General features: G+C 51.0%; 61 protein-coding genes and 3 pseudogenes (2 of these 64 running past the window's edge). 61 read left to right on the forward strand and 3 right to left on the reverse strand.

What is annotated here, in order from left to right; genetic code table 11:
- From BN6539_RS04160 to BN6539_RS04275, 25 genes and pseudogenes are all read left to right on the forward strand, one after another.
- On the forward strand, positions 1-480 hold the 3' portion of the coding sequence (locus BN6539_RS04160) for a ParB/RepB/Spo0J family partition protein (protein ID WP_002569248.1). 450 nt of this gene lie to the left of the window's left edge; only the last 480 of its 930 coding nucleotides appear in the window; its start codon lies beyond the left edge, outside the window; its stop codon occupies positions 478-480.
- Between the two features lie 11 nt (positions 481-491).
- Entirely contained in the window at positions 492-764 is a 273-nt protein-coding gene (locus BN6539_RS04165) for a DUF5720 family protein (RefSeq protein WP_002569247.1), read from the forward strand.
- Positions 765-786: 22 nt separating this feature from the next.
- Positions 787-981, forward strand: a complete 195-nt coding sequence (locus BN6539_RS21760; RefSeq protein WP_008818008.1) for a hypothetical protein — start codon at positions 787-789, stop codon at positions 979-981.
- A gap of 67 nt (positions 982-1048) precedes the next feature.
- Positions 1049-1927 carry a DUF6017 domain-containing protein gene (locus BN6539_RS04170; protein WP_002569246.1) on the forward strand — a complete coding sequence of 293 codons (879 nt, stop codon included), beginning with the start codon at positions 1049-1051 and terminating at the stop codon, positions 1925-1927.
- 36 nt (positions 1928-1963) lie between these two features.
- Entirely contained in the window at positions 1964-2710 is a 747-nt protein-coding gene (locus BN6539_RS04175) for a BRO family protein (protein ID WP_067534325.1), read from the forward strand.
- Positions 2711-2799: 89 nt separating this feature from the next.
- A complete protein-coding gene (locus tag BN6539_RS04180; protein ID WP_002569244.1) occupies positions 2800-3300 on the forward strand; it encodes a PcfB family protein in 501 nt (166 codons plus the stop codon).
- A pseudogene (locus BN6539_RS04185) lies at positions 3297-3782 on the forward strand (VirD4-like conjugal transfer protein, CD1115 family); the annotation flags it as partial. The gene BN6539_RS04180 and the pseudogene BN6539_RS04185, both read left to right, overlap by 4 nt.
- A gap of 580 nt (positions 3783-4362) precedes the next feature.
- Positions 4363-6180 carry a reverse transcriptase domain-containing protein gene (locus tag BN6539_RS04190; protein WP_025491731.1) on the forward strand — a complete coding sequence of 606 codons (1818 nt, stop codon included), beginning with the start codon at positions 4363-4365 and terminating at the stop codon, positions 6178-6180.
- 105 nt (positions 6181-6285) lie between these two features.
- Positions 6286-7629: pseudogene (locus BN6539_RS04195) on the forward strand (VirD4-like conjugal transfer protein, CD1115 family); the annotation flags it as partial.
- A gap of 218 nt (positions 7630-7847) precedes the next feature.
- Positions 7848-8066, forward strand: coding sequence for a Maff2 family mobile element protein (locus BN6539_RS04200; protein WP_003525154.1), 219 nt, complete (start codon positions 7848-7850; stop codon positions 8064-8066).
- A gap of 69 nt (positions 8067-8135) precedes the next feature.
- Entirely contained in the window at positions 8136-9005 is an 870-nt protein-coding gene (locus tag BN6539_RS04205) for a VirB6/TrbL-like conjugal transfer protein, CD1112 family (RefSeq protein ID WP_002592890.1), read from the forward strand.
- 14 nt (positions 9006-9019) lie between these two features.
- Entirely contained in the window at positions 9020-9565 is a 546-nt protein-coding gene (locus BN6539_RS04210) for an MT-A70 family methyltransferase (RefSeq protein WP_002569216.1), read from the forward strand.
- 14 nt (positions 9566-9579) lie between these two features.
- Positions 9580-10035 carry a PrgI family protein gene (locus BN6539_RS04215; protein ID WP_002569215.1) on the forward strand — a complete coding sequence of 152 codons (456 nt, stop codon included), beginning with the start codon at positions 9580-9582 and terminating at the stop codon, positions 10033-10035.
- Complete coding sequence (locus BN6539_RS04220; RefSeq protein ID WP_456318611.1) at positions 9932-10966, forward strand: VirB4-like conjugal transfer ATPase, CD1110 family; 1035 nt, start codon at positions 9932-9934, stop codon at positions 10964-10966. The genes BN6539_RS04215 and BN6539_RS04220 overlap by 104 nt, the downstream gene beginning before the upstream one ends.
- A gap of 722 nt (positions 10967-11688) precedes the next feature.
- Entirely contained in the window at positions 11689-13662 is a 1974-nt protein-coding gene (gene ltrA / locus BN6539_RS04225; protein ID WP_002569213.1) for a group II intron reverse transcriptase/maturase, read from the forward strand.
- Between the two features lie 54 nt (positions 13663-13716).
- A pseudogene (locus BN6539_RS04230) lies at positions 13717-15195 on the forward strand (VirB4-like conjugal transfer ATPase, CD1110 family); the annotation flags it as partial.
- A gap of 2 nt (positions 15196-15197) precedes the next feature.
- Entirely contained in the window at positions 15198-15572 is a 375-nt protein-coding gene (locus BN6539_RS04235; RefSeq protein WP_002569211.1) for a DUF3851 family protein, read from the forward strand.
- On the forward strand, positions 15565-17274 hold the full coding sequence (locus tag BN6539_RS04240) for a C40 family peptidase (protein WP_029466988.1): 1710 nt from the start codon (positions 15565-15567) through the stop codon (positions 17272-17274). The genes BN6539_RS04235 and BN6539_RS04240 overlap by 8 nt, the downstream gene beginning before the upstream one ends.
- 29 nt (positions 17275-17303) lie before the next feature.
- Entirely contained in the window at positions 17304-17555 is a 252-nt protein-coding gene (locus BN6539_RS04245; protein ID WP_002569209.1) for a DUF4315 family protein, read from the forward strand.
- Complete coding sequence (locus tag BN6539_RS04250; RefSeq protein WP_002569208.1) at positions 17545-18297, forward strand: DUF4366 domain-containing protein; 753 nt, start codon at positions 17545-17547, stop codon at positions 18295-18297. The genes BN6539_RS04245 and BN6539_RS04250 overlap by 11 nt, the downstream gene beginning before the upstream one ends.
- A gap of 147 nt (positions 18298-18444) precedes the next feature.
- Positions 18445-19152, forward strand: coding sequence for a hypothetical protein (locus BN6539_RS04255; RefSeq protein WP_002569207.1), 708 nt, complete (start codon positions 18445-18447; stop codon positions 19150-19152).
- Positions 19133-21232 (forward strand): type IA DNA topoisomerase, encoded by a 2100-nt coding sequence (locus BN6539_RS04260; protein WP_002569206.1) that lies wholly within the window; start codon positions 19133-19135, stop codon positions 21230-21232. Before BN6539_RS04255 ends, BN6539_RS04260 begins: the two co-directional genes overlap by 20 nt.
- Positions 21229-21507, forward strand: a complete 279-nt coding sequence (locus BN6539_RS04265) for a hypothetical protein (RefSeq protein ID WP_002569205.1) — start codon at positions 21229-21231, stop codon at positions 21505-21507. The genes BN6539_RS04260 and BN6539_RS04265 overlap by 4 nt, the downstream gene beginning before the upstream one ends.
- A 6-nt stretch (positions 21508-21513) precedes the next feature.
- Positions 21514-24915: an LPD28 domain-containing protein gene (locus BN6539_RS04270; protein ID WP_002569204.1), complete on the forward strand. Its 3402-nt coding sequence runs from the start codon at positions 21514-21516 to the stop codon at positions 24913-24915.
- Between the two features lies 1 nt (position 24916).
- On the forward strand, positions 24917-25132 hold the full coding sequence (locus tag BN6539_RS04275) for a transposon-transfer assisting family protein (RefSeq protein ID WP_002569203.1): 216 nt from the start codon (positions 24917-24919) through the stop codon (positions 25130-25132).
- A 96-nt stretch (positions 25133-25228) separates the two neighbouring features.
- Here BN6539_RS04275 and BN6539_RS22875 read toward each other — a convergent pair whose 3' ends face one another.
- A complete protein-coding gene (locus BN6539_RS22875; protein ID WP_242869372.1) occupies positions 25229-25828 on the reverse strand; it encodes a hypothetical protein in 600 nt (199 codons plus the stop codon).
- A gap of 166 nt (positions 25829-25994) precedes the next feature.
- On the opposite strand from BN6539_RS22875, the gene BN6539_RS22880 reads away from it, so the two are divergent.
- From BN6539_RS22880 to BN6539_RS04315, 9 genes are all read left to right on the forward strand, one after another.
- Complete coding sequence (locus BN6539_RS22880) at positions 25995-26339, forward strand: TnpV protein (protein ID WP_425609799.1); 345 nt, start codon at positions 25995-25997, stop codon at positions 26337-26339.
- A 4517-nt stretch (positions 26340-30856) separates the two neighbouring features.
- Positions 30857-33481, forward strand: a complete 2625-nt coding sequence (locus tag BN6539_RS23410; RefSeq protein ID WP_330385075.1) for an SNF2-related protein — start codon at positions 30857-30859, stop codon at positions 33479-33481.
- A 1-nt stretch (position 33482) separates the two neighbouring features.
- Positions 33483-34289, forward strand: coding sequence for a DUF3848 domain-containing protein (locus tag BN6539_RS04285; protein WP_002569160.1), 807 nt, complete (start codon positions 33483-33485; stop codon positions 34287-34289).
- A gap of 2 nt (positions 34290-34291) precedes the next feature.
- Positions 34292-34630 carry a plasmid mobilization protein gene (locus BN6539_RS04290; RefSeq protein WP_034533326.1) on the forward strand — a complete coding sequence of 113 codons (339 nt, stop codon included), beginning with the start codon at positions 34292-34294 and terminating at the stop codon, positions 34628-34630.
- Positions 34631-34782: 152 nt separating this feature from the next.
- Positions 34783-35082, forward strand: a complete 300-nt coding sequence (locus tag BN6539_RS04295) for a CD1845 family protein (RefSeq protein WP_002569158.1) — start codon at positions 34783-34785, stop codon at positions 35080-35082.
- A 122-nt stretch (positions 35083-35204) separates the two neighbouring features.
- On the forward strand, positions 35205-35801 hold the full coding sequence (locus BN6539_RS04300) for a type IV toxin-antitoxin system AbiEi family antitoxin domain-containing protein (protein ID WP_002569157.1): 597 nt from the start codon (positions 35205-35207) through the stop codon (positions 35799-35801).
- On the forward strand, positions 35798-36652 hold the full coding sequence (locus tag BN6539_RS04305) for a nucleotidyl transferase AbiEii/AbiGii toxin family protein (RefSeq protein WP_002569156.1): 855 nt from the start codon (positions 35798-35800) through the stop codon (positions 36650-36652). The genes BN6539_RS04300 and BN6539_RS04305 overlap by 4 nt, the downstream gene beginning before the upstream one ends.
- On the forward strand, positions 36649-36975 hold the full coding sequence (locus tag BN6539_RS04310) for a hypothetical protein (protein ID WP_007037459.1): 327 nt from the start codon (positions 36649-36651) through the stop codon (positions 36973-36975). Before BN6539_RS04305 ends, BN6539_RS04310 begins: the two co-directional genes overlap by 4 nt.
- A gap of 54 nt (positions 36976-37029) precedes the next feature.
- On the forward strand, positions 37030-38442 hold the full coding sequence (locus BN6539_RS04315; RefSeq protein WP_002569155.1) for a relaxase/mobilization nuclease domain-containing protein: 1413 nt from the start codon (positions 37030-37032) through the stop codon (positions 38440-38442).
- Positions 38443-38631: 189 nt separating this feature from the next.
- Here BN6539_RS04315 and BN6539_RS04320 read toward each other — a convergent pair whose 3' ends face one another.
- Entirely contained in the window at positions 38632-38946 is a 315-nt protein-coding gene (locus BN6539_RS04320) for a helix-turn-helix domain-containing protein (RefSeq protein ID WP_002569154.1), read from the reverse strand.
- Between the two features lie 157 nt (positions 38947-39103).
- Between BN6539_RS04320 and BN6539_RS04325 the strand changes: the two genes are divergently transcribed.
- The 14 genes from BN6539_RS04325 to BN6539_RS04390 all read left to right on the forward strand — a co-directional run bounded on the left by BN6539_RS04325 (position 39104) and on the right by BN6539_RS04390 (position 47812).
- Positions 39104-39646, forward strand: coding sequence for a DUF1273 domain-containing protein (locus tag BN6539_RS04325; RefSeq protein WP_002569153.1), 543 nt, complete (start codon positions 39104-39106; stop codon positions 39644-39646).
- Between the two features lie 107 nt (positions 39647-39753).
- Complete coding sequence (locus BN6539_RS22555) at positions 39754-39924, forward strand: hypothetical protein (RefSeq protein ID WP_007037462.1); 171 nt, start codon at positions 39754-39756, stop codon at positions 39922-39924.
- Between the two features lie 276 nt (positions 39925-40200).
- On the forward strand, positions 40201-41055 hold the full coding sequence (locus BN6539_RS04335) for a hypothetical protein (RefSeq protein WP_456318612.1): 855 nt from the start codon (positions 40201-40203) through the stop codon (positions 41053-41055).
- 60 nt (positions 41056-41115) lie between these two features.
- Complete coding sequence (locus BN6539_RS04340) at positions 41116-41349, forward strand: immunity 17 family protein (protein ID WP_002569151.1); 234 nt, start codon at positions 41116-41118, stop codon at positions 41347-41349.
- A gap of 13 nt (positions 41350-41362) precedes the next feature.
- Entirely contained in the window at positions 41363-41905 is a 543-nt protein-coding gene (locus BN6539_RS04345; protein ID WP_002569150.1) for a hypothetical protein, read from the forward strand.
- 31 nt (positions 41906-41936) lie between these two features.
- Positions 41937-42524: a hypothetical protein gene (locus BN6539_RS04350; RefSeq protein WP_002569149.1), complete on the forward strand. Its 588-nt coding sequence runs from the start codon at positions 41937-41939 to the stop codon at positions 42522-42524.
- A 14-nt stretch (positions 42525-42538) separates the two neighbouring features.
- Complete coding sequence (locus tag BN6539_RS04355; RefSeq protein ID WP_002569148.1) at positions 42539-42880, forward strand: hypothetical protein; 342 nt, start codon at positions 42539-42541, stop codon at positions 42878-42880.
- A gap of 7 nt (positions 42881-42887) precedes the next feature.
- A complete protein-coding gene (locus BN6539_RS04360) occupies positions 42888-43967 on the forward strand; it encodes an ankyrin repeat domain-containing protein (RefSeq protein ID WP_002569147.1) in 1080 nt (359 codons plus the stop codon).
- Positions 43968-43971: 4 nt separating this feature from the next.
- On the forward strand, positions 43972-44592 hold the full coding sequence (locus tag BN6539_RS04365; protein WP_002569146.1) for a hypothetical protein: 621 nt from the start codon (positions 43972-43974) through the stop codon (positions 44590-44592).
- A gap of 12 nt (positions 44593-44604) precedes the next feature.
- Positions 44605-45195 carry a hypothetical protein gene (locus tag BN6539_RS04370; RefSeq protein ID WP_002569145.1) on the forward strand — a complete coding sequence of 197 codons (591 nt, stop codon included), beginning with the start codon at positions 44605-44607 and terminating at the stop codon, positions 45193-45195.
- A 13-nt stretch (positions 45196-45208) separates the two neighbouring features.
- On the forward strand, positions 45209-46048 hold the full coding sequence (locus BN6539_RS04375) for a DUF2262 domain-containing protein (RefSeq protein WP_002569144.1): 840 nt from the start codon (positions 45209-45211) through the stop codon (positions 46046-46048).
- 13 nt (positions 46049-46061) lie between these two features.
- A complete protein-coding gene (locus BN6539_RS04380) occupies positions 46062-46565 on the forward strand; it encodes a DUF2004 domain-containing protein (protein WP_002569143.1) in 504 nt (167 codons plus the stop codon).
- The gene (locus BN6539_RS04385) at positions 46555-47154 is read left to right on the forward strand and encodes a hypothetical protein (RefSeq protein WP_002569142.1); all 600 of its coding nucleotides are present in this window, start codon (positions 46555-46557) and stop codon (positions 47152-47154) included. Before BN6539_RS04380 ends, BN6539_RS04385 begins: the two co-directional genes overlap by 11 nt.
- Positions 47155-47176: 22 nt before the next feature.
- Positions 47177-47812, forward strand: a complete 636-nt coding sequence (locus BN6539_RS04390) for a hypothetical protein (protein WP_002592902.1) — start codon at positions 47177-47179, stop codon at positions 47810-47812.
- Here the strand turns inward: BN6539_RS04390 and BN6539_RS22885 are convergent.
- Complete coding sequence (locus tag BN6539_RS22885) at positions 47809-47967, reverse strand: hypothetical protein (protein WP_207742681.1); 159 nt, start codon at positions 47965-47967, stop codon at positions 47809-47811. The two genes, BN6539_RS04390 and BN6539_RS22885, sit on opposite strands and share 4 nt — an antisense overlap.
- Between BN6539_RS22885 and BN6539_RS21775 the strand changes: the two genes are divergently transcribed.
- From BN6539_RS21775 to BN6539_RS23545, 13 genes are all read left to right on the forward strand, one after another.
- A complete protein-coding gene (locus tag BN6539_RS21775) occupies positions 47896-48315 on the forward strand; it encodes an SUKH-3 domain-containing protein (RefSeq protein ID WP_242869401.1) in 420 nt (139 codons plus the stop codon). The genes BN6539_RS22885 and BN6539_RS21775 overlap by 72 nt on opposite strands.
- Before the next feature lie 73 nt (positions 48316-48388).
- On the forward strand, positions 48389-49393 hold the full coding sequence (locus BN6539_RS04405; protein WP_002569139.1) for a DKNYY domain-containing protein: 1005 nt from the start codon (positions 48389-48391) through the stop codon (positions 49391-49393).
- A gap of 16 nt (positions 49394-49409) precedes the next feature.
- Positions 49410-49955 (forward strand): hypothetical protein, encoded by a 546-nt coding sequence (locus tag BN6539_RS04410; RefSeq protein WP_002569138.1) that lies wholly within the window; start codon positions 49410-49412, stop codon positions 49953-49955.
- 16 nt (positions 49956-49971) lie between these two features.
- Positions 49972-50298 (forward strand): DUF5713 family protein, encoded by a 327-nt coding sequence (locus BN6539_RS04415; RefSeq protein WP_002569137.1) that lies wholly within the window; start codon positions 49972-49974, stop codon positions 50296-50298.
- Positions 50299-50303: 5 nt separating this feature from the next.
- Positions 50304-51251, forward strand: a complete 948-nt coding sequence (locus BN6539_RS04420; protein ID WP_002569136.1) for a DUF4241 domain-containing protein — start codon at positions 50304-50306, stop codon at positions 51249-51251.
- A 27-nt stretch (positions 51252-51278) separates the two neighbouring features.
- The gene (locus tag BN6539_RS04425; RefSeq protein WP_002569135.1) at positions 51279-52760 is read left to right on the forward strand and encodes a hypothetical protein; all 1482 of its coding nucleotides are present in this window, start codon (positions 51279-51281) and stop codon (positions 52758-52760) included.
- A gap of 13 nt (positions 52761-52773) precedes the next feature.
- Positions 52774-53373 carry a hypothetical protein gene (locus BN6539_RS04430; RefSeq protein WP_002569134.1) on the forward strand — a complete coding sequence of 200 codons (600 nt, stop codon included), beginning with the start codon at positions 52774-52776 and terminating at the stop codon, positions 53371-53373.
- 31 nt (positions 53374-53404) lie between these two features.
- Positions 53405-54004, forward strand: a complete 600-nt coding sequence (locus tag BN6539_RS04435) for a hypothetical protein (protein WP_002569133.1) — start codon at positions 53405-53407, stop codon at positions 54002-54004.
- A gap of 2 nt (positions 54005-54006) precedes the next feature.
- Positions 54007-54252, forward strand: coding sequence for a hypothetical protein (locus tag BN6539_RS04440; protein ID WP_002569132.1), 246 nt, complete (start codon positions 54007-54009; stop codon positions 54250-54252).
- Positions 54253-54262: 10 nt separating this feature from the next.
- A complete protein-coding gene (locus BN6539_RS23540) occupies positions 54263-54997 on the forward strand; it encodes an Imm51 family immunity protein (RefSeq protein ID WP_002569131.1) in 735 nt (244 codons plus the stop codon).
- Positions 54994-55404 (forward strand): DUF6966 domain-containing protein, encoded by a 411-nt coding sequence (locus BN6539_RS04450; protein WP_002569130.1) that lies wholly within the window; start codon positions 54994-54996, stop codon positions 55402-55404. Before BN6539_RS23540 ends, BN6539_RS04450 begins: the two co-directional genes overlap by 4 nt.
- Before the next feature lie 11 nt (positions 55405-55415).
- Positions 55416-56171, forward strand: a complete 756-nt coding sequence (locus BN6539_RS23205) for an SMI1/KNR4 family protein (RefSeq protein WP_002569129.1) — start codon at positions 55416-55418, stop codon at positions 56169-56171.
- Between the two features lie 9 nt (positions 56172-56180).
- Positions 56181-57468: the 5' portion of a hypothetical protein gene (locus BN6539_RS23545; protein ID WP_002569128.1), read on the forward strand. Its footprint extends 350 nt past the window's final position; 1288 of the gene's 1638 nt are visible here — the first part of the coding sequence; the start codon lies at positions 56181-56183; its stop codon lies off the right edge, out of view.

The raw sequence follows: 57468 nt of genomic DNA on the forward strand, positions 1-57468 counted from the left end.
GACCTGACTTCTGTTCAAGTTGAACAGAAGTTGAGCGCCAGAGACCAGGTGGCAAAAGAAGCCGGTGAACGAAGCGGTATCCAGGTAATGCGATATGTTCGTTTGACTGAGCTGATTCCAGAGCTTTTGGATATGGTGGATGAAAAGAAAATCGCATTTAATCCAGCCTACGAACTCTCTTTTTTGAAACCGGACGAACAGCAAATGCTGGTGGAAACAATGGACTATGAGCAGGCTACCCCTTCTCTCTCTCAGGCTCAGCGAATGAAAAAGTTCAGCCAGGATGGGAAATTGTCAGAAGATGTGATGCTTGCCATCATGTCAGAGGAAAAAAAGAGTGATCTGGATAAAGTGACCTTGAGCAGCGATACCTTGCGAAAGTATTTCCCCAAAAGCTATACACCGGCCAAAATGCAGGAAACCATTATTAAACTGCTGGAACAATGGCAGAAAAAACGCCAACGAGATCAGGAACGATGAAGGGAGAGCCTATGAAAGATATTGCAGCAAGGGAGCTGAAAGGCCACAACATTCTTGCAGTGGAGCGATTTTGGGACAGCACTTGCTGGATGATTGAGTTTACTGTCTTGCGCCCTACTGCTTATGGAGAACCCGGTGACGAAATGAGGCTTTTTCTCACAGAGGACGGGTATCAGTCAGCTCTGCAAAGCCAGCAGCGTCGAGAAATCAAAATTAAGAGATATGCTCATGTTATTGAGGGGCATATCATCGACTTCAAGCCTAAAAAACACCGTCGTTCATAACCGATACAACGAAAGGAAAGGAATGAATATGTGTACTGTAAGAGAAATCCGAGAAGCTATTCAAGAAGATTGCCGCTCACAGCGTGATATGGAATCCACCGAGATTGACCGTGTTTTTCAAACCTTACCATTTTCTCAGGAAAGGGATCTGTTTGATAAACCACCAATGCCAAAACGCCCCTACCGACGCAAGAAAAAAGATACAGACAGACCCTAACCGCTGCCACAATTCTCTTATGAATTGCGGCTTTTTTCATACCTGAGAAATGAAAGGAGTGAAGTAAATGGCTGTTTTTCGTGTAGAACGCACTGGCGATTACACGGTTATGAGCAATTTCCATCTAAAGGATAAACGGCTTTCTTTGAAGGCAAAGGGTCTCTTGTCGCAGATGTTATCTCTGCCAGATGACTGGGATTATACGCTGTCAGGACTCAGCTATATCAATCGAGAAAGCAAAGATGCAATCCGCTCTGCTGTCAATGAGCTTGAAACAGCCGGATACATTCGGCGCAGACAGACAACTGATGCTTCTGGTAAATTCGCAGCCAATGAGTATACCATTTTTGAGCGTCCCATCGAGGGAGAACCGATGTTGGATAAGCCGTCGTCGGAAAACCCGATAACGGTAAACCCGTCAGCGGTAAATCCGTTACCGGAAAATCCAACACAATTAAATACTAAGAAATCAAATACCCAAAAACAAAATACTCATGGATCAAATACCGATTCCATTCCCTTCCGGGAAACAGCGGCGGCAATACCGCCGGAACGGAAAGGAAGGGATGCGATGTCTGTCACAGAGATAGAAAATTATCGGGAATTGATTTTGGAGAATATCGAGTATGACTGTCTGAAGCAGCGTTATCCTCTCTACCTGGATGACCTGAATGAGATTGTAGAGCTGTTGGTAGAAACGGTCTGTGCCAAACGAAAGACCACCCGGATCTCTGGCGCGGACTTTCCTCACGAGATTGTACGCTCCCGCTTTTTGAAGCTGGACAGCTCTCACATCGAGTTTGTCATGGACTGTCTGCAAAAGAACACCACCCAGGTACGCAACATCAAGCAGTACCTGCTTGCAGTGCTGTTCAACGCTCCTACCACCATGAATAACCACTACACTTCACTGGTAAATCACGATATGCACGCAGGCGGCTGGTAATCAGCCGCTTTTGTATTACACCAAAGGAGGCACAGCATGAATCAGATTGAAATTTTCAATAGTCCAGAGTTTGGAAGCATTCGAATAGTCGAGGAAAATGGGAAATACCTGTTCTGCGGCGCTGATGTTGCAAAATCGCTGGGATACAAAGATACAGTAAACGCCCTAAAGACACATTGCAGAGAAGATGGGGTGGCGTTTTACCACCTCACCGATAATTTGGGGCGTGAACAGAAAGCTAAATTCATCAGTGAAGGAAATCTGTATCGTTTGATTGTCCACAGTAAATTGCCATCAGCAGAACGATTTGAGCAATGGGTCTTTGACGAGGTTCTTCCTACCATTCGCAAGCATGGGGCCTATCTCACAAAAGAAAAGCTATGGGAAGTAGCTACTTCACCGGAGGCGCTGCTCAAGCTCTGCTCGGATCTTCTGGCTGAGCGAGAGGAGAATGTATCTCTGCGCATAGCAAACGCACAGCTGGAGGGTAAAGCCGCTTTCTATGACCTGTTCATTGATTTGGAGCATAGCACCAATCTCAGAACTACTGCCAAAGAGCTTGATGTACCGGAACGCCGCTTTGTCCGATTTCTTCTGGAAAAGCGTTTTGTGTACCGCACTGCGTCCGGCAATGTACTGCCCTATGTAAAGCCAGCCAATGAAGGGCTGTTTTGTGTAAAGGACTACTGCAATCACGGACATACCGGTTCTTATACGCTGATAACACCGCAAGGCAAGCTGTATTTTGCCGAACTGCGAGACAGTATCCTGATGGTGATATGATAAATCACTATTTTCTCCGGCGGCTGGTGGTCCCGCCTTAGAAAGAAGTGCACCACCCCTGCACATTTTGTGGAAAGGAGGCGATGAAAATGCAGGAAGAAGTGGAAAACAGGACTTTAACGCTGGTTGTCAGCGGAACAAAGTTCACCGGTCGGCTGCTCAAAGCCGCCATCAGCAAGTACATGGCCCACTGCAAGGAAAAGAAGCTGCAAAAGAAAAGAAGCCGTGATGCTCCTGTGACACCCCACGGAAAACAGACCGTCAAGCAGCTCATTGGTCAGAATCAGGGGATCTCCAATATCGAGATCACAGACCCTTCCATCAAGGAATTTGAGAAGATCGCCCGGAAATATGGTGTGGATTATGCGGTGAAGAAAGACCGCAGCAGCTCCCCACCCAAGTACCTGATCTTTTTCAAAGGCCGTGACGCCGATGCGCTGACCGCTGCATTTACCGAGTACACCAGCAAAAAGGTCAAGAAGGCCGAGAAAACGGAACGCCCGTCTGTGCTGGCAAAACTCAGTCAGTTCAAAGAGATGGTCAAAAATGCCGTGGTGGACCGCACCAAGCGAAAGGAGCTGGAACGATGAAAAAGCAGTTTGACACCAAAAAGCTCGTTTTGCTGAACCTGCCCTATCTCCTGATGGGGCTGTTTGCTACCAACTTCGGGGAGGCATGGCGATTGGCTCAGGGGGCAAATGCTTCAGAGAAATTCCTTTCTCTGTTTGCTGTCCTGCCTGGGGCGCTGCAAAGCTTCTGGCCCAGCCTGCACCCGTTGGATCTGCTGGTGGGGCTGTGCTGCGGTGCTGGCCTGCGTCTGGCGGTGTACCTCAAAAGTAAAAACGCCAAGAAGTACCGTCACGGTATGGAGTATGGCTCTGCCCGTTGGGGGACCCGTGAGGATATTGCTCCCTACATCGACCCGGTGTTCCAGAACAATGTCATTCTCACAAAAACCGAAAGCCTGACCATGAACAGCCGACCCAAGGACCCAAAGACCGCCAGAAACAAAAATGTGCTGGTGATCGGCGGCTCCGGTTCCGGTAAGACCCGCTTCTGGCTCAAACCGAGTGCGCCCGTAAGGGCGGTATAAATCCTACCTTGAGCAAGTAGTAGGTAAAAGTATCAAGCGGCATTGTGCCGCAACCTATCATTCCCCGTCTTACCCCAAAAGGGAAACCGGAGGGCGACCATAGCATGACGGAGGACACGGGGCGCTGAAGCCTCAGAAGCGCCGGCGTGACGGAATGAAAATCCACGTATGAGGATGGAAGCTAGACTGCTTGAATGACAGCCTGAAATCGGGACCAAGAGCGTACCCCTGACGTAGAGAGGTTGTACTCGTCAGTGTTCCTGACAGTCGCATTGTTTGGCTATGCGGCTGCTGATACTCGGAGCAGGTTCAGCCACGGGAAAGTGGAAAAAGGCGAACGTCACATACCGACAACGTGGAACGCTTGTTTATACCGTACTAAACGGGGATTGCCTAAAGTGAAATGCCGAAAGGCTATGAAAACGCTGAAATGCGGGGTTCTGAATATTCACCATGGCAACAGAGTTCCCATAGTAGTCTGCGGACGGGAAAGCCGTCTACATGGCAAAGGGGAACAGTGAATCATTTTCAAAACAGAAAGGATGGTGTGTGAGACACTATGAGAAATCCGATTCATGTCTTGAAAAGCCTTGAAGAAAAGGCAAGTGTAAGTAACAACAAATATGAAAGATTATATCGCAACCTATACAATCCAGAGTTCTATCTCCTTGCATATGCGAACATTGCGAAATCGCAGGGGAGCATGACGCAGGGGGTAGACGGGCAGACGCTGGACAACATGAGCCTGCCGAGAATTAACCGGATTATTGAATCCATACGCAACAGGACATATCAGCCAAAGCCTGCAAAAAGAAAGTACATTCCTAAAAAGAACGGGAAACTTCGCCCGTTGGGAATCACTTCTACTGATGATAAGTTAGTGCAGGAAGTGGTCAGAATGATTCTTGAAGCAATCTATGAGCCGACATTCAGCAACAATTCACACGGTTTCAGACCAAAAAGAAGCTGTCACACGGCACTTACGCAAGTGAAGAAAAACTTCACAGGTGTTACATGGATTGTCGAGGGAGACATTAAGGCGTGCTTTGATAACTTCGACCATCATGTGTTGGTTGAATTACTGCGGAAAAGGATTTCAGACGAGGCTTTTATCGGTCTAATCTGGAAGTTCCTGAAAGCCGGATATATGGAACAATGGCAGTACAACTGCACCTACTCCGGTGTTCCGCAGGGCAGCGGTATCAGTCCGATATGTGCAAACATCTACCTCAGCGAACTGGACAACTATATGCAGGAATACAAAGAAAAGTATGATTGCGAGCCAGAACGCAGAAGGACGACCAGAGAATACGAGCGGGCGTCCCGGAGATACAGAAAGGCACGTAAAGCGTTAATGGGCGCAGAAAAATCAACTCCTGAACTGGTAAAAGAATTTAAGGATTCCAGAAGGAAGAAGATGGATCAGCACTATTACAATCCGTTTGAGGAGGGCTTCAAGAAAATCCAGTACAACCGTTACGCCGATGATTTTGTAATTGGCGTTATCGGCTCCAAAAAGGACGCAGAAAAAATCAAGGAAGATGTAAAAATCTTTCTCCAAGAAAAACTGCATTTGGAAATGTCCGAGGAAAAGACGAAAGTCACCCATTCCAGTAAGCCGGTACGCTATCTGGGGTACGATTTCAAAGTAATCCATTCCAAGAACATGAAGCGTTGTAAAAACGGCGACATGAAACGGGTGTGGTATGGAAAAGTATTCCTGTATATGCCGAAAGAAAAATGGATTAAAAAAGCGATGGAACGGGGAGCGATACAGGTGAAACGCAACAATGACACAGGCAAAGAAATGTGGCGGCCTATGCCAAGGAAAGACCTGATGAACCGCAGCGATGCAGAGATTGTGTCTACTTTCAATTCCGAAATTCGAGGGTTATATAACTTCTATCGGATAGCAGAAAACGTAGGCGCATTGCACAAGTATTACTACATGGTGCGGTACAGCATGTTAAAAACTCTGGCAGGAAAGCACAGAACGAATGTCAGTGTTATTAAGAAGCGGCACATGGTAAACGGAGTACTGAGAATCCCATACGATACAACTAAGGGACGTAAATACTGCGAATTTTACCATGATGGATTCAGAAAGCACAGCGACGGCTATGACAATGTGGCAGACGTTATGCCGAGTTATAGGAAATATGACAGCAGGCACACGATAGTAAACCGCATAAAGGCCGGAGTATGCGAGATTTGCGGGGAACATGCAGACTATTTATGTATGCACCACGTAAGAACGCTGAAATCGCTGAAAGGCAGGGATATATTTGAGCAGAAAATGCTGAAAATGAGAAGAAAATCTCTGGCTCTCTGCCCTGACTGCTTTGAACTCTTACACGAAACCAAAGAATCAAGGTGATTCATGGAAAGCCGGATACGCTGAGAGGTGTACGTCCGGTTTGGGAGGCGGCTCCCTGAAACCTACTGATGAAAGTCAGCAAGGCGCAGGGTGCCTACCTCATATTTGATGCAGATGCACAGTTCTTATGTGGTCACAGACCCGAAGGGAACCATTTTGGTGGAGTGCGGGAAAATGCTCCAAAGGGGCGCACCCAAACTGGGAAAGGACGGAAAGCCCATGAAGGATAAGCACGGCAAGGTCATTTATGAGCCATACCGCATCAAGGTCCTAAATACCATCAACTTCCGAAAATCAATGCACTATAACCCTTTCGCCTATATCCATAGCGAAAAGGACATCTTGAAGCTGGTCACAACGCTGATCGCCAATACCAAAGGCGAAGGCAAGGCCGGAGACGATTTTTGGGTAAAAGCAGAAACGCTGTTGTACTGCGCGCTTATTGGCTATATCCACTATGAGGCTCCGGTGGAGGAGCAGAACTTCTCCACCCTCATTGAGTTCATCAACGCCATGGAAGTCCGGGAGGATGACGAGGAGTTCAAAAACCCCGTAGACCTGATGTTTGACGCATTGGAAGCCGAGAAGCCAAACCACTTTGCGGTGCGCCAGTATAAGAAATATAAGCTGGCCGCTGGAAAAACAGCCAAGTCGATCCTGATTTCCTGTGGTGCGCGCCTTGCGGTATTCGACATTGCAGAGCTGCGTGAGGTCACGGCCTATGATGAGCTGGAGCTGGACACTCTGGGAGACCGGAAAACTGCCCTGTTCCTCATCATGAGTGATACTGACGATAGCTTCAACTTCCTTATTTCCATGTGCTATACCCAACTTTTCAACCTGCTCTGCGAAAAAGCCGACGATGTGTATGGCGGCAGGCTCCCAGTCCATGTGCGCTGTCTCATTGATGAAGCCGCCAATATCGGGCAGATTCCTCGTCTGGAAAAACTGGTGGCCACTATCCGAAGCCGTGAGATCTCCGCCTGTCTGGTGTTGCAGGCGCAGAGTCAGCTCAAGGCGCTCTATAAGGATAATGCGGATACCATCATCGGCAACATGGATACTTCCATCTTCCTGGGCGGTAAGGAGCCAACCACCCTCAAGGAGCTGGCTGCCGTGCTGGGCAAGGAAACCATCGACACCTACAACACCGGAGAGAGCCGTGGCCGGGAAACCTCCCACTCTCTCAACTATCAAAAATTGGGGAAAGAGCTGATGAGCCAGGATGAGCTTGCGACGATGGACGGAAACAAGTGCATCCTCCAGCTGCGTGGCGTGCGTCCTTTCCTTTCGGATAAGTACGACATTACCAAGCACCCCAATTTCAAGTACACTGCCGACGCCGATGACAAGAACGCTTTTGACATTGAAGCATTCCTGTCCGCAAGGCTGAAACTCAAGCCCAATGAGGTCTGCGATGTATATGAAGTAGACACAAAGGGCGCTTAACTTCGTTCCGCTTTTGAAAGGAGTGATCTTATCTATTCGCCGCACCTGCCCTCTACGGGCCATTGGCGTACAAAGCGGACAATCGCAAGAAAAATAATGAAAAAGGAGGACAGCCGGAATCATGCCCCCAGAAACCGGGCGGCAGATTGTTCCGGCTTTTGTATGCCTATGAAACATGACAAACCTATTTTTTAATCAGATTCCGGCTAACAAACTATATGGCATTTTTTGAACAGGCAATCACCGTTCTTCAGACCCTCGTTATCGCGCTCGGTGCCGGTCTCGGTATCTGGGGCGTTATCAACCTGCTGGAAGGTTACGGCAACGACAACCCTGGTGCAAAATCACAGGGCATGAAGCAGCTCATGGCCGGCGCTGGTGTAGCCGTAGTCGGCATGGTCCTTGTACCTCTGCTCTCAGGGCTTTTCTCTGTCTAAGCGTCCCCGCATGAAATCCTTGCCGCTCCCGCAGTTTTGCGGGGGCGGCGGAAAGGAGGTTGACACCGTATGGATTTCTTACTTGAAGCCCTGACAAATTGGCTGAAAGAAATGCTGGTGGGCGGTATTATGAGCAACCTTTCGGGGATGTTTGACAGCGTAAACCAACAGGTCGCGGATATATCCGTACAGGTAGGCCAGACCCCACAGGGATGGAATGGCAGTATTTTCAGTATGATTGAGAATCTGTCCAACTCCATCATGGTGCCGATTGCAGGCGTGATCCTGGCTATCGTGATGACCGTAGACCTGATCCAGATGATCGCAGACAAGAACAACCTGCATGATGTGGACACCTGGATGATTTTCAAGTGGGTGTTCAAATCAGCCGCTGCCATCCTCATTGTCACAAACACATGGAATATCGTGATGGGCGTCTTTGATATGGCGCAGAGCGTGGTGGCACAGGCGGCAGGGATCATCGGTTCGGATGCGTCCATTGACATTTCCTCAGTTATGACCGATTTGGAACCGAGGCTGATGGAAATGGATCTGGGGCCGCTGTTCGGGCTGTGGTTCCAATCCCTCTTTATCGGCATTACCATGTGGGCGCTGTATATCTGTATCTTTATCGTCATTTATGGCCGTATGATCGAGATTTACCTTGTGACTTCGGTGGCTCCCGTTCCAATGGCTGCCATGATGGGCAAGGAATGGGGCGGTATGGGACAGAACTACCTCCGCTCCCTGCTGGCGCTGGGCTTTCAGGCGTTTCTCATCATCGTCTGCGTGGCAATTTATGCTGTGCTGGTGCAGAACATCGCTTTGGAAGATGACATCATCATGGCGATCTGGAGCTGCGTGGGCTACACCGTACTGCTGTGCTTTACGCTGTTCAAAACCGGCAGCCTCGCAAAATCAGTCTTTCAGGCGCATTAAAAGGAGGGTTCTGTATGAAAAAATATCAAATCATTTATGCAGATCCGCCATGGAGCTACAAAGTATATTCCAAGAAAGGATTGGGACGCAGTGCAGAAAGTCACTATCCGACTATGCGTATTGAGGATATTTGTGCGCTGCCGGTAGGTGACCTGGCAGATAAAGATTGTGCTTTGTTCTTATGGGTCACGATTCCATGTTTACTGGAAGGACTTTCTGTTCTGAGAGCATGGGGATTTACCTATAAGACAATCGGATTTGTCTGGGTAAAGCAGAATAAAAAGTCTGATAGTCTATTTTGGGGTATGGGATATTGGACGCGCTCCAATGTGGAGCTTTGTATCCTCGCAACGAAAGGGCATCCCAAGCGAGTGAACGCAGCTGTTCATCAGGTTATTGTCTCTCACATTGAAGAACATTCAAAAAAACCGCAGGAAGCCAGAGAACGCATTGTCTCATTGATGGGTGATCTCCCGCGCATAGAACTGTTTGCTCGTCAATCCACACCCGGTTGGGATGTGTGGGGAAATGAAGTGGACAGCTCTATTTCATTCCCATAAAGGAGGTGGATAATATGGCTTATGTACCCGTACCCAAAGATTTAACCAAAGTCAAAACCAAGGTCATGTTCAATCTGACCCGAAGGCAGCTGGTCTGCTTTACCGCCGGGGCGCTTGTAGGCGTACCGCTGTTCTTTTTGCTCCGTGAGCCTGCGGGAAACAGCATGGCCGCCATGTGTATGATGCTGGTCATGATGCCCTTCTTCCTGCTGGCAATGTATGAAAAGCATGGGCAGGGCCTGGAAAAGATCGTCGGCAACATTCTCAAAGTAGCTGTGATCCGTCCCAAGCAGCGTCCCTACCAGACCAATAACTTTTATGCCGTATTAAAGCGGCAGGAAATGCTCGATAAGGAGGTGTATGACATTGTTCACCGCAATGAAAAGCTGGCTGCGCCGTCTGCTGGGAAAACCGGAAGAAAAGACCGTGCAGCCGGTAAAGACAAAGAAAAAGCTGTCCCGCGCCGATAAGAAGCAGATCGAAGCGGCCATTGCCCGCGCCAACCGCACGGACAAAAAAGGAAAATCGGCACAGGACAGTATCCCCTATGAACGGATGTGGCCGGACGGGATCTGCCGCGTATCAGACAGCCACTACACAAAGACCATTCAGTTTCAGGACATCAACTATCAGCTCTCCCAAAATGAAGATAAGACTGCGATCTTTGAGGGCTGGTGTGATTTCCTCAATTATTTCGACAGCTCGATTCACTTCCAGCTGTCTTTTTTGAACCTTGCGGCATCGGAGGAGACCTTTGCCAACTCCATTTCCATCCCGCCCCAGAGGGATGCCTTTGACAGTATCCGCGAGGAATACACCACGATGCTGCAAAATCAGCTGGCCAGAGGCAACAACGGTCTCATCAAAACCAAATACCTGACCTTTGGTATCGACGCTGACAGCATCAAAGCCGCCAAGCCCCGTCTGGAGCGTATTGAGACCGATATACTCAACAACTTCAAGCGTCTTGGTGTAGCTGCCAGAACACTGGACGGTAAGGAAAGGCTTTCCCAGCTTCATGCGGTATTCCACATGGACGAACAGCTCCCATTTCAGTTTGAATGGGACTGGCTGGCTCCTTCCGGTCTGTCCACGAAAGATTTTATTGCACCAAGCTCCTTTGAGTTCCGCACCGGCAAGCAGTTCCGTATGGGCAAGAAATACGGGGCTGTTTCTTTTTTGCAGATTCTCGCACCGGAGCTGAATGACCGTCTGCTGGCTGATTTTCTGGATATGGAAAGCTCGCTCATTGTGAGTATGCACATTCAGTCGGTGGATCAGGTGAAAGCCATCAAAACGGTAAAGCGCAAGATTACCGACCTGGACCGCAGTAAGATCGAGGAACAGAAAAAAGCAGTCCGCGCAGGATACGACATGGACATCAGTGCGACTCGTTCCTGAACAAAGCCTTCGTGGTTGAAGGACAAAATCAGGCATTAACAAAAGAACGAAAATTTCAAATGTTAGGAGAACTAACAATCCGAGAGGTGGAATGATGGGGTAACGCCCTGAAACGCCCCCTTAATACTCCGACTGGCATTTCAACAGAAATGTGACTTGTCAGAAGCTCGGTGAAGTCGGCTGAGAGTAGCCGTATGGATTGCTGGATAAATACCAGCCTCACGAAAGCTGTCCAGAGGTGGACGGTGCTACCTATAGGCCGGAGGTCTACAAAATACCCAAGGTCAGAATGTTTGAAATATGACTGACGAAAACCGCGAATGTAAGGGTCTATACCATGACGGCATAGAAATGTGCCGGTAGCGTTAATCGCTAATCAGTGTGGTGGAGTAAAAATTGATGTTATGAAACACCATAGCACGTTACAGGCGTGTTCAAGCTGACAGGCTTAAAGCGGAGACCTAAAGGTATATGTAAAGATAGGATTGTTGGAACGAGGAAAGGCAGTAGGCTTCCACCATTAGGAAGTAAGCAGACGAATCATATAAGCTGCTGTACTACTGCTGAAAAGCAGAGGTCGAACCGATGATGTTTTCTGCGAAAAAGAGGAAAACGGAGGAATGGCCTCAAGTCAGTCAAACAGACAACTTAGCACTTAGTCGCAATTAGGATTGCGAGTATGACAAAAAGAAGTCACTCGCCGTAAAGGAGAGTGATGCCTGATGCCAAATGAGAAGAAACCAAAAACAAAATACGTGGAGTATCTCCGCCATGCTGAATACTACGATATGCAGAGTACCTTTGATGAGCTGTATGCCAGAAGTCAAGCCGGAGAAATCTTTGACGGCCTGATGGATGTGATACTTTCGAGAGAAAATATCCTATTGGCCTATCGGAACATCAAATCCAATACCGGGAGTTTTACACCGGGGACGGATAAGCTGAAAATTTCTGATATTGGTAAACTTACCGCTGACGAAGTAACAGCGAGGGTACGTAGAATCGTAAAGGGAGGTAAAAACGGCTACACCCCAAGAAGCGTGAGACGCAAAGAAATCCCTAAGCCAAACGGGAGTACCAGACCTCTGGGAATCCCTTGTATATGGGATAGATTGGTACAGCAATGTATCAAGCAAGTCATGGAGCCTATCTGCGAAGCCAGATTTAGCAATAACAGCTATGGATTCCGTCCGAATCGGTCGGTTGAAAATGCGATAGCGGCAATCTACAGGCTTATGCAGAGGTCAGGACTTTACTATGTTGTGGAGTTTGATATTAAGGGCTTCTTTGACAATGTAGACCATTCAAAGCTGATAAAACAGTTATGGTCACTTAATATTCGGGATAAAGAATTGCTCTATGTAATCCGCAGGATTCTCAAAGCACCAATCCTCATGCCGGATGGCCATATAGAACACCCAGCAAAGGGAACGCCGCAGGGCGGCATTATTTCACCACTGCTGGCAAATGTGGTTCTGAATGAACTTGACCATTGGATAGAAAGCCAGTGGCAGTGCAACCCGGTAACGGAAAACTACTCCTACAGGGAAAATGCGACGGGCTGTCCGATACAAAGCCATGCGTATCGGGCAATGCGGAATACAAGGTTGAAAGAAATGTATATCGTCAGATATGCGGATGATTTTCGGATTCTTTGCAGGACGAAAGAACAGGCAGACCGGACGCTGATTGCGGTAACGCATTGGCTGAAAGAACGCTTACGTCTTGATGTTTCGCCAGAGAAAACGAGAGTTGTTGACACCAGACGGAGCTATTCTGAATTTCTCGGATTCAAAATCAGACTGCACAAAAAGGGGAAAAAGTATGTCGTTCAATCGCACATGTGCGATAAAGCCTATAGAAAGGTCAAGGCCAACCTGACAAAGCAGGTCGGGAACATCAAATTTCCAAGAAAAGACCGTGGAGAGGCCGGAGAAGTACGGCTGTTTAACTCAATGGTTATGGGAATCCAGAATTATTATCAGTTAGCCACAGACATCAGCATTGATTGCGGTGATATTGGCAGAACTGTTAATATAGTCCTTAAAAACAGGCTGAAATCAGGAAAAACGCACCGACTAAAAGAAGAAGGTCGAGACCTTACAAAAATGGAGCTCCAAAGATATGGGAAATCGGAACAGCTAAGATATATAGCACAATCCAAAGAACCGATTTATCCGATAAGCTATGTTCAATGCACAAATCCAATGAATTTGCGGCGAAAAGTATGCGCCTACACAGCGACAGGCAGAAGTGCAATCCATGACGATTTACGGATAAACACTTCCTTACTGTTACAGCTTATGAGAGCGCCTACATACCGCCGTAGTGCAGAATATGCGGACAACCGTATTTCACTATTCTCCGCTCAATGGGGGAAATGTGCAATAACGGGAAAGGAATTTCAGTGTGTTTCAGAAATCCACTGTCACCATAAAACACCAAAGGGTAATGGTGGCAGTGACAAGTATGAAAATCTGGTATTGGTGCTTGCACCAGTACACGAACTGATACACGCAGTCAATGAGGATACTATTTGTTCTTATCTCTCCGCTCTTAAATTGGACGCTTCACAACTTATGAAGCTAAACAGACTGCGAATTCTGGCAAATCGGAAACCTATTGATTTGGAGAACCTAAATCTTACGAATAATTCTCATAATGGTATGACTAAGGAGACTAAGAAAACTGTTTGATTGATGGAACGCCGGATGCGGTGAAAGTCGCATGTCCGGTGTGAAGCGGGGGAAAAGCTGGAGATAACTTCAAAGGCTTACCTATCGCTATTTCCCTCTGACCTTGCCACCTACGGCAGTGAAGCGAAAAAGCTGTTGCAGGATTTGCAGAGCCGAAACGAGAGAATGTTCCTTGTCTCCTTTTTGGTGCTAAACACAGCGGACAATCCCCGTCAGCTTGGCAACAACATCTTTCAGGCAGGCTCTATTGCCCAGAAGTATAACTGTCAGCTGACCAGAATGGACTTTCAGCAGGAAGAAGGGCTGATGAGCTGTCTGCCCCTGGGACTCAATCAGATTGAGATCCAGCGAGGGTTGACCACCAGTTCTACGGCTATCTTTGTACCGTTCACCACACAGGAATTATTCCAGAACGGCAAAGAAGCCCTGTACTACGGCATCAACGCCCTGTCCAACAACCTCATCATGGTGGACAGAAAGCTGCTGAAAAACCCCAACGGCTTGATACTTGGGACACCTGGAAGTGGCAAGTCCTTTAGCGCAAAACGAGAAATCGCCAACTGCTTTTTGCTTACCAGTGATGATGTTATCATCTGTGACCCGGAAGCGGAGTACGCACCTCTTGTTGAGCGTCTGCATGGGCAGGTCATCAAGATCTCGCCTACCTCAACAAACTACATCAATCCGATGGACCTGAACCTGGACTACTCGGATGATGAAAGCCCGCTGTCCCTCAAGTCTGACTTTATTCTCAGCTTGTGTGAGCTGATCGTGGGCGGTAAGGACGGATTGCAGCCGGTGCAGAAAACCATCATCGACCGCTGTGTGCGTCTGGTCTATCAGACCTATCTCAACGACCCGCGCCCGGAGAATATGCCGATTCTGGAGGACCTATATAACCTGCTCCGCTCACAGGAGGAAAAGGAAGCCCAGTATATCGCCACGGCCCTTGAAATCTATGTAACCGGCTCCCTCAATGTGTTCAACCACCAGAGCAATGTGGACATCAATAACCGCATTGTCTGCTATGACATCAAGGAACTGGGTAAGCAGCTCAAGAAAATCGGTATGTTGGTGGTCCAGGATCAGGTGTGGAACCGCGTTACCATCAACCGTGCCGCTCACAAGTCCACCCGTTACTACATCGACGAGATGCACCTACTTTTGAAGGAGGAGCAGACCGCCGCTTATACGGTGGAAATCTGGAAGCGATTCAGAAAATGGGGCGGTATTCCGACAGGTATCACCCAGAATGTCAAAGACCTGCTTTCCAGCCGTGAGGTGGAGAACATCTTTGAAAACTCCGACTTCGTGTATATGCTCAACCAGGCAGGCGGAGACCGACAGATCCTTGCCAAGCAGCTGGGCATTTCCACGCACCAGCTTAGCTATGTGACCCACTCCGGTGAGGGCGAGGGCCTGCTGTTCTATGGCTCCACGATCCTGCCCTTCGTTGACCACTTCCCGAAAAACACCGAGCTTTACCGCATTATGACCACCAAACCCCAGGAACTGAAAAAGGAGGATGAATAACTATGAAACAGAATATTTGCGAACTTGATACCATGATTTTTTTCCGCGAGGCATTGGAGGCTCACGAATTCATGTTGCTTCCGGTAATGGCCTCCGCTGTTGTTGAGTGTCGTACCGCTGACAAAGAACTCAAAACCTTGAATGAGGATGGCGAAATTGGTCTTGCCCGTCTCTTTTCGATCTGGGCAAATATGATGTGTGCCCCTGGTGCAGCAACCATTGTAGGGTGCAGACCTATCACAATGCTCTCTGAGATTCTGGCGCAAGTCCATGCGTATCTCACCGTGCATCCGCTATATGATCCGGAAGGTTTGGCCCTCTATGTGGAGCTGCACCACATGATGGATGCTATCCTAATGGGTGATTGGTTTGAATAAGGAGCCGCGCCTGCGCTTTACCGATGAGGAACGGTCTGACCCAGCGATGGAAAAGCCGATCCGTAAAGCGGAGAAAGCTGCGGCCAGAGCAGATAAGGCGCAGGCCAATATTCCAAAGAAAAAGGTCAGGCAGACGGTCATTGACCCGGATACCGGAAAAAAGACCTCGAAGCTGACCTTTGAGGACAAGAAAAAGCCACCCTCCAAAGTTTCTCAGGGAGTGAAGGAAGCACCCGTCCAGCTGATCGCGGGCAAGCTCCACAAAGAGATCCGGGAAACAGAGCAGGACAATGTGGGCGTGGAAAGCGCCCACAAGTCCGAGGAGGCGGTGGAGACCGGCGCTTATCTGGTGCGGGAGGGCTATCGCAGCCACAAGTTGAAGCCCTGCCGCAAGGCAGCCCAGGCCGAGCAGAAGCTGGAGAAGGCCAATGTGAATGCCCTGTATCAAAAGTCCCTACGGGAAAATCCTCAGTTTACCAGCAACCCTCTCTCCCGCTGGCAGCAAAAACAGAGTATCAAAAAGCAGTATGCCGCCGCCAAGCGCGCCGGTCAGACTGCCGGAAATACCGCCCAGGCTGCGTCCAAAACAGGAAAGGCCGCAAGGACGGTAAAAGAAAAGGCACAACAGGCAGGGTCATTCGTCATGCGCCACAAGAAAGGTTTTCTGGTTGCCGGTGTGCTGTTCCTCCTCATCTGTATGCTGATGAATACCATGTCCTCCTGCTCTATGATGGCACAGAGTATTGGTTCTGTAATTTCCGGCACCACCTATCCATCGGATGACCCGGAAATGCTGGCGGTGGAGGCAGATTATGCAGACAGAGAAGCCCAGTTGCAGGAGAAAATCGACAACATCGAAAGCAGCCACTCAGGATATGACGAGTATCGGTATAACCTGGATATGATTGGTCATGACCCCCATGAGCTTGCGGCCTTTCTCTCTGCTGTCTTGCAGGGCTATACACGCCACAGCGCACAGGCAGAGCTGGATCGTGTGTTTGATGCACAGTATCAGCTTACGCTGAGAGAAGAAATTCAGATTCGCACTTACACTGACGAAGATGGGGATGAGCATGAATATGAATATCGTATTCTCCATGTAACTTTAACAAGCCGTTCCATTGCCTCTCTTGCGCCAGAACTACTGACTCCGGAGCAGATGGAGATGTACCAGGTCTACCGACAGACTATGGGCAATAAGCCGCTGTTGTTTGGTGGCGGTTCTCCCGATACAGGTGTTTCTGAAGATTTGACTGGTGTTGAATTTATCAACGGCACCCGCCCCGGCAATCCGCAGTTGGTGGAACTGGCGAAAAGTCAGGTGGGTAATGTGGGAGGACAACCTTATTGGAGCTGGTACGGCTTCAACTCCCGCGTGGAATGGTGTGCCTGCTTTGTATCATGGTGCTATGGTCAATCCGGTCGAACGGAACCACGCTTTGCTGGTTGCCAGTCTCAGGGTGTTCCGTGGTTCCAGTCTCATGGACAGTGGGGCGCACGAGGATATGAAAACATCGCTCCCGGTGATGCCATTTTCTTCGATTGGGATCTGGATGGTTCCGCAGACCATGTGGGAATTGTTGTCGGCACCGATGGCAGCCGTGTTTATACCGTGGAGGGAAATTCCGGCGATGCCTGCAAGATCAAAAGTTATGACCTGAATTATCAGAGTATCAAGGGCTACGGCCTGATGAACTGGTAACAGAGATTTTTTAGAAGGAGTGATAGACGATGGCAAAGAATAAAATTGAACGCATTGACCAGGAGATTACTCAGGTCCGCGAGAAGATCGCAGAGTATCAGGAAAAGCTCAAGGCGCTGGAGGTACAGAAAACCGAGGCAGAAAATCTGGAGATCGTCCAGATGGTGCGCGCCCTGCGTATGACCCCGGCTCAGCTGAGCGCCATGCTGTCCGGAGGCACAGTTCCCGGCAGTTTGGCTGATGACAACAACGAACAGGAGGAAAACAGCTATGAGGAATAAACGATTGCTCCGAACACTTTCCGCCCTTTGCCTGACGCTGGTTCTGGCATCGGGCTTTACCGTTCCCGCTTTTGCCCAGGGCGCAGCGCCGCCCCCGTCAGAGGATACCACCAATGACAGCAATGTGGTGGTGGAAGAACCCGAAAAAGCACCTCCGCTGACCCCGGATGGCAACGCCGCTCTGGTGGATGATTTTGGTGGCAACAAGCAGCTCATTACCGTTACCACCAAGGCGGGCAACTATTTTTATATCCTGATTGACAGGGCCAACGAGGATAAAAAGACCGCTGTTCACTTTCTGAACCAGGTGGATGAAGCAGACCTGATGGCGCTGATGGAAGATGGAAATGCCAAAGAGGAGCCGCCTGCTGTGTGCAGCTGCACGAAGAAATGTGAAGCAGGGGCAGTCAATACGGCCTGTCCGGTCTGCGTAACTGATAAGAGTAAATGTACGGGAAAAGCACCGGAACCTCCGGCAGAAACACCGGAGCCGGAAAAAGAAAAGCCTGCTGGACTGAACCCGGCTGCTCTGATCCTTCTGCTGGCTCTGCTTGGTGGCGGTGGCGTATTTGCCTACTTGAAGCTCGTTAAGAATAAGCCTAAGACCAAGGGCAATGACAGTCTGGACGATTATGATTATGGCGAGGAAGATTCTGAGGAATGGGAAACCGAGGATGAGGAAGTCCTTGAGGATGGTTTTGAGGGTTCTGACCCTATTGAGGAAAGCGATAGAGCAGATTGAACCATTTGAGCGTAGTGTATTTCAAATCATTGCTGTATAAGGGACAGAGGACAGGGAGAAATTCCTGTCCTCTGCTGCTCTACGCACTCTCTTACTGCAAATCCACACCCAAAATCAGCACATGGTCAAAGAAAGGAGGACCTCACAATGAACACCTGGAACTGGTTGTTACACTTTCTGATTATTTTTGATCTGGTCGCCTTCGGAATTTACTTTGGAGGAGACATTCTTTTCACTGCTATAAGCAAAGTTCAAAAAAAGTCAAAGAAGGACGATGACTTGGACCTTTATGATTTTGAAATTGAGACCGCACCCCCAAAACGCTCTTTATGTGTGGACTCAATCCGAATGCTTTATTCTGGTGAGATAGATGAATTTGTGGAAAAGGAACTGTTGCCTGATGCAGCGGAGACCATGAAAGCTTTATCTGAAGCTGAAAAAACAGCAGTTAGCCTGTTACTAAAAGCTTATATCGGTTTTTTGAGCGAAGAAGCAACGGTAGATGAACAAAGTTTTCCCATGGTTAAGGAACTGTTGTCTTATACACAGGGCAGCAAAGAAGATGGTGAAAAAGACGCCATAGATTGTCTGATGGAAGATATGGTCAGCAGAACCCACAGACATCGAGAATATTACAACAATTATCAACGCTATCAGCTGATACAGGTGGATAAAGAGCGTGTGATTATGGCCTGCAATATCATAATCAATGATTTGATTGGCAGGTTATACCGATATGATTATCGCTTTGGCTATGACATTACTCTTGCCTCTGAACACAGCATTGCAAAAAAACTGTCTGATGATTGGCAGGATGAATGGGAGGTTGAAGAATATGAAGCTGGTGATTGCTGAAAAACCATCGGTTGCACAAAGTTTGGCGGCGGTGATCGGTGCAACTGTCCGTAAGGACGGGTATCTGGAGGGCAACGGCTGGCGTGTCAGTTGGTGTGTGGGCCATCTGGCCGGACTTGCAGATGCAGACAGCTATGACCCCAAGTACGCCAAGTGGCGATATGATGACCTGCCTATCCTGCCGGAACATTGGCAGATGGTAGTGGGAAAGGATAAGAAAAAGCAATTTGATATTCTCAAAAAGCTGATGAACGCCCCGGATGTGACGGAAGTGGTAAATGCCTGTGATGCCGGACGCGAGGGAGAGCTTATCTTCCGCAGCGTCTATGAGCTGGCAGGCTGCAAGAAGCCGATGAAAAGGCTCTGGATTTCTTCGATGGAGGACTCCGCCATAAGGGAGGGTTTTGCAAACCTACGCCTCGGTGCAGATTATGACGGACTTCGTGATGCTGCCCTCTGCCGTGCCAAGGCAGACTGGCTGGTGGGGATCAATGCCACAAGGCTTTTTTCCGTGCTGTATCACCGTACCCTCAACATCGGGCGCGTGATGTCTCCGACGCTGGCGCTTATTGTCCAGCGGGAAGCTGAGATCGACACTTTTAAGCCGGTTCCCTTTTATACCGTGGCGCTGGAGCTGCCCGGTCTTACTGTATCCGGGGAGCGCATGGCGGATAAGGCCGCTGCCGAGCAGCTGAAAGAAGCCTGCCAGGGTGCAGCTGTCACGATCAAAAAGGTGGAGTGCAAGGAAAAGTCCGAAAAGCCGCCTGCCCTCTATGACCTGACTACTCTGCAAAGAGATGCCAACCGCCTGCTTGGATTTACAGCCCAGCAGACCCTGGACTATCTGCAAAGCCTGTATGAAAAGAAGCTCTGCACCTATCCCCGTACTGACAGCCGCTATCTGACCGGTGATATGGCAGACAGCCTGCCGGTGCTGGTGAATCTGGTTGCCAATGCTATGCCGTTTCGCAAAGGTATCGCCATTACCTGTGATCCGCAGACGGTCATCAACGATAAGAAAGTAACCGACCACCACGCAGTAATTCCCACCCGAAATCTCAAGGATGCAGACCTTTCTGCCCTTCCTGCGGGAGAAAAAGCAGTGCTGGAGCTGGTGGCCCTGCGTCTGCTGTGCGCCGTAGCCCAGCCCCATATCTATTCGGAAACCGTTGTGATTGCAGCGTGTGCCGGTGGGGAGTTTATCGCCAAAGGAAAAACGGTGAAGCACCCCGGATGGAAGGCACTGGAGGACGCTTACCGTGCCAAAATGAAGGATACAGAGTCAGAAAAAGAGGGCGCAGAGAAAGCCCTGCCGGAGCTGACCGAAGGACAGACCCTTTCGGTTGCTGCTGCAATCGTCAAAGAAGGCAAAAGCAGTCCGCCTCAGCACTTTACGGAGGACACCCTATTGTCCGCGATGGAGACTGCCGGAAAAGAGGATATGCCGGAGGACGCCGAGAGAAAAGGTCTGGGGACACCGGCCACCCGTGCCGGTATTTTGGAAAAGCTGGTATCTGCCGGTTTTCTGGAACGAAAAAAGAGCAGGAAAACGGTGCAGCTTCTCCCTTCCCACGATGCAGTTTCCCTTATCACCGTCCTGCCGGAACAGCTGCAATCGCCGCTTCTGACTGCCGAGTGGGAGTACCGCCTGGGCGAGATCGAGCGTGGGCAGCTGGCCCCGGAGGAGTTTCTGGATGGAATCAGCACTATGCTGAAAGACCTGGTGGGAACTTATCAGGTCATCAAGGGAACCGAGTATCTGTTCGCTCCGCCCCGCGAGGTGGTAGGCAAATGCCCTCGCTGCGGCGGTGAAGTTGCAGAACTGCAAAAAGGCTTCTTCTGTCAGAATGATTCTTGCAAATTTGCAATCTGGAAAAACAACAAATGGTGGACTGCCAAGAAAAAACAGCCGACCAAGGCTGTGGTGTCTGCGCTGCTGAACGATGGCCGTGTCCGTGTGACGGGGCTATATTCGGAGAAAACTGGCAAGACCTACGATGCCACTGTGATTTTGGAGGATAATGGACAGTACGCCAACTTCAAGCTGGAATTTGACCAGCGGAAAGGAGGCAGCCGATGAAGCTCTCTTTAGTGGAACGGGAAACCATTCTCCTCTATAACCAGGCAGAACCAATGGCTGAGATCTACACCCACGATCCCCGTCTGATGGAGAAGCTGGAACTGCTGGCAAAAAAGCACTCCGACCAGATCACCCGAAAGGACGCCCATAACTTTACCGTTCCCAAGCGGTGTGTATCAGTCAGGGAGCCATACAGCGCCGAACGCCGCAAAGCTGCCAGTGAACGGGCCAAAGCTGCCGGATACCAGCCCCCTGTGAGAAAGTCCGGCAGTTAAAGGCACATGGCAGAGAATGTATTTGAAGCGGTCAAGCAGTCGGTCAGCACCAGAGAAGCGGCAGCGTTTTATGGGATCGAGGTCAAACGAAATGGTATGGCCTGCTGTCCCTTTCACGATGATAAGAACCCCAGCATGAAGGTAGACCAGCGGTTCCACTGCTTTGGCTGCGGTGCAGATGGGGATGTGATCGACTTTACCGCAAGGCTCTTTGACCTCTCCCCAAAAGAAGCGGCGGAGAAACTGGCACAGGACTTTGGCCTGATCTATGACAGTCAGGCCCCTCCCCGCAGGAGGTATGTCCGGCAGAAAACCGAGGCACAAAAGTTTCGGGAGGACCGGCGGCGGTGTTATCGCGTACTGTCCGATTACTACTATTTGCTGAAAAAATGGGAGATCGACAATTCTCCCCGGACACCGGAGGAAGAACCGCACCCCCGTTTTGTGGAAGCAATCCAGAAGAAAACCTATGTAGAGTACCTGCTGGACCTTTTTCTTTATGAAAGTGAAGAAGAACAAAAGGCATGGATTGCAGAACACACAGCAGAAATCACACACTTGGAAAGGAGATTGAAAATCATGGCTGAGAACAAACCCACCAACCGAGAGCGGCTAAGGGAAATCACAGATGGCATCGAGCAGGGCATCAAAGAACTGTTTGAGAGTGAAAAGTATATGCGTTATCTGTCCGTTATGTCCCGCTTCCACCGCTATTCGGTAAACAACACCATGCTCATCTATATGCAGAAGCCGGACGCCACTTTGGTAGCCGGATATAATAAGTGGAAAGACCAGTTTGAGCGTCATGTTAAAAAGGGCGAGCATGGTATTACCATCATCGCCCCCACACCGTATAAGAAGAAAATCGAGGAGCAGAAACTGGACCCGGATACCAAGGCTCCGATTTTGGATAAAGACGGAAAGATCGTTACAGAAGAAAAAGAAATCGAGATCCCTATGTTCCGTCCGGTCAAGGTCTTTGATGTGAGCCAGACCGATGGGAAACCTTTGCCGGAGCTTGCTTCCTCCCTTTCCGGCAATGTGCCAAATTATGAGGCATTCATGGAGGCCCTGCGCCGCAGCGCGCCGGTGCCGATCACTTTTGAAGCAATGGCCGCCGATACGGACGGCTATTTTTCTGCCGATCATCAGAAAATCGCCATTCGTCAGGGCATGAGTGAGGTGCAGACGGTTTCAGCCACAGTACACGAAATTGCCCACAGCAAGCTCCACAATCAGAAAAAGATTCAGATTGCCAATGACGAGCAATATCAGGAGATCGAGCTGTTTGATAAACCCGGTTTGTTCTCCAATGGGCGGATTGTCCGTGATAATCTGCCGGAGGGCGTTTATTGCTATGACCTGCGCGGTTCTGACTACGACCCCGGAGAGCCGATTTATGTGGAGAACCGAGTTGGTGTAAACCATGCGGGTGCTGTGATTCTGGCGGAACCATTAGAACTTCCCAAAGAAGGTTATCTTCGATTGACCGAAGAAGAAGGTTTGAATTTTGTTGGCGGCTTTTCTACCCTCGCCCAGTTTTTGCAAGAACAGAGGAAAGACCGCCACACGGAGGAAGTGGAGGCTGAAAGCATCTCCTATGCGGTCTGCAAGTATTTTGGTATTGAGACCGGAGAAAACAGCTTCGGCTATATTGCAAGCTGGAGTCAGGGCAAGGAACTGAAAGAGCTGAGAGCCAGTTTGGAGACCATCAACAAAACCTCCGGCACTTTGATCTCCGACATTGAGCGCCACTATAAGGAAATCTGCAAAGAGCGTGGAATTGACCCCCATGCAAAGGCAGAGCCGGAAACCGCCCCGATAGAGCAGCCGGCAGATGCCGCTCAGGTATCTGACACCGAGCCAACCGGCAATCTGACCTACTATGTAGCAGAGTGCATGGAGTTTCCAAACCTCGGAGAATACCACGATAACCTGTCTTTGGAGGAAGCTGTCCGCATTTATCAGGAAATTCCGGCAGAGCGAATGAACGGGATCAAAGGAATTGGTTTTGAGCTGAAAGACGGAAGCGACTATGAAGGACCATTTCCGATTTTGACCGGGCAGACCATTGACCTGGACACCATTCAGGCAATCGACTATTACCGCGATAATCCGTTGGTACAGAAAGCGGCAAAGGAACTGGCTGCGGCAATGCCGGAAATGGAAGTGCTGGGGGCGGACGCCAACCAGCAGGAGGCGTTGTTTCTGATCGACGATGCCACCTATCTTCATATCCAGCCCTGTGACAGCGGCTGGGACTATACCCTTTACGATGCCGCATCCATGAAAGAGCTGGATGGAGGACAGCTGGATGCACCGGAGCTTTCCCGCATGAAAGCAGTTCTCCAGATTTGTAATGATAACGATCTGGACAGCACTTCGCTTAGACACGCCCCCCTGTCCATAGTTGAGACCTTGCAGGAAGCTGCCTATCAGCAGATGCAGGCAGAGGCCAGTCAGATGACTGCTTCTTCCCAGCTACCGGAGGCACAGGAGCAGGCGCTGGATGAATACCCCATGCCCGATGAGCAGGTATCCACACCGGATATGCTGAAATACGGCTACTCCTATGATGGGATGCTCCCTGTTACCAGAGAACGGGCGCTGGAACTGGATGCCGCCGGTTTGACTGTCTATGTGCTGCATGAGGACAATACGGAGAGCATGGTGTTTGACCCGCAGGAGATCATGGAGCATGGCGGTCTTTGCGGTGTGGACCGTGAGGAATGGGAGAAAAGCCCTCAGTTCCATGAAAAGGTCATGGAGCGTCAGGAACATCAGCAGGAACGAGAACAGGCATTTCTCTCCCAGAATAGAAATTGCTTTGCCATCTATCAAGTGAGCTGTGACGATCCCCAGAATATGCGCTTTATGAATCTGGACTGGTTAAAGTCCCATGATATTTCCATAGACCGCAGTAATTATGACCTCATCTACACCGCTCCGCTGAGTGAGTCTGGTACTGTGCCGGAGCAGCTGGAAAAACTTTATCAGCAATTCAATCTGGAAAAACCTGTGGACTATCACAGCCCCTCCATGAGCGTCAGCGACATCGTTGCGATCAAGCAGGACGGTAAGGTATCCTGTCATTACTGTGACAGCGTTGGTTTTACCCAGATACCCGGATTCTTGCCGCAAAATCCGCTGAAAAATGCGGAGATGGCCGTGGAGGACGATTACGGCATGATTGACGGCATCATCAACAATGGCACAAAAGAGCCTACGGTGGCAGAGCTGGAACAGCAGGCCCGAAGCGGTCAGCCCATTTCCCTGATGGACTTGGCTGACGCCGTTCATCGGGAGGAACGGGAAAAGAAAAAATCCGTTGTGGATCAGCTGAAAAGCCAGCCCAAAGCAGAACACAAAAAGACAGCACCCAAAAAGAGTGCGGAAAGAGAGATTTGATATGGGAAACTTTACTTTTGAGGAAATGAACCTGATGTGCATTTACAATACCGGCAGCCGCACCGGATTGATCAACAGCCTGCGTGAGATGCGCGGCGAGCTATCACCGGAGGAAACGGAACTGAGGGAGCTGACCGACAGCGCCCTTACGAAGCTCTGTGCGATGACCGATGAGGACTTTGCCCAGTTGGAGCTGTATCCGGATTTTGACCAGTAAACACCATAACCGCAGGGATGGGGTGGCAATCTGCCACCCCACCTCTTTACCCCAAAACCGAAAGGAGGACAGAACACCATGCCAACCAAAGCTGAACTATATGCACAGATGGCGGACAAGGTGGCAACACAGCTCACGGGGAGCTGGCAGGAATGGGCAGGGTTTCTCACCACTGCTTCCCGCCTTTACAAATACCCGTTCCATGAGCAGCTGATGATCTACGCCCAGCGACCGGACGCCACCGCCTGTGCGGAGTACGATTTGTGGAATGAAAAGATGGGCCGGTATGTAAGGCGCGGTTCCAAGGGAATCGCTCTGGTGGACGATTCCGGGGACAGGCCCCGCCTGCGTTATGTCTTTGATATTTCCGACACCGGAACCCGTGAACATTCCCGCACTCCCTGGCTGTGGCAGCTGGAGGAGCGCCATCTGGATTCCGTGCAGGCCATGCTGGAGCGCACCTATGATGTTTCCGGTGATGACCTTGCCGGACAGCTCACCGAGGCAGCCGGAAAACTGGCTGAGGAATACTGGACGGAGCATCAGCAGGACTTCTTCTATATCGTTGACGGTTCCTTTTTGGAGGAATATGATGAGTATAACATCGGAGTGCAGTTCAAGGCAGCCGCCACCGTCAGCATCACTTACGCTTTGATGTCCCGCTGTGGACTGGAGCCGGAACGCTACTTCGACCACGAAGATTTCATGGCGATCTTTGATTTCAACACCCCGTCCACCATCGGGGCGCTGGGAACAGCGGTCAGTCAGATCAACCAGCAGGTGCTGCGGCAGATCGGCGTTACCGTCCGAAATGCAGAGCGCGAAGCCAACCAAGAAAGGAGCAAGCAAGATGAACAATCCCATGACCTATATCCAGAACGGAGACTATCTGATTCCCGACCTGAAGCTGAGCCAGCAGCCGGAGAAACCCCTGGGCAAGTACGGAAGGATGAGGAAAACCTACCTGAAGGAACACCGTCCCATCCTCTACAACCAGATGCTACTGAGCGAGAAGCTGTACCCGCACCTTCTGGAGATCGACGAGACCGCCCAGAGCAGACTGGAGCAGATGATACCCCAACTGGCGAAGGAAGCGGGAGCCACCGAGGAACTGAAAGCCAGCGATCCCATGAAGTGGGTGGGGCTGATGAACACCTGCAAAGCCCAGGCCGAGGAAATCCTGATGGCGGAGCTTATCAACAGCTGACCCTAAACCTGTTCCTCTCCGAAGCGGAACAGATCCAATCCATAGATGAAGCAGAGAATGTAGCGCATACATCCTCTGCTTTTTCTTTTGCCCAAAATGATATTGACCATGTGCTGCGTTTGGGCGGCAATACAGACCGCCAGAGAGAGCGTGTGGTTGCAGCCTTTGAAAAGCAGAAAACCACCGCTGAGATTGCCGAGATACTGAAAAAGCTGTACCACGGCGGCAACGGCCTTGGCAGTGTGAGCGCATGGTATGCCGAGGATGGTATCCATCTTTCCCACGGGAAGTCTGTCCGTTATGACAGGTCTGCCCAGGTCATTTCCTGGGAGAGCGCCGCAGAGCGTATCGGGGAGCTTTTGGAGAGTGGCCAGTTTGCCTCCAATGTGGAGCTTGCAGAAGCGGCAGGCTATGAACGATCCCTCCTTTCAGAAAAGCTCTGGCATCTGTACCACGATTTCAGCGAGGAAGCCAGAGAAGCCGGATATTTGTCCTGCCTGTCAGAGATCAAAGGAAATGGGTTCCCGGAGGAGACCCGCCGCCTGACGGAGCAGCTGAGTGCCCCGGCTTTCCGCCAGACACTCAAGGAAGAATACGCTGCCTTCTGGACTGCCTATCAGCAGGACCGTGACCTGTTGCGTTTTCATTACCATAGACCAAGGGAGATCTGGGAGAACCTGAAGGACCTTGACCTGCCACGCAGGACCTTTTCTTCAGACCTTTCCCAAGTGCCAACCGTTCAGCGCTTCATTACCGAGGATGAGATTGACGCCGCCATAACCGGCGGCAGCAGTTTTGCCGGAGGAAAAGGCCGTATCTATGCCTTCTTCATGGAAAACCACACGGACAAGGAAAAAGTGAGATTCCTCAAAGACGAGTATGGCATTGGCGGACGCTCTCATGCACTGTCCGGCGCAACACACAGCGGTGAAGATCATGACGGGAAAGGGCTGCATTATAAAAAGCAGGGCTGCCCGGATGTTCACTTGAACTGGGAAAAGGTTGCCAAGCGCATTACCTCTCTTGTTCAGAAAGGCCGCTATCTTACCGAACAGGAACAGGCGCAGTATGACAAAATCCAGGCTGAAAAGGAACTGGCAGAAGAAGATGCTATCCAAGCCCAGCAGCCGGAGGTGGAGGAAGAAACTCCAAAGCCTACCCTTCGGGAGCAGTTTGAGCAGTATAAGCCTGTGGTAACTGCTTCCATTTCCGAGGATGCCGCATACCGTAATGCCTGCGGTCATTCTGACCGTGAAAATGCTGTCATCGAGGGCAATGCTGCTGTGCGCCGTGCGGTCCTTGGTTCTAAGGATATGGAGCTGATCCGCCTTTATTCTGATATACCGGAGTTCCGCCAGCGACTGCACCGGGAAGTGATCGACGAAACCTATCCAAAGCTCCATGAACTTCTGCGCCCTCTTTCTCAGGAAGATATTGATACTGCCCTTTGTGCATGGAACGGCAATATTGAGAGTAAACACGCTGTCGTCCGCTATATGAAAGACCATGCAAGAGAGAAAGATACCGCTGCATGGCTGGCTCAGGAATACGGTGGCAACAACAGCCTGTTCGTTGTCCGTGCCGGAAGCCCGGAGGAAACGCAGCTGCCCTGGCCGAAGGTACAACGCCGGATTGCCCAGCTTATTCAGGAGGACCGGTTCTATACCGAAGAAGAACAGGATCGTTTTGACAACATCGACCCTATCGCCATCCGGGAAGCTCTGGAGGAAAGAGGGAGCGTCAATGGACAGGTGGCAGACCCGGAAAAACAGGAAAACGATCAAAAGGTAATGTCAGAGGTGGAGCAGGAAGCTAATGAGGAAACAGAACACAAGCCAGAATATACGGCCTCTGACAGAGAATATGCTCGTGAGCATCTAATCCCAGGTGAGACTATTTTTGAAATGGATGGCCATTCTTTTCTGGTGGATTGGATCAATTATGATGCTGGTACAGTTAGTTTTCAAGATATTACTTTTACGTTAGCACCGGGGTTCCCCCTTTTCCAAATGGAGCCAATTTCTGTTGTTCGTCAGTGGTTAGAACAGGAGCCGGAGCCGCCAGTCCCTGTGACTGAGCCGGAGAAAATCTTTGAGGAAGTGCTGGACGAACACCCGGTTTCCATTCAGGTCAATGGCCAGTGGCAGACCTTCCCCAATGCCAAAGCTGCCGAGGAAGCCTCCTATGAGGAATACAAGGCAAACCTGCGCCGCAATGCACAAAACTTCCGTATTACCGATGAGCATTTGGGTGAAGGCGGTCCGAAAGCCAAGTTCCAGGCCAATATCAATGCCATTCGTTTGCTGAAAGAGCTGGAAGTTGCCGGACAGCAGGCAAGCCCCGAACAGCAGGAAGTCCTATCCCGCTATGTGGGCTGGGGCGGTCTTGCCGACGCCTTTGACCCGGAAAAACCGGCATGGGCTTCAGAGTATGCCCAGCTGAAAGAGCTGCTGACCCCGGAGGAATATGTCGCCGCCAGAAGCTCCACCCTCAACGCCCACTACACCAGCCCTACGGTCATTCAGGCCATCTATGAAGCGGTGGGCCGTATGGGATTTGAGACCGGAAATATTCTGGAGCCATCTATGGGTGTGGGCAATTTCTTCGGTATGCTGCCGGAGGAAATGAGAAACAGCCGTCTGTACGGCGTGGAGCTGGACCCGGTTTCCGGGCGCATCGCAAAGCAGCTCTATCCCAAGGCGGACATCACAGTAGGCGGCTTTGAGACCACCGACAGGCGAGACTTCTTTGACCTTGCCATCGGCAATGTGCCTTTCGGTCAGTATCAGGTCAACGACAAAGCCTACAACAAGCTGAATTTCAGTATTCACAACTACTTTTTCGCCAAAGCACTCGACCAGGTGCGTCCTGGTGGTGTGGTAGCTTTTGTAACCTCCCGCTATACCATGGACGCCAAGGATTCCACCGTGCGCCGCTATCTTGCCCAGCGTGCCGAGCTGCTGGGAGCTATCCGTCTGCCTAATGACGCGTTCAAAAAGAATGCCGGTGCCGAGGTGGTATCGGACATCATCTTCCTCCAAAAGCGGGATCGCCCGCTGGACATCGTGCCGGAATGGACCCAGACCGGACAGACGGAGGACGGGTTTGCCATCAACCGGTATTTTATCGACCACCCGGAAATGGTGCTGGGCAGACAGGAGCCGGTAAGCACCGCTCATGGTATGGACTACACCGTGAACCCTATCGAGGGACTGGAGCTTTCCGACCAGCTGCATGATGCGGTGAAGTATATTCATGGAACTTATCAGGAGGCAGAGCTGCCGGAGCTGGGCGAAGGCGAAGCTATTGACACCTCCATTCCTGCCGACCCTAATGTGAAGAACTATTCCTATGCCATTGTAGACGGGCAGGTGTACTACCGGGAAAACAGCCGCATGGTGCGCCCTGACCTCAACGCTACCGCCGAAGCCCGTGTGAAAGGTCTTGTGGGACTGCGTGATTGTGTGCAGGAACTGATCGACCTTCAGATGGATGCAGCGGTTCCGGACAGCGCTATTCAGGAGAAACAGGCAGAGCTGAACCGGCTCTATGACAGCTTTTCTGCCAAATACGGTCTCATCAATGACCGTGCAAACCGTCTGGCCTATGCAGACGATTCTTCCTATTACCTGCTCTGTGCGCTGGAAGTCATTGATGAGGACGGAAAGCTGGAGCGCAAGGCGGATATGTTCACCAAACGGACCATCAAGCCCCATCAGGCAGTGGCTGTGGTGGATACGGCAAGTGAAGCGCTGGCGGTGTCCATCTCGGAAAAAGCCTGCGTGGATATGGGCTATATGAGCCAGCTTACCGGAAAAACAAAAGAAGAACTGGCCGGAGAACTGCAAGGTGTGATCTTCCGTGTACCGGGACAGCTGGAGCAGGACGGATCGCCCCATTATGTGACCGCCGATGAATACCTTTCCGGCAATGTACGCCGCAAACTGCGTCAGGCACAGCGGGCGGCACAGCAGGACCCGGTTTATGCAGTCAATGTGGAAGCTCTTACCGCCGCCCAGCCCAAGGACCTGGATGCGTCGGAGATCGAGGTGCGTCTGGGCGCTACTTGGATCGACAAGGAGTACATCCAGCAGTTTATGTACGAAACCTTTCGTACACCGTATTATCTCCAGAGAAATATCGAGGTCAAGTACTCGTCTTTTACCGCTGAATGGCAGATCACAGGAAAAACTTCTGTTCCTTATAGTGATGTAGCTGCCAACACCACCTACGGAACCAGCCGTGCCAATGCCTACAAGATTTTGGAGGACAGCTTAAACCTGCGGGATGTCCGTATCTATGACACCATAGAGGACGCAGATGGAAAAGAGCGCCGCGTGCTGAACGCCAAGGAGACCACCCTGGCTGCCCAAAAGCAGCAGGCTATCCGGGAAGCCTTCAAGGACTGGATCTGGAGAGACCCGGAGCGCCGACAGACTCTGGTGCGCCAGTACAACGAGGAAATGAACTCCACCCGTCCCCGCGAGTATGATGGCAGCCACATCACTTTTGGCGGCATGAACCCGGAAATTACCCTGCGGGAACATCAGCTGAATGCCATTGCCCATGTGCTGTATGGCGGTAATACTCTGCTGGCACACGAAGTGGGCGCAGGCAAAACATTTGAGATGGTGGCCTCTGCGATGGAGGCTAAACGCCTGGGCTTATGCCAGAAATCTCTCTTTGTGGTTCCAAACCACCTGACCGAGCAGTGGGCGTCGGAGTTTCTGCGCCTCTATCCTTCTGCCAACATCTTAGTCACAACCAAAAAGGACTTTGAGACCCATAACCGCAAAAAGTTCTGCGCCCGTATTGCCACCGGTAACTACGACGCCATCATCATGGGACACAGCCAGTTTGAGCGTATCCCCATCAGCCGGGAGCGTCAGGAACGGCTTCTCTATGAGCAGATCGACGAGATCACCGAGGGCATCGCAGAGGTGCAGGCCAGCGGCGGCGAGCGGTTTACCGTCAAGCAGCTGGAGCGTACCAGAAAGTCTCTGGAAGCCAGACTGGAAAAGCTGCAAGCCGAGGGGCGAAAAGACGATGTGGTAACTTTTGAGCAACTGGGTGTGGACCGGCTGTTCGTGGATGAGGCCCACAACTATAAAAACCTGTTTCTATACACAAAAATGCGAAATGTGGCAGGCTTATCCACATCGGACGCGCAGAAATCCTCCGATATGTTTGCCAAGTGCCGCTATATGGATGAGATCACCGGAAACCGTGGCGTGATCTTTGCCACCGGCACACCGGTCAGCAACTCCATGACCGAGCTTTACACCATGCAGCGCTACCTTCAGTATGAACGCCTGCAAGAACTGAACATGACCCACTTCGACTGCTGGGCTTCCCGATTTGGGGAGACTGTCACAGCATTGGAGCTGGCACCGGAGGGAACCGGCTACCGGGCAAGAACGAGATTCAGCAAGTTCTTTAATTTGCCGGAGCTGATGAACCTGTTCAAAGAAGTGGCCGACATTAAGACTGCCGACCAGCTGAATCTGCCTACCCCGGAAGTGGAATACCACAACATTGTGGCACAGCCTACCGAACATCAGCAGGAAATGGTCAAGGCTCTTTCGGAGCGCGCATCGCTGGTACACAGTGGAACCGTTGACCCGTCTCAGGACAATATGCTCAAGATTACCTCGGATGGCCGCAAGCTGGGGCTGGACCAGAGGATCGTCAACCAGATGCTGCCGGATGAACCCGGCACAAAGGTTAATCAGTGCGTGGAAAACATCATGCAGATCTGGCGGGATGGAGAAGCTGACAAGCTGACCCAGCTGGTATTCTGCGACATTTCTACCCCGCAGGCAAAAGCCCCTGCAAGTAAGGCGGCGAAAACGCTGGATAATCCACTGCTTCATGCATTGGAAAGCGCTGTACCCCTGCCGGAGCAGGAACCGGTCTTTACGGTATATGACGATATTCGTCAGAAACTCATTGCCCAGGGGATGCCTGCCGACCAGATCGCTTTTATCCATGAAGCCAATACCGAGGTGCGTAAAAAGGAGCTGTTCTCCAAAGTCCGTACCGGTCAGGTGCGTGTACTTATGGGCAGCACCGCCAAGATGGGCGCAGGCACCAATGTACAGGACCGTCTGGTGGCACTTCATGATCTGGACTGTCCGTGGAGACCGGGAGACCTCGCCCAGCGCAAAGGCCGTATCGAGCGCCAGGGCAACCAGAATCCCCTTGTCCATGTGTACCGCTATGTGACCGAAAGAACCTTTGACGCCTATCTGTGGCAGACAGTGGAGAAGAAGCAGAAATTCATCTCCCAGATTATGACTTCTAAATCGCCGGTGCGCTCCTGCGATGATGTGGATGAAACCGCCCTCAGTTTTGCCGAGATCAAGGCTCTGTGCGCCGGAGACCCCCGTATCAAAGAGCGTATGGATCTGGATGTGGAGGTATCCCGCCTGAAGCTGATGAAAGCCGACCACCAGAGTAAGCAGTACCGCTTGGAGGATCAGCTGCTCAAATACTTCCCGGAGGAGATTGAAAAGCACAAGGGCTTTATCAAGGGCTTTGAATCTGACCTGGAGGTTTTGGCAGCTCACCCGCACCCGGAGGACGGCTTTGCCGGTATGGAGATCCGGGGAGACCTGCTGACCGATAAGGAGAACGCCGGTGCTGCCCTTTTGGACGCCTGCAAGGAGGTTAAAACCTCCGATCCGGTGCAGATCGGCAGCTATCGGGGTTATGCCATGTCCGTGGAATTTTCCGCTTGGAAACAGGAATATACGCTCCTGCTGAAAGGACAGATGACCCACCGGGCAACCCTTGGTACAGACCCTCGCGGAAATCTTACCCGTATCGACAATGCCCTCGCCCAGATGCCCCAGCGTCTGGAGGCGGCAAAGGCACAGCTGGATAACCTCTGTCAGCAGCAGGCTGCTGCAAAGGAGGAAGTCGGAAAGCCATTCCTTTATGAAGAAGAACTGAGAAGCAAAAACGCCCGTCTGGTGGAGCTGGATACCCTGCTCAACATCGACGGAAAGGGACAGGGACAGGCACACACTGAGTCCGCTGTTGCCAAAAGCACACGGCCTTCGGTGCTGGATCATCTGAAACGCCCGGTGCCGCCCCGTAGTACAGACAAGAAACCAAAACAGCATGAGGAGGTGCGATAACATGAATACCAACGATCTGAATACGGCCCTTTATGAAAAGATGGCCGCTGAGCAGGACAAATACAGGGACTGGCTGAAAAGCCAGCCCCCGGAAGAAATCCTGCACCACACCTATGAGTACACCATCCGTGAGGACATCGTGATGGCGATGGAGGAACTGGAGCTGACCGATGCCCAGGCAGAGGCACTTTTGGAATCTCCCTCGCCGCTGGCGGATGTGTACCGCTATTTTGATAAGCTGGAGACCGGCTATATGGATGTGATCCGAGACAGCATTGAAAGTCGAGCCAATGAGGTATGCAGAGAACCAGAAGAACTTAATCCCATGGTAGTTTATCTTCATTCTGCTTCATACGCGACTAAGCATGGAGAAACAGACGCATACTGGCTTTCTGACCAGGCGAATTTTTCCTGCAAAGTTGCCATTGAGCAGGCGATCAGTGCCCATTATAGGGATAACAGGCTGGATACTGCTTCTGCGGTGCAAGAGATTTTGGAGGAATTTGGAGCAGAGCGGCTGAACTTTATTCTCGCCAATACCATTCAGCATAAGGATGCAGATGGGCGGATTTCTCGTGATAACAAAGCATGGGCAAAGACCATTCCAATGCCGGAGGATAGTGCCACTTCCCAGCAATGTGCCGATCTGATAGTGGATCGAGTCAATCCGGGACTGGTGGATCTGTTTACAAGACAGGCTCGAAAGACCGTTCAGGAGAAAGAAAAAGGCTCTGTCCTGCAAAAGCTCAAACAGGAGCTGCCTGTCCATAAGCCTGCCGCCCCGAAGAAACGGGAGCCGGAGAGATGACTATGGCAAAGCGTAAGCGGGATATGCAATTAAACTTTAGAGTTTCAGCGGATGAGCTTGCTGTGATTGAGCAAAAAATGTCTCAGTTTGGAACCTCAAACCGTGAAGCCTATCTAAGAAAAATGGCACTGGATGGATATGTGGTTAAGCTGGATCTGCCAGAACTGAAGGAGTTGGTTTCCCTGATGCGCCGAAGCAGCAACAACTTAAACCAGCTGACCCGCAAAGTGCATGAGACTGGGCGGGTTTATGATGCTGACTTGGAGGATATATCCCAACGGCAGGAACAGTTATGGGAGGGCGTAAAGGAAATCCTTACTCAGCTTTCTAAACTTTCATAACAGGGATAGATACTCCATTTGCGGAGGGAGGAACGGCATTACTTCGCTGCTCCTCTCTCCGCTTCTTCTTTTTATCGGTATCCTTGTCTTTTGCCTGCCCATGCCGGATAATATGAGTAGAAAAGATACCGAGAACGCAAGGAGGAAATGATATGAAGATTTTGAAAGGGCTTTTGATGATTATAACTGCACCGATCATTTTGCTTCTGACACTTTTTGTCTGGCTCTGCACGGGGCTGATCTACATATCTGGTCTGGTGCTTGGCCTGTTCAGCACGGTGATTGCTCTGCTTGGCGTGGCTGTGCTTATTACCTATTCCCCGCAGAATGGTGTGATTCTGCTGGTCATGGCATTTTTGATTAGTCCGATGGGGCTGCCGCTGGTTGCGATCTGGCTGCTGGGCAAGGTGCAGAGTTTGAAATTTGCGATTCAGGAGTTAGTTTATGGATAAAAAATACGCAAAACCATAAAAATGCCAGACACCGTCTGTTATATTTGGGAAAAGGAATTTTATATCCGCGACTTTACTTTTGAGCTAATATTGCGTATAATATTAGTGCGAAAGGAAGTGATATGATGGGACAATTTGAACAGCTGGATCAGATGCTAACAGCACAAGAAGGAATGCTACGAACATCACAGGTCGTATCTTCTGGAATTTCAAAGCCGGTATTTTATGATTATGTGCGTTCACGAGATTTGGATAGAGTCGCACATGGGATTTATCTGTCCAAAGATTCCTGGGTGGATGCCATGTATCTGCTTCATTTGCGATTTGAACAGGCAGTATTTTCACATGAAACAGCGTTATTTTTTCACGATCTGACAGATCGTGAACCAATAGAATATACAGTTACAGTCAAAACTGGATGCAATCCAAGCAAAATGAAAGCAGAAGGCATTCAAGTTTTTACGATTAAAGCAGACTTACATGATGTAGGACTTACGACAGCGAAAACTCCATTCGGGCATACTGTGCCGGTTTATGATATGGAGCGAACGATCTGTGATTTGCTCAGAAGCCGCAGCAGAATTGAAATTCAGACCTTTCAGGGGGCACTGAAAGCGTATGCCCGTAGAAAAGATAAGAACCTGCGAACTTTAATGCAATATGCTGGGATGTTCAAGGTGGAAAAAATTTTACGACAGTATTTGGAGGTACTTTTATGATAAAAACAGCAAGGCAGCTTAAAGATTTAATACGAAACCTTTCCAGAGAAAAATCCGCTGATGCTCAGATTTTAATGAGGAACTACATGATGGAGCGTTTTTTGGAGCGTATTTCTCTTTCTGAGTATCATGATAAGTTTATCTTGAAGGGCGGTATGTTGGTAGCGGCTATGGTTGGATTAGATGCCCGCTCTACGATGGATTTGGATGCAACCATAAAAGGAGCCAATGTCAATGTGGAGGATATTGAGAATCTAATTTCATCAATCATAACTGTTCCGATTGATGATGGTGTTAAATTTCAGCTGAAAAGTATTTCGGAGATTATGGATGAAGCAGAGTATCCGGGGATTCGTGTCAGTATGAGTACAACATTCGATGGCGTAGTGACCCCTTTGAAAATTGATATTTCCACAGGAGATGCAATTACTCCAAGAGAGGTCCAGTATTCATTCAAACTTATGCTGGAAGATCGCTCCATTGATATTTGGGCTTATAATTTAGAAACTGTGCTGGCAGAAAAACTGGAAACCATTATTACCAGAACCACAACCAATACTCGTATGAGAGATTTCTACGATATTTTCATTTTAGAACAGCTGCATGGAACCACGCTGAACCCGAAAATTTTACATGATGCGCTTCTGGCAACTGCTCATAAACGGGGATCGGAGAAGTATCTTAACCAAGCTGAAGAAGTTTTTGACGAAGTGGAAAATGATTCGGTTATGCAAAAACTTTGGGAGGCATACCGTAAAAAGTTTTCTTATGCTTCTGATCTGGAATGGGATGTGATTATGAAAGCAATTCGCAGGTTATATGATCTTTGCGAGAAAGGCATCGGCTTATGAAAAAGTATGGACACTATTGTAAAGTTTGTGGCGAATACAAAGCCAACGAAAAATTTTCAGGCAAAGGTCATGCATCCCACATTTGTAAATCCTGTGCTTCGCTACCAGCAGAAAAGCAGGCTGAACTGATGACACTGAATCGTCTTTTTAATCTTCCATGGAGGCTATCGAAAGAGCAGTTGTCCTGGCTGAAAAATCGACTAAAGGATAGGCGGCCTGATGTCCGTGAACTGGCGCAAGAGCAATATGAAATGAGATTTCCACCAAGACACTTAGAAGATGATGATTTCAATTTTTTCGATGAAGAAAGTTTTATAGAATAGTGAAAGCGGTCTGCTACGGCAGGCCGTTTTCTTTTCGGAAAGGAGATCTGACCTATGGCAACCACAAGAATCATGCCGCTTCATGTCGGCAAGGGCCGCACAGAAAGCCGGGCGATCAGTGACATTATCGACTATGTGGCCAATCCAAAGAAAACAGATAACGGCAGGCTCATTACCGGCTATGCTTGTGACAGCCGGACAGCGGATGCGGAGTTCCTTCTGGCAAAGCGGCTGTATATTACTGCTACCGGACGAGTGCGCGGTGCGGATGATGTGATCGCCTATCATGTGCGCCAGTCCTTCCGCCCCGGAGAGATCACTCCGGAAGAAGCAAACCAGCTGGGCGTAGAATTTGCCAAGCGCTTTACCAAGGGTAATCATGCCTTTGTGGTCTGCACTCACATAGACAAGTCGCACATTCATAATCACATTATCTGGTCATCGGTCAGCTTAGAATATGACCGGAAATTCCGAAACTTTTGGGGCAGCACCAAGGCGGTCCGTCAGTTGAGCGACACCATCTGCATTGAAAACGGACTGTCTATTGTAGAGAACCCGAAACCTCACGGAAAGAGCTATAACAAATGGCTGGGCGATCAGGCAAAGCCCTCTCACCGAGAGCTGCTTCGTGTGGCGATTGACAATGCATTATCACAAAGTCCTGCTGACTTTGAGGAGCTGCTGAGGCTGCTGCAAGAGTCCGGCTGTGAGGTATCAAAGCGCGGAAAATCATATCGCCTGAAGCTCCCCGGTTGGGAGAAAGCCGCCCGAATGGACAGCCTGGGCGAAGGATATGGATTGGAAGATTTGCAGGCAGTTCTCTCTGGGAAGAAAACGCATACCCCACGAAAGAAAACGGTCACACAGGCAGAGCCGCCGAAGGTCAATCTGCTGGTGGACATTCAGGCAAAATTGCAGGCCGGAAAAGGTGCTGGCTATGCTCGATGGGCTAAAGTTTTCAATCTGAAGCAAATGGCACAGACCATGAATTACCTGTCGGAGAACAATCTGTTGGAGTATGCGGTTTTGGAAGAAAAGGCTGCGGCTGCCACGGCACATCACAATGAGCTTTCGGCACAGATCAAAGCAGCTGAAAAGCGCATGGCAGAGATTGCTGTTCTGCGTACTCACATCGTAAATTATGCCAAGACCCGTGAGGTCTATGTGGCATACCGCAAGGCGGGCTACTCTAAGAAATTCCGGGAAGAACATGAGGAAGAAATTCTGCTCCACCAGGCTGCCAAGAATGCCTTTGATGAAATGGGAGTCAAGAAGCTGCCTAAGGTCAAAGAGTTGCAGACGGAGTATGCGAAATTGCTGGAAGAAAAGAAAAAGACCTATGCCGAGTACCGGCGTTCCCGTGAGGAAATGCGGGAGCTTTTAACGGCAAAGGCCAATGTGGATCGGGTGCTGAAAATGGAGGTAGAACAGGATGTTGAAAAAGAAAAAGACCACGGCCAGCGATAAGCTGGTCCTGGTCAAAAGCGTTCGCAGAACGCGCAGCCACAGAATGAAATTCTGTGTTCAAAGGGGCTTGGGGGCACTGCCCTCAACAAGCAGTTTGTGGCGAAATGGATAGCCACAAGCATTGCTTGCCACAATATGCTGCGCATAAAATAAAAAAACTAATGATGGGACGCTTACTGCCTCCTATCATTAGTTTTCTGTGTTTAAGCGATTTATAAAACCAATCAGCATAATCAGATCGTCATCTGACATCTTTCTCATTCCGTCCAAAGCCTTCTTGATAAGCTGAGGGTTATTCTCCTGTGCATCAAAAAATTGAAGCGGCGTGATTTCAAAATACTCACAGATGTTGAGAAACTGCTTCATAGACGGCATAGAACGCCCGGAAGAAATTGCCTGAATATAGCTTCTGTTCTGCCCTAACTCCATGCTCATCTGATATTCTGAAACGCCTTTTTTCAATCGTAATTCTGTGATTCGATTGCGGATAAATTCTTCGTCCATACGCTCACCTCTCTGCTCTTTTAGCATAGCAGAAAGCAATTCTTGATACTTCGTATGTGTTGTGTTATAATTTTGTAATATAACCTTTATACGCATTATTATTTGCGTTATTTTTGCTTTATATGCGTAATCAAGGCAGTTATCAAGGGTGATTTGTATGAATCAGTATGCCTGTGCCATTACCGGCCACAGACCAACAAGATTTTGCTTTGGATATAATGAGGAAGATCCTCTATGCCAAAAGCTGAAAGAATGTCTCCTGGAGCAGTTTCGCATACTCCATGACGAGAAATTTGTCCGTACTTTTTTTGTCGGCGGTGCTCTTGGTGTGGATATGTGGGCTGGAGAACAGCTGCTAACATTGAGAGCACAAACAGGATACGAGGATATTAAAATTATCGTTGTAATTCCCTTCATCGGCTATGACTCTAAATGGCCGGATCAGAGTAGGCATAGATTGAAAAAGCTGATCCAAAACGCAAACGATTCGATTGTTATTTCACATTCTGCGGATGTTTCCAGTTATAAAAAAAGAAATTATTATATGGTCGATCATGCAGAGTACATCATCGGTGTGTTTGATAATCAGAAAAAGCTGCGCTCAGGCACAGCACAGACAGTCAATTATGCCTTACGAAACGGAAAAGCAATCACTCTGATCCATCCAGATACTATGGAAATAACAACCCCTACGACTTAACAAATTCACAAAAATTTTTCATTGGCATTTCCAACAAAATATTTTCATTGAAGGAGTGCTGTGATATAATAAAATATAAAACTATGCTCAGAACAAATGGTGCCGCTATGAACAAATATATTGAACAGCAATTTGCTGCTTTAAGATACGAAAAAAATATTTTGGTTGTTGAAGAAACTACATCTGCTGGTGGATGCGGCTCCTTCAACGCGGCTTCTTCATGTCCTGCGTCAGCCTGTCTTTATGACAGTGCGGCGTGGGGCTTTTTTATTGCCTGAAAGGAGTATGAGAACATGAGTCTGAAATATACCTGCCCCAGCTGTGGAACCCCATTGGGTTATGAGGGATTGTGTTGGAAATGTAAGTGCGAGCAAGAACGGCAAGCTGCTCTGGCCTGGACGCCGGAACAAATTGTCGAAAAACAAAGAAACTTGATACAGAACATCCAGAGGCTGGCTGATATGGAGGACCCAGAGTTCGCCGACTTTTGGCAGCTGCTTGGCTACCATGATGTCATCACCCCAGAGATTCAGCGGATGGCACTGGCCGCAGAGGTGTTTTGGCCCTGTGAGATCTATTATCACGCTCCCGCCGATGTGCGAGATGGTCTGATTCATGCGCTGTTGTCCGCGGAGTATTCCAGCGCGGCCTCCAACCTGATGAGTTGCCTTGCTATGCAGGGAGATGACAAGGCAATGGAGACGCTGCTGGAGCTGGAGCGAAATCCCCGGCCCTGGCGCAAGGGCCTCTATGTAGACCCATCCAGCTATGCGCAGATCGGAGGCTGGACCTTCGACAAGGAGGGCCAGAAAATCCAACTCAACTTCGACACCTGCTATCCTATGGTCAAGGGAACCACTGGCGAGAAATCTCCCGTCCGCATTGGCCGAGAACGGGAAGATACCTGTCCCCACTGCGGCGGACGCGTGGTGGATATATTGGTGCTGGACGGCCGGGATGAGCGTCTGAAATTTCTGGGGTTGGATGGTATCCTGACTGCCACCTGCTGCCCCAGCTGCGTGGGATTCCTCAAAGGCCCCGCCTTCAACCGGTTTACCCTGGATGGCGGCGTGGAGGTCTTTCCCTCTGAGCTATTTGACGGCGCGGAGAAGACGGATTGCTATGTCAGTCCCGAGGAGTACAAGGCCCTCACGGAAAATCCCTTTGTGCTGGGCGAAGCGCCTGTGTCCCTGTTTTACGGTGCGGCCTGCCAGGATGTGAATACCATCGGCGGCTTTGCCAATTGGGTGCAGGACGCGGAATATACGACCTGTCCTCACTGCGGCAAGCCCATGAAGTATCTGGCCCAAATCCAGTGGGATATGGTGTTTGACTGTGCGGAGGGCACGCTCTATGTGGAATTCTGCCCGGACTGTCATATCGTGTCCATGCAGCACCAGCAGACCTAAAAAAGTCGCACAGTATGAAAAGAGAAATACCAGCAGGTATTTGCGTGAGGAGGAAGTAGAATGAACAGCGAACAGACCACAGCATTTTTGCAAGAGCATTGGCACATTGCATCGGTGCTCATCGGAGCCGTGATTTTAATTGGAGCGATCCGCAACTGGAACTGGCTCTGCGACCCCACTGGTACGCGAGATGCCCATCGACACAGCAGAGGATACCGGCGTGTGGTTTTCTTTCTGTTGGGTGTCCTCCTGATTGTGGTGAGTATCTGGGGATTTGTGCTGAAATTGAAATAGAAGGAGAAAGACTATGATGACTGAGAAATATCCCACCTGGCTCACCGGCCATGTGAAAGAGTGGGCGGAAAAGCGTTTGCCTACCGTGACACTCTGTTCCACCGCCGGCAATGAACTGCTGGAAGTTTGGTATTACGGAGATCTGCTCACTGTGAAGGGAGAGCCCCAATCCTATATTGTAGATAGCGATGAGGCCCCCGGACTGGTGGCAGCCCGTGACCCAGAGAGCGGTGAGGAGTTCGTTATCTTTGACGGTGGACGGCATGGCTACGACCATCTGTTCTGCGATGAACACGATCCATCTGAATTGGAACACCGTCCCCTCAAGCAATATGAGATCCCTGCCTCCAAGTTGGTGCTGGAGCTGGGGTACAACATCGACTATGAGGACGAAAAAGAAGACTTCGAACCGGATGAGTCGGATACTGTGGAACTGATCAACGGCGAGCGGATGCCCTGGGAGCAAGTCAAGCGGGACGGCATCGACTATATTGCCCTTTACTATGTGAACGAGAAAGGAAAACCAGTCCAGATTTTGGACGCGGAATTGGCATAAGTTTTGTGCTGGCTCAGGAGGTGGAACTGCAATGTCAATCACTGCTTATAAAATAGAAGTCGTCGGCCATGACCGAACCGGCGAAGATTATGGCTATGTAAATATCATGTACCGCTATGGCAACAAGCAGTCCTGTCCTCGGCCAGATCAATGTGAAAAGATAGAGGTCATGTGGGCGGATGAGAGCGTCTACGGGCCGCCTGCTCCTGGCAGCAAGGTGGGCGACTTTATACAGACATGGCTGATAGGCTCCTGGGACTGCGGAGTATTTACCCACCGGGAGATCGCCCAGCGGCTCATGGATACCTTTACCGGTCTGAAGCTCAAGGAACTGGCGTGGTTTGAGAACCCCAGAGAAAAGACTCTGAAAAACGGAAAGCCCCGTGCGCGCCGGGCCAAGTGGCTACCGGACCGGGAGGTGGATCTGGTCTACCTCTATTCTGACCGCTATCTTGACGCCAGAAATCCCTCTCCCGCCGAAACCGACTTCTTCACCGTCACAAGGATGGATGCCTGGGGCGTGAGCACCTGGTTCATGTGTACCCCACAGGCCGCTGAAAAGCTGATCGCCATGGATTACGATAATCTGGCTATCCAGGAAACCACCATTGTGGGATAAAAGGAGAATGCGGCATGATTGGAACAGATGAAAACCGGGCGGCGCTTCATGTGGAGGTCATCTTCTGGAGCGGCAAACGAAAAATACCACCCAGCCTGGTCAGTGGAAAGTATTGTCCCCATTTTGTGGTTATTGGAACTACGGAATATCTGGGTGTATGCTTTCTGGACGGAACCGAGTGTACATTTGATACACCGGCCTTGGGAAATGCCCAGCCCCTCTATCCAGATACCATTGACTATGCTCCGCTGGAAAACAATGCGGAATTTTTAATCTATGAGGGAGCCAATGCCGTTGGCAAAGGCCGGGTGCTGGGCCGGACCGTTCCCTATCAAGTGAAACAACAACGAAAGTAGGTGCCTTATGTACCAAATTGCATATATTGGCCGCTGGGAGACCCTCCCGGAAACGGCTGCCGCCATCTGTGACCATGACACGCCCAAGCTGGAGGCGCTGCTTCAAGGCGGTCTGGATTTAGATGTTCCCATCCAGCTCAGCGAATACATCAAGCTGATGCCATTGGAGATTGCGGTTTTTCGGAACGATGTGCCTATGATCCACTTCCTGCTGGAGCATGGAGCTGATTCCAGTCTGGCAGAGGAACAGCCCCTGCTGCTCACCGCCGCCCGCTGTTGTGGGCCGGAGGTGGTGGCGCTCTTTGCTGGACAGGCCGCAAAGCTCAGCTCGAAGCAGAAAGAGCGGGCCTTCCAGGAGGTGCGCTGGGGCAAGCGCCCGGAGAATATCCAGGTGCTGGAGCAAGCCGGGATTACAGTGGAGAAGTTTGGCGGCGAGGCATTCCGGGCCGCTGTGTCCGAGGGCAATACCAAACTTGCCCGGCTGCTTCTGGAAAAAGGGGCAGACATCAATTATCACAAGCCGGACATGGTGTTCCCTTACGCCTCCACCCCTGTCACCGAGGCCGCCCGCTCCAACAATTTCCCTATGGTGCGCTGGCTCATTGAGCAAGGAGCCGACATCACCATTGCTGACAAATACGGCGACCGGCCTTACACCGTGGCGGTGCAGAACAAAAATCAAGAGCTGGCCGACTACCTGAAAGCCCTGGAGCCGGAGGAATGGCACAACGAGCAGGAAAAGATCCGGCAGCTCATGCCCTACAAGCTGCCCGCCAAGCTGGTGGAATACTTGAAGACCGGCCCCCTGCGGCTGGAGTTCCCGGATCAGGAATGGGTGAAGTGGGCGGAGCTCTACTCCTTCATGGATGTGCAGGAGATGACCTGGAAACGGAAGAAGCTGCTCTCCCTGATGGTGCAGATGGACAACTACAGCGACTATCTGCTGCTGTGGAGCCCCAGGGACAAAAAGCTGTGGTATCTGGACATCGAGCATGAGGAATTCCACCCTCTGGCCAAATGGGATGACTTCATCGCAGATCCCGGCCGGTATCTGAACGGGATGATCGAGGGTGAGTTTGAGGAGTAAAGCCATGACATCAATAGACTTTCTGAACAAGGTACATAAAAGCCTGGACTCGCAGGAATACAGCCTCTCTTATTCTCCGGCGAAGTCCAAGAATTATATGCTGTACTGCAACGGCAACTTCATCGGCGGCCTGTTCGATGAGGAGCTGTGCTTCGTCTACGCCGACAGCGTGAGTGAGCTGCTGGGGCAGCCGGAACCCGTCTACCGTGGCTACTCCAGTACCGCCCAGCACAGGATGCTGGTAATCCCGGAGGAACACTGGGCGAAGGCGCTGAAACTGCTCTATGCTGAGAAATTTGACTGGAGCCGTTTGGTGTACGACATCACCTACACCAGCATTGGCGCGGCTGTGGTGGAGGACTTCTATGACGAGAATGTGGTATTCCTGCGCTTCTGCTTTGAAAAGGAACTGCTGAAAAAGAACCCTCTGGACCGGCAGGGCCGTATCCTGCGGATGGTCTATCTCAATCAGGACCTGACAGAAGCGGGCAAATATCTGTTCCCCAGACTGCTGCAAAAGTTCCTTGTTTTTACAGATCGCAAAGGAAAAACCAGTCTGGAAACCATGCTGCAACGGTGGTACACCGCTCTGGAGAAGGAGTACCGCAGCCAGATAACGGGATAAGGTGGCAACAACATGACAGAAGAAAACAGAACCTATATCACCCATCTCAAGGTCACGGATGTCCCGTGGCACCGGCTCACCACCGCCTATGGCCGGGGGACGGATTTTCCCGCACACCTGACAGTGCTGGAGCAGATGCGTGATTTGGCGTCCGTCAAAGAGTCCCTCTACGAGCTCACCACCAACATGGAGCACCAGAGTACCCTTTGGCACGCCACCCCCTTTGGTATGGTGTTCCTGAGCCGAATTCTGGAGAAGGCCCTCGCAGACAGCGGGCAGAACCCCGCAGCCCATTTCCTGGCCGGGGAGCTGCTGGACTTCTTCTCCTGCATCCTCCAGTGCTTCCACGACGGGGACGAGATGGAGCACGCCGAGGCGCTGCCGCTGTTCTCCGATCTGCTGAAGGAAGAATACCTGTGGTCGGAGGAATACGACGAGGAAGAAGATGAGATGCGCTACGAGGAGGACGAGGTTTTCCCGGATGACCTATTTTACAGCTTCTATTACTATTCCTGGCAGGCGGTGCTGGCCTACCGGGATATATTGGAGCAGGTTTCGGAGGAGTTTGCCGGGCCTGCCGCCGCAGTGCTGAAACTGCTGTAAAGGAGGATACGCAATGTTTGAAGAATTCTATGAGATGTACGAGCCCGAGGAGCAGGAAGTGGTCGCTCTGATCAATCGCTGCATTGGGGGCGGATTTAACTGGAAAGGCAACTTTTGGGAAATGACCGTTGTGACGCTGGGCATAGTGTTTTGTGACACCGGCAAGGTCAGCACCAAAGAGGAGCGGCTGGATTGGCCGGTCACCGAGGAGGAGCGTAACGGCGAAAAGGGCTGGGGACGCTTTGGCAAGGAGCAGATCTGCCGCCTGAAGATCCGCCGGATGAAGGAAGAATGGGCAAAGGATCTGGTGGTGCAGCCCTGGTGTATCTCCCAGGTGGTCAAGGCCCACGAGGACTGCCCGGAACTCCAGGCCGTTCTGGACGAGTACCACAAGCCGGTGGTGATCCAGGACCAGGTGCTGGGAGAACTGACACTGGACAAGGACTATGATGCCTTCGAGGGCGAAATCCAGTGGTGCGGAAAGGATGTGAGCCTTTCTCTGGAGGTCAATGCTGAGAGCAAGCCATCCTGGACCCGCGCCCGCAGCGCCGCCAAGAAGCTGCTGGCCGACTGTGAAACTTGGGATAAGGCCATGCGGGACCTTGCAGCCAAGAACCTGACCGAGCTGGCCAACAACTGGCTCTCCCAGGATGAGGAAAATCCCCGCAACCCGGAAACCGACCCCATCACAGAGGAAGAACTTGCCCGGCGGATCAGTATGACCAGCCTGTCCGTCACCTCCGGCGGCAGCTTCACCGCCTGGTTTGACTGCGACGAGATCTTCACCGACCATGCGGTGACGGTCTACGGCTCTTTGAAAAAGGGCCTCAAAACTGCCAACATTGAGGGGTAAGGAGGATAACATTATGAAACTGAACTGTAAACGCATTGATTTTACATATATACCCGGCGAGGAAATCTTCAACTTTCCCGAGGAATCGGGACTACCCTTTCTCTTCGATGTAGAGGAAGAACTGACCGGCGATCCTGCTGCCATGGATGCGGTGGGAAAAATGCTGGATGAGGCGGAGAAATTGGCGGAGAAGGCCAAAACCGCCATCAAAGCGGCGCTGGCGGACGAGGACAGCCGCTACCATAGCGTTGTGACATTTTTCATGGAGTTCCACCGGGACGATGTAGGCCCGGATATTGCGGCGGAACTGTTTCCGGGAACCGACCCGGCCAAGCTGTCCTTTGCCGAGATGGTGGACTTTTTGAAGCTCAAGCGGTTTGGTAGTCTGGTGGATGACGAGATGGATCAACAAGTGTTCATCATGGATTTGTCCTTCAACCCGGAGATCACCGACGAGCTGATGGTAATCTACTTTGACTTAAACCAGGAGATTTTCTGTATTACCCATGAAAGCTGAGGAACAAAAAAGAGAAAAATATCTGCCCACACTTCTGATCCAGCAGATCCGCCTGCAATGGTATAAAGACTGCCGAGGCGGAAATGCGGCCGCACAGCGGAACCAGTATCCCAGAGCCATGCGGCTGCCTAAAGACTTCTTCTCCTATTATCCTTTTGGTCTGCCTACTCACTTTGCATCTATCATACAGAGGCCCGATGGATTTCAGATCGATAGGGACTGTCGCAGGCTGATGGAGTGGAAGCCGAATGGCACAATGCGACTTCACCCTTTTGAACTGATTCAGCAGGAGTCCGGAATCCATGTGCGTTACCGCAATGATTGGCACATCGGTGCGATGCCGGAGCGATATACCTACGATAAGACCGGGCAGAAACAGCCTCTCAATGAGCTGGCATTGGATTTGGCTCCCGGTGAGTATGGGAGAGCTGTCTGCAATGGGCGGTTCCGGGACTGGGATACAGGAATCTGGTATTATGTACTGGATATTTTGAATGTAATGCCGCTTACAGAACCCACTGACTCATTGACCAGTTTTACGGACAGAGAGCCTAATAAGATATATACCCAGATTGACCGACTGTGGTGACGAAAGACAGGAGGATAACCACATGATTTCCACAAAAGATTTATCTGGCCTTCCCAATGCGGAGCGCCTGAAAAACTTCTGCAAAGGGCTGGCAACTCTGGACATCATCATGGTGGAGGAGGAATGGAGCTTCATCCGCCACTATACATACAACCCCGCATGGCGAAAAGGCAAAGAGGCATTCTTTGCCACTGATGGCAGTGACCAGAGCATGATCGTCATGTTTGCGCCGGAAGGCTGTGTAATCAACGGTGTGGATTCCGAACTCTACGACTGGGAGGAAAAACTTCCCCGTATCGAATACCTGACGGATGGGATGCCCCCTGCGTTGCAAAAGCTCATGGGCAGCCGTGAAGTCAAAAAGATGAAAAGCACCTTCTGCGTCTGGACGGAAGATGGCACCACCTGGCACTGCAATCCCATGGACGGCGAGGACGCATCCAAAGATCTGCTCTCCACGATTGATGGTAATCCACAGAGCTATGTGGATTACGGGAAGTGGTTTTACCCAGCAGACCTGCCTTTGGAGGCTGTGCGCCAGCTTGCTGATGGGGTTCCGGTGACAAAAGAACTGGTCGCTGCGCTGAACCCGAAACGCAGCGAATGGGAAGAAATCAAGACGGGCCTTGATAAGATCGGATATCCAAATGAACTTTAATTCGCAGCCGACAGGAGAGGATTCGAGTGATCAAAGAACGCATCCCCATCTCCGGCGATCTCAAAAGCAAGGTCAAGCAGCTGATGGAGTACGCCGGATGGTACGAAGGCCGCAGTGTGGATATTTCCATTGCGGAGCAGTATTACGCCAATCATGGCGTCCCGATGATGAAGACCACTCAGCGGTTTTACCGCAAGTATTTCGGCCTGTGCTGCGAGTGGTACTTGGAACAGAAAAAGATGAACTGGGCAGCGGACTTTCAATTTGCTTTGTTTCCCTACCTGGTCAACGGGATCAAAAACCATTTGGAGGAGCCTATTTCCGGGATATGTCCGGCTGTGAGCTGGCGGAGATCGAACAGGCTGCCGGTCAGAAGTGCCAGCCCATCGGTCATATCGGCTACTACTACCCGGCGGAGGTCTGGATCTCCGAGTACGGGAAACTGTATGCGAAATATGAGTACCAGGATGAGATCGAGTGCTTTCCGGATGTGTTTGCCCTGATCGAACGGGAACTGCGGCAGTACAAATTTGATTCCGCTGCCATGAAAACAGTGGAGGCACTGGACGGAAAACTATGAAACAGGACTTTACGATTTGGCGCAATCAAATATTGCAGAATCCGTGGGACATTTCACCGCTGAAATTCGGAATGTCACAGGATGAGATCATGGAGGTATTTGGCAAGCCCGATGCCGTTTCCACCATGAGAAGCGGCGGAAAGCCTTTGATACTCAAATATTGTGACATTGAACTGCATTTCGATAGAAAAGCCCCTCATGGGCTCTACTTAGTTTACAGCGACGATGAGATCGAGTTGAGCATCACAGCCGAGCACGAAGAAACGCTGCAACCAATCACCAACACAGAGCCGGTGGACAATGAGTTTTTCTTTCAAGATGGAGCGGTCTATTTCTCCGGCTTATATGAAAACGGTCTGCTCAAAGGTGTTGCGCCCAAAGACTTTTGCTGCTGGCATTACTGGGGCAAATCCTCTACGGCCTGCTTTCTTGGCGGGATTCGCCTTCGTGGAGCAGATCCGGCATCGTTTCGGGTGTTAAACTATGCCTATGCGATGGACAAAACAGCCGTCTACACCACCAGCGGGAGAATCCCAGATGCAGAGCTGGCAGCCTTCCAGGTGTTGGACAAGGGCCAGAACGATTCAGGCGCGCCCCAGGGATATGCAAAGGACAGCCGGCAGGTCTACTTCCACAACGGGGACGGCAAGGTGAAGATCATCAAGGGCGCGGAGGTCTCCTCTTTCCGCTCGTTGGGTGATACCTATTTTGCCAGGGATGAGAAACGGATCTATGCCTACGGGAAGCAACTCTCAAAAGCGGATCTGACCGCATGGGAATTGCTCAGTCACTGGTATTCCCGCGATGCCAGGCGGGTGTACTACCTCAACCGGGAGATCAAGGGCGCGGATCGGGACAGTTTTACAGTTTGCACTCCTGTGGACGCGGCTCTACTTGCCGATCATCTGGCCCGCGATAAAGACCATTTTTACCAAAATGATGAGATAATGGAAGAAACACAGTGGCTGGAACAGCTGCGCAAAATGACCCAAGAACCGTAAACGGAGGAAAACAGCTATGGATTATTTGAAAATACTGCATGAAAAGCCTGATTTGGCGGATGAATTTGATTCGCTGTTTGACTTCTTCCTGCTGGATGAGTTGTCCCCGCGGGATGACGCAGAAGGCCGATGCACCTTCTCCCTACCCGGTATGGCCTTTGCCAGAGATGGCTCCGGCGGAGAATACCACCTGTTGGAAGATGGCTCCATCGGCTATTACAGCAGCGAAGGGGAGGCAGGCCGTCTGGCCGAGAGCATGGATGACCTTTTTTCCCTGCTTGTGAGCTGTATCTGCTGGCACGACTGCTGTGACACAAAGCAGTATGTAGATTCCAAAACACTGGAGGAGTATGGGCAGAGGCAGCGCAACTGTAACTTGGAAGATATGGATATGGACAGTTTGCAACGGGTGTCTGATGCCCTCGGTATCCCTACTGGTGAGCCGCTGGCTCCGGTTCTGGAGCGGTTCCGCAAAGCAACCCAGCGTGAGCCTGTGTACCAGTGTATATTTCACGAGGACGATGGAAGCCTGACTGAATCATACGGTTTGATGTTTGAATGAGAAAGGAGAAATCACGATGAAAGCATTTGACCCGAATTACAAACTGCTGGACGAAATGTATCAGGACGATTACTATCCTGCTTTTCTGGTGAACAAGGTAAAGGACGAGCTTCAGAAGGTCATCGACCTGTTGGAGAGCGGCGAAACCGACACCGATGCGGTGCAGGAAACGCTGGACGAGGCGGTCTGCGGCATCAACGATCTTCAGGAGGAATTTGACGAGAACGACAGCGAGATCGAAACGGTGGCGCGGGAATGTATTGCGGCAACCGTGGCCTACATTCTGGAGTGGTTTGGCATCCCCATTGACACTGAGGAGGCCATCCGGGAACGGGACTGGTGAGCCCTATGGCAGAAAAAGAACTGGCCCTTTGTGATGAGTGCGGCAGCCTGTTTTTCAAAGGCTCCTCACAGATGATGGGGCTGTGCCCGGAATGTGCCCATATTCTCTATGGCTACCCGAATTGTGACCATCATTTTCAGGATGGCCGGTGTGTGAACTGCTATTGGGACGGCTCGGAGAGTGTGTACATCAAGAAACTGAATCAACAGGAGGAAACTGATATGCCTACGACCGAATGGCTGAACAAATACGAATCCATCAAGGATAAACTGACCTGCAAAGTTGACTTGGAGGCCCATTTTACAGAAAAAGTGATTGGGAATATGGCGGTGGATGTGCTGGACATCGGCACCGTCCATTTCCCCACCGGGCAAATCTTCGCCTGTGATCCGCTGGTGGAGCTGGAGGACACTCTGCCCTTCCTTCAAACGATCCCCGCCGGAACTTATCCCGTGAAAATCTGCGTGGTGCCCAGCGAACAATACGGCGACCGCTACGCCTGCGTCAAGGTGGAGGTCAGCCGGGAAAAGCCTGTCCGCTATGAGCTGGGCATGGTGGGCAACGAGAATCTGGACGCGGCACTGGGAGATGATGACTACTTCGGTTTCGGCGTAGATGCCGGAATGGGGTGTATTGCAGACATCCAGACCCAGGCGGCTTTCAAAACATACTGGGCCAAGCGGCTGGAGGAGGACCCGGACATCGACCCCTACAACGACCTGTTCTGCGACTTACTGGAGGAAAACGCCCAAGCCCACCCCAAATATCAGGGGGACTGCGGCGACTGGCTCAACTGGACCGTGCCGGACACGGACTGCAACCTGCCCATCTTCTCCTCTGGCTGGGGTGACGGTTACTATCCCGTCTACTTCGGCTATGACGCAAAGGGCGAAGTCTGCGCCGTGTATGTGCGCTTCATCGACATTGAAGCCAGTTATCGAGAGCAGGATTAAAAATGTGACAGAACAAAGGAGAGCGCCATGAAAGCCAACGCCGGAGAGGTCTATACAGTCTATAACCAATATCTGAAACGCTACACCGCCTGCCAGGTGGCCTATATTGCGCCGCCGGACACGGTGAGCAAAGAATCTTGGGCGGTGGTCCTCTCTCTGGATTGGGTGGGCGACGCCCCTCTGACTGCGGAGGAACTGCCCCATCTCCGCCCGCTCTACAAGGACTTCATGTACTGGTCCCGCGACCTCCACCTGCTGCGGGTGCCGTTGGAGGTCCCGCCCCAGTACACGCTGGTTGGCACACTGCCGCCCTTCACCGACCAGCCCTGCCGCTCCTATGGAGGCTGGAGTGACGGCTATGATGTGTACCTCCAGATCCGGTGGCAGGCCATTCCGGAGGAACGGCGGCGGGCCTTCAAGGAGGCCATGGAGAGCGAAGAGAAAACGGAGATCGGCGGTATCCCGGTGAAGGTCAGCAGCCATCGGGTGATGGACCAGTACGCACCATTCGATTCGGCACTGGAACTAAAGGCTCTGCCCTGCCTCTCCGAACTCATCTGCCAGCGGTGGCACCCGGATCTGCTGGAATTTCTGAGGGGGAATCCCTTTATCAGTGAGCTGACCCTGCTGAACCACGGTCAGAGGACACTTGATCTGCGGGGCACCAGCATCAGAAAGCTGATGCTGGACATGACCGGGCTGGAGGAGCTATGGCTGTGTGAGGGAACGGAGCAGCTCCTGTTCCAGAACAAGGGGCTGGACGCCTGTACCATCCATGCCCCCGAAGATGGCAGCGGCTTGACCCTCCAATTTATCGGGGAATACTGCCCGCACACGGAACTGCCGAACTTACGGGGGCTGCATGGCATCGAGCTGAAGGACTTTGATCTGACCGGGCTGGCTGCTGTCCATCCCCATCTGAAGGAGCTGCGGCTCTGGGGCGCGCCGGGAAACCTGCAAAACTTCTCCGCTGTGGGAGCGTTCCGGGAACTGACGAACCTCTCCACCTTTGATCTGTTCGGCTTCGGGGCGGACGACATCCCCACCCCGGAGCAGATGCCGGAGCTTCGCTGGTTCTGGATGACCAGCCTGCCGGAAGATGCGGCAAAAGCGGCAAAGCAGCTCTGGAAAAGCAAGCCGGGAATGGATCTGCGGATCACCAAGCCCCGGAAACCGGAGTGGCTGGCGCAAAACCTGGACAACCCCTTCCGGGGCTGGGACGGCGCGGAGCATATCCCTGCCGCCGCTGCAAAAAAAGCAGCCAACCAATACCGCAAGACTCGCTCCCTGCTGATGAAGCTGGCCACTGAACCGGGCGAGGACGCCCAGGCCCAGGCGATGGATGCGGTGACAGCCTACACCCAGACTTTCAACAAGATGGGCTTTATCGAAACCGAGGAGCGGGATGAAATTTACATGGCTCTGCGGGGTATCCTGGATGCCCTGCCGGATGGCACGCTCCAGAAGGATGCCCTGATGGAGAAGTTTGAGCAGTTGAGGGATTTTTGAAAGGGGTGTCACATTGAGCTACACAAAATTCAGCAAAGAAGTAACCAAGTGGCTGAAAGACAATGGTCTGCCCTGCTATGGGACAGCCAACGATAGCCCCGAAGAAACAAAGGCCCGGCTGGACGCATGGATGCGCGGGATCAAAGAGATACTGCGCCAGTGGATCACAGAAAAGCGTTACCGTGAACTGATCTCCTGCGCCCACGGAGGCTGGTATCAGGATGATGTAATTTTTGAGCCCTTGGCTGAACACTTTGTGGCGAACCACCTGTTTGATGAACTGCGGTTTCTCTGCGAGCGCGGCATCCGTTTTTCTGCGGAAGATATGCTGTCCACCATTCAATCTGAGAAAGAGGAGCACGGGTCGCTTGATATAGAAACCATTCGGAACATAGATGTTCCAAGCTATGTGGCAGGCCGCAGTTATTCCCATTTGGGGGAAATCGCAAAATACAGGAAACGGGCACTGGATCAGATCATCCGCTATATAGGCTATCTGGAGCAGATCCACGCGCCTGCGGAGTATCTGGAACAGGTAAAATTCCTGCAAAAGATCGTTGCGGATCTGACAATCAAAGCAAAGGATTTGAAACCATTCCGATTTCGGCTGTGAAAGCAATTTCTTGAAAGGAGCGTGTGGGCGTATGAGCCGAATTGTTGATGAACCCTACTTTACATACAGTGCATACGACGCCCTCACCTCCGGCATTCAGGTGAAATGCCCCAAGTGTCATGGCACGGGCGTGGTGACCGCGGATGAGGATAATGCCTATTTCCGCTGCCTGAGCTGCGGCCATCAGGTGGCCCGTGATCGGACGATCTACCGCTACGATGTCCATAACCAGTGCAAAAACTGCGGCAGGTACTACCGGGTGGATATTGAAGATGAGGAAAGGCAGCACTTTTCCGTTCTCCATGTGGCCTGCCCCTATTGTGGGACAACCATGCCGGGAGAAGTCCATAAAACAGCGGAGGCGTTTTCATATATTGGCGAAATCAGGGATGGACGAGAACCTTATTTCGGGTTGGAACTATGGTTTTTGACTTCATTTCAGGGAAAACCTGTATGGGCACTCAACCGAGAACATCTTGCCTATCTGATCGGCTATCTCAGCGCCGACCTGCGGGAAAAGCCGCCGGGAAGAGCGAAAATGACCCAGGCCGACCATCTCCCCACCTTTATGAAAACCGCAAAGAACCGGGAGCGGATCGTGAAGCTACTGAGGCAAATGCAGGAGAAATGAAGATGGAACAGAAAGTGATTTACAACGGCCAAATTCTTACTCTGACTCGGTTTTGGGCAACAGGAGAGCCTTGCCTGTGGATCACCGACCCACAGCAGATCGGAATGCCTAAAATGGAATTTGTGGGAGGCCACCCGGACGAATACTGCATTTTCCTGAAGAATCTGACTGAAACAGAACTGTCACAGATCACATCTCTGGACGGTGCTCCACTGGATGTAAAAGAAGAACGAAACGACATCGAATGAGGAGAACACTATGAAAGACCTTTGCCAATACGGAAACCGACCGGAGGACGAATGGGAAATCTTGCCCTGGATACCTGACCCGCGCCCGCCCTTCAAAATTTGGGCGAAGCCGGAGCAGATCGCGCCATTCTTTCTCATTCCCCACCACCCCTATGCGATCTCCCTTCTGCTGAAAATCAGTGACGGATTCCGGACAGAGGAATTCCGACGGCTGGGACTGATCGGCAGCAGCGAGGATTGGGAGCGGCTTGTCCGGGGCGTGATCCAGGAGTTCGAGGAAAACAACAGCGGCGTGGATCTGTTTCACTTCGACTCCGACGAAGATGTGTTCTGCGTGTACTCCCAATACATCGATGACCTGATGCTGCTGGCAAAAATGATCCGAGTAGCCTGTGCCGATGAAAAAGCGATGCGGACTTATCTTGGCAAGATCGAGTACATCAAGCTCTTTTGGGAGGGCGCACCGGAGGGTGAACCAGCGGTCATCCTCTATGAAGTGGATACCGAAAATGAGCGGCTGGCCCATCGCTCCATCGACATTTTTGCAGATGGCCGCACCCACAACAACCCTGACCTTTACGACGGTGCCATCGAGATTACGCCGATCCCCACTGTGGAGGAGTTGAACGCCCATGTCTGGGGCGAGGAATTCCACGCCTGCATCATAGAGCAGGCGGAATTTGAGGCCATCTGGGAGAGCCACGCCTATAATGAAGAATTAAAGGGGACGGGAGAAATTGGATGAAACAGACAGATATTTATACCGAAGCTCTGACCTGTCTGCGCTCCATCCTTCTGGCAGACCATCCAGAGTTCCAAAACTGGATTGACTGGCTGGAACGGGATATTGAGGACTGGACCCAGCGGCGGGAGGTCGCCCACCACCTTCGGGCTTATGGCGGCATGGGCTCGTTCAATGACCTGCCCAGTATGCGTGGAAATCACGACTACATTTTCGGCTTTCTCAAGTCCGTGTGCTATGCCTTCGGCCATCTTTATGGCAAACGGGAAGGCATTTCTCCGGAGGCACTGATGGAGGAGTGCCTGCACGATGTAGAGCAGGCAGCCTATCACTCATATAAGGCACTGAACCAAGCCATTGCCCAGCACTTGATGCAGGGCGATTTGCAAGAGAATCTGGATCGGCTGTAGGAGGACAAACGATGGTTCAAGCGTGGCGCAAGGTGGATTTTGGCACTGGAACAGTCACCTTTTTGGATGACACACAAAAAGAAGATATGCTGCAAGTGGAATATCCAAACGGATTTTTGTTGGATATGGGCTGGTATCAGGACAGATACATCATTTCTATCATTCATAATTTTGATTGGACGCATCCAGTCAAGCGGTATGAAACGGCAGACGGAAATCAGCTTCCCGCGCTGTTGACAGAGGCAGTTCGCTTTGTAGAAAAGAAATCGCGGACTGCCGAACGGGAGAAATCAGAGGTGAACATGATGCAGGTAAGAAAATTGGAGGGATACCGTGACAAAATCAAGGCCGCTTATGAAGCAAGTGCCTTCACAAAGGGTACCCGCCCAGAACCGGAGGATGCTGTGAAACGATTTGAAAGCAGGTATACTCCCATCCCAGCAGAGTACCGCTGGCTGCTTTTGAACTTCGGCGGCTGCTATTTGGCGGAGCCGTGGATCTTCACACTGAAAGAGTTGGAAGAAGCCTACCCGATTTTTCAAGAGGCTTATGAGGATTACATGAGCGAATATGACCACGGCCCCACCTTTCCAATCGGAGGCTTGGGTGACGGGAGTATCGTATTTATCGACTTGGAGAGCGGCAGAGTCCGGGGCTATAACCGTGACTATGCCGATCTGGAGGAGATTGCCGAGAATTTTTCCAGCCTGCTCCTGGGCCTTGTGGAACAGGCATTGGAACTGGGAAACCTGTGCAAAGAATTGTGAGGTAAGCGTATGGCAAAGGACATCAGGGAGTGCCTGCTGGAGCAGGTAGGAAAATTTCATCAGTGGCAGGAAATCACTTATCCCGGAAAAACCACCGAGGAGATCGGCGGTGCATGGGAGGTCGATTACCCTGCGTGGAATGATATATTTGATGCCTTTTGCCATGTGTTGACCCAAATGGATGCAGAAACAGCAGACAGCGTCCTACTGGATGAGATGGTCTATCTGATCGCCAGGGACAACGAAGCGGAGGGGTTTATACAGGAGACCACTTCCCATCCCCAATGGTTCGAGCGCCTCTGCCGCAGGGCCGCAGCCTCCAATGAGAGTGAGGCCAAGTGGCAGTTTGCCGCATATCTGTCAGAATGTCCGTGCAGCCAGGAAGTCAAAGACATGATCCTGGACTTCGCAAAGGACCCCAATGAATATGTAAGCCGGCGGGCACTTTTGGCGATGCCCGCTCTGCGTCCTGACTGTGTGGAGCAGTTCGCTCCGCTGTTCTGGGAGCGCAACTGTTACTCTCCTGAACTTCCGGAATACCAGCGGATCGCCGTTCTGGTCTCACTGGACGCCATCCATTCCGACCTGCTTCCACAATACTTGGAACGGGCCAAGCAGGATGGTCGGAGCTATCTGCTGGAACACGCAAAACGAATCGAAGGAGGACTTGCCATGAACGAAAAACTGTCCCGTCCCCAATTCAATCAAATGGATACAACCGAGAAGCAAACGCTGATGGAAAGCTTGGCTGATCGTTATGATATGACCTTTCTCGGTCTACATACCTTTGACCGTTGGGGCCAGAGCTACACCACCGGCATCTTCGAGAAAGATGGCCGGGAGTTCGTCTTTGTCCCCGGCGATACCGTCACCCTGGGCTGGGAGCAGTTTGCCGTGGGACTGAATCAGGAGAGCCGGGAGGAATTGGAGTATCTGTTCCGAGAATGGGAAATGGAGCGGGACCCGGAGGAGATGATTCGGGAAAGCATGGCTCCTGTTCGGCAGGCGGCCATTGGACCCATGCTGGTGGGCCGGGAGCTGGAGGAAATTAACTGGGAGCCAGTCAAAATGGATGATCCCAGACTGACTGTCCACCCTGACTGGCTGAAGGAATTCCGTGATTTTGCCTGGAGTGACAGCAGCAGTCTTACCTTGCATCAGTCGGCCCGCATTGAGCGGACGGAAAAGGGCTTTCAGATCTGTATCTATAACCACACAGACTACGATGCGCTTCTTGCCATGCTGGAAAACAGGGGCTTCTCCCTGCCCACGGCGGACGAGTGGGCCTACCTGTGTG

The sequence above is a fragment of the Emergencia timonensis genome (assembly GCF_900086585.1).
In the GTDB taxonomy this organism is placed as follows: domain Bacteria; phylum Bacillota; class Clostridia; order Peptostreptococcales; family Anaerovoracaceae; genus Senimuribacter; species Senimuribacter timonensis.

Bases quoted from the DNA above. Each gene is read 5' to 3' on its own strand.
- BN6539_RS04385 (WP_002569142.1), top strand. From the start codon at position 46,555: ATGAAAGCTGAGGAACAAAAAAGAGAAAAATATCTGCCCACACTTCTG.
- BN6539_RS23205 (WP_002569129.1), top strand. From the start codon at position 55,416: ATGGTTCAAGCGTGGCGCAAGGTGGATTTTGGCACTGGAACAGTCACC.
- BN6539_RS04260 (WP_002569206.1), top strand. From the start codon at position 19,133: ATGAAGCTGGTGATTGCTGAAAAACCATCGGTTGCACAAAGTTTGGCG.
- BN6539_RS04165 (WP_002569247.1), top strand. From the start codon at position 492: ATGAAAGATATTGCAGCAAGGGAGCTGAAAGGCCACAACATTCTTGCA.
- BN6539_RS04300 (WP_002569157.1), top strand. From the start codon at position 35,205: ATGATGGGACAATTTGAACAGCTGGATCAGATGCTAACAGCACAAGAA.
- BN6539_RS04340 (WP_002569151.1), top strand. From the start codon at position 41,116: ATGAACAGCGAACAGACCACAGCATTTTTGCAAGAGCATTGGCACATT.
- BN6539_RS04355 (WP_002569148.1), top strand. From the start codon at position 42,539: ATGATTGGAACAGATGAAAACCGGGCGGCGCTTCATGTGGAGGTCATC.
- BN6539_RS21760 (WP_008818008.1), top strand. From the start codon at position 787: ATGAATATGTGTACTGTAAGAGAAATCCGAGAAGCTATTCAAGAAGAT.
- BN6539_RS21775 (WP_242869401.1), top strand. From the start codon at position 47,896: ATGGAGTACGCCGGATGGTACGAAGGCCGCAGTGTGGATATTTCCATT.
- BN6539_RS04375 (WP_002569144.1), top strand. From the start codon at position 45,209: ATGTTTGAAGAATTCTATGAGATGTACGAGCCCGAGGAGCAGGAAGTG.
- BN6539_RS04320 (WP_002569154.1), bottom strand. From the start codon at position 38,946: ATGGACGAAGAATTTATCCGCAATCGAATCACAGAATTACGATTGAAA.
- BN6539_RS04265 (WP_002569205.1), top strand. From the start codon at position 21,229: ATGAAGCTCTCTTTAGTGGAACGGGAAACCATTCTCCTCTATAACCAG.
- BN6539_RS04310 (WP_007037459.1), top strand. From the start codon at position 36,649: ATGAAAAAGTATGGACACTATTGTAAAGTTTGTGGCGAATACAAAGCC.
- BN6539_RS04250 (WP_002569208.1), top strand. From the start codon at position 17,545: ATGAGGAATAAACGATTGCTCCGAACACTTTCCGCCCTTTGCCTGACG.
- BN6539_RS04425 (WP_002569135.1), top strand. From the start codon at position 51,279: ATGAAAGCCAACGCCGGAGAGGTCTATACAGTCTATAACCAATATCTG.
- BN6539_RS04350 (WP_002569149.1), top strand. From the start codon at position 41,937: ATGTCAATCACTGCTTATAAAATAGAAGTCGTCGGCCATGACCGAACC.
- BN6539_RS04290 (WP_034533326.1), top strand. From the start codon at position 34,292: ATGGCAAAGCGTAAGCGGGATATGCAATTAAACTTTAGAGTTTCAGCG.
- BN6539_RS04415 (WP_002569137.1), top strand. From the start codon at position 49,972: ATGAAAGCATTTGACCCGAATTACAAACTGCTGGACGAAATGTATCAG.
- BN6539_RS04175 (WP_067534325.1), top strand. From the start codon at position 1,964: ATGAATCAGATTGAAATTTTCAATAGTCCAGAGTTTGGAAGCATTCGA.
- BN6539_RS04410 (WP_002569138.1), top strand. From the start codon at position 49,410: ATGGATTATTTGAAAATACTGCATGAAAAGCCTGATTTGGCGGATGAA.
- BN6539_RS23410 (WP_330385075.1), top strand. From the start codon at position 30,857: ATGAACCCGGAAATTACCCTGCGGGAACATCAGCTGAATGCCATTGCC.
- BN6539_RS04450 (WP_002569130.1), top strand. From the start codon at position 54,994: ATGAAACAGACAGATATTTATACCGAAGCTCTGACCTGTCTGCGCTCC.
- BN6539_RS04170 (WP_002569246.1), top strand. From the start codon at position 1,049: ATGGCTGTTTTTCGTGTAGAACGCACTGGCGATTACACGGTTATGAGC.
- BN6539_RS04200 (WP_003525154.1), top strand. From the start codon at position 7,848: ATGGCATTTTTTGAACAGGCAATCACCGTTCTTCAGACCCTCGTTATC.
- BN6539_RS04190 (WP_025491731.1), top strand. From the start codon at position 4,363: ATGAGAAATCCGATTCATGTCTTGAAAAGCCTTGAAGAAAAGGCAAGT.
- BN6539_RS22555 (WP_007037462.1), top strand. From the start codon at position 39,754: ATGAACAAATATATTGAACAGCAATTTGCTGCTTTAAGATACGAAAAA.
- BN6539_RS04370 (WP_002569145.1), top strand. From the start codon at position 44,605: ATGACAGAAGAAAACAGAACCTATATCACCCATCTCAAGGTCACGGAT.
- BN6539_RS04235 (WP_002569211.1), top strand. From the start codon at position 15,198: ATGAAACAGAATATTTGCGAACTTGATACCATGATTTTTTTCCGCGAG.
- BN6539_RS22885 (WP_207742681.1), bottom strand. From the start codon at position 47,967: ATGATTGGCGTAATACTGCTCCGCAATGGAAATATCCACACTGCGGCC.
- BN6539_RS04215 (WP_002569215.1), top strand. From the start codon at position 9,580: ATGGCTTATGTACCCGTACCCAAAGATTTAACCAAAGTCAAAACCAAG.
- BN6539_RS04315 (WP_002569155.1), top strand. From the start codon at position 37,030: ATGGCAACCACAAGAATCATGCCGCTTCATGTCGGCAAGGGCCGCACA.
- BN6539_RS04275 (WP_002569203.1), top strand. From the start codon at position 24,917: ATGGGAAACTTTACTTTTGAGGAAATGAACCTGATGTGCATTTACAAT.
- BN6539_RS04440 (WP_002569132.1), top strand. From the start codon at position 54,007: ATGGAACAGAAAGTGATTTACAACGGCCAAATTCTTACTCTGACTCGG.
- BN6539_RS04180 (WP_002569244.1), top strand. From the start codon at position 2,800: ATGCAGGAAGAAGTGGAAAACAGGACTTTAACGCTGGTTGTCAGCGGA.
- BN6539_RS04390 (WP_002592902.1), top strand. From the start codon at position 47,177: ATGATTTCCACAAAAGATTTATCTGGCCTTCCCAATGCGGAGCGCCTG.
- BN6539_RS04405 (WP_002569139.1), top strand. From the start codon at position 48,389: ATGAAACAGGACTTTACGATTTGGCGCAATCAAATATTGCAGAATCCG.
- BN6539_RS04285 (WP_002569160.1), top strand. From the start codon at position 33,483: ATGAATACCAACGATCTGAATACGGCCCTTTATGAAAAGATGGCCGCT.
- BN6539_RS04205 (WP_002592890.1), top strand. From the start codon at position 8,136: ATGGATTTCTTACTTGAAGCCCTGACAAATTGGCTGAAAGAAATGCTG.
- BN6539_RS22880 (WP_425609799.1), top strand. From the start codon at position 25,995: ATGACCTATATCCAGAACGGAGACTATCTGATTCCCGACCTGAAGCTG.
- ltrA (WP_002569213.1), top strand. From the start codon at position 11,689: ATGCCAAATGAGAAGAAACCAAAAACAAAATACGTGGAGTATCTCCGC.
- BN6539_RS04365 (WP_002569146.1), top strand. From the start codon at position 43,972: ATGACATCAATAGACTTTCTGAACAAGGTACATAAAAGCCTGGACTCG.
- BN6539_RS04210 (WP_002569216.1), top strand. From the start codon at position 9,020: ATGAAAAAATATCAAATCATTTATGCAGATCCGCCATGGAGCTACAAA.
- BN6539_RS23540 (WP_002569131.1), top strand. From the start codon at position 54,263: ATGAAAGACCTTTGCCAATACGGAAACCGACCGGAGGACGAATGGGAA.
- BN6539_RS04360 (WP_002569147.1), top strand. From the start codon at position 42,888: ATGTACCAAATTGCATATATTGGCCGCTGGGAGACCCTCCCGGAAACG.
- BN6539_RS04345 (WP_002569150.1), top strand. From the start codon at position 41,363: ATGATGACTGAGAAATATCCCACCTGGCTCACCGGCCATGTGAAAGAG.
- BN6539_RS04295 (WP_002569158.1), top strand. From the start codon at position 34,783: ATGAAGATTTTGAAAGGGCTTTTGATGATTATAACTGCACCGATCATT.
- BN6539_RS04325 (WP_002569153.1), top strand. From the start codon at position 39,104: ATGAATCAGTATGCCTGTGCCATTACCGGCCACAGACCAACAAGATTT.
- BN6539_RS04255 (WP_002569207.1), top strand. From the start codon at position 18,445: ATGAACACCTGGAACTGGTTGTTACACTTTCTGATTATTTTTGATCTG.
- BN6539_RS04420 (WP_002569136.1), top strand. From the start codon at position 50,304: ATGGCAGAAAAAGAACTGGCCCTTTGTGATGAGTGCGGCAGCCTGTTT.
- BN6539_RS04245 (WP_002569209.1), top strand. From the start codon at position 17,304: ATGGCAAAGAATAAAATTGAACGCATTGACCAGGAGATTACTCAGGTC.
- BN6539_RS04435 (WP_002569133.1), top strand. From the start codon at position 53,405: ATGAGCCGAATTGTTGATGAACCCTACTTTACATACAGTGCATACGAC.
- BN6539_RS04380 (WP_002569143.1), top strand. From the start codon at position 46,062: ATGAAACTGAACTGTAAACGCATTGATTTTACATATATACCCGGCGAG.
- BN6539_RS04270 (WP_002569204.1), top strand. From the start codon at position 21,514: ATGGCAGAGAATGTATTTGAAGCGGTCAAGCAGTCGGTCAGCACCAGA.
- BN6539_RS04305 (WP_002569156.1), top strand. From the start codon at position 35,798: ATGATAAAAACAGCAAGGCAGCTTAAAGATTTAATACGAAACCTTTCC.